This is a genomic window from Acinetobacter nectaris CIP 110549, assembly GCF_000488215.1.
In the GTDB taxonomy this organism is placed as follows: domain Bacteria; phylum Pseudomonadota; class Gammaproteobacteria; order Pseudomonadales; family Moraxellaceae; genus Acinetobacter; species Acinetobacter nectaris.
Genome location: NZ_KI530712.1, coordinates 492,224 through 549,894 on the forward strand (window position 1 = coordinate 492,224; position 57,671 = coordinate 549,894).

The 57,671-nt window shown below is 36.3% G+C and carries 61 protein-coding genes and 1 tRNA gene (2 of these 62 running past the window's edge); 22 read left to right on the top strand and 40 right to left on the bottom strand.

Translation table 11 applies throughout. From position 1 onward, the window contains the following. Nucleotides 1-891: the 5' portion of an MFS transporter gene (locus tag P256_RS02530; RefSeq protein WP_051353539.1), read on the bottom strand. It extends 186 nt beyond the left edge of the window; the window shows 891 of its 1,077 coding nt (coding positions 1-891); the start codon lies at nucleotides 889-891; its stop codon lies off the left edge, out of view. 195 nt (nucleotides 892-1,086) lie between these two features. Between P256_RS02530 and P256_RS02535 the strand changes: the two genes are divergently transcribed. Both P256_RS02535 and P256_RS02540 read left to right on the top strand, forming a co-directional pair. Beyond that, a complete protein-coding gene (locus tag P256_RS02535; RefSeq protein WP_023272117.1) occupies nucleotides 1,087-1,845 on the top strand; it encodes a class I SAM-dependent methyltransferase in 759 nt (252 codons plus the stop codon). Nucleotides 1,846-1,862: 17 nt separating this feature from the next. Then, a complete protein-coding gene (locus tag P256_RS02540) occupies nucleotides 1,863-2,300 on the top strand; it encodes a thioesterase family protein (RefSeq protein WP_023272118.1) in 438 nt (145 codons plus the stop codon). Here P256_RS02540 and P256_RS02545 read toward each other — a convergent pair. From P256_RS02545 to P256_RS02555, 3 genes are all read right to left on the bottom strand, one after another. Beyond that, entirely contained in the window at nucleotides 2,271-3,194 is a 924-nt protein-coding gene (locus P256_RS02545; protein ID WP_171068496.1) for a LysR family transcriptional regulator, read from the bottom strand. The genes P256_RS02540 and P256_RS02545 overlap by 30 nt on opposite strands. Nucleotides 3,195-3,593: 399 nt before the next feature. Next, entirely contained in the window at nucleotides 3,594-3,980 is a 387-nt protein-coding gene (locus P256_RS02550) for a lysozyme inhibitor LprI family protein (RefSeq protein WP_023272120.1), read from the bottom strand. Between the two features lie 51 nt (nucleotides 3,981-4,031). Beyond that, on the bottom strand, nucleotides 4,032-4,997 hold the full coding sequence (locus P256_RS02555; protein WP_023272121.1) for a serine hydrolase domain-containing protein: 966 nt from the start codon (nucleotides 4,995-4,997) through the stop codon (nucleotides 4,032-4,034). A 150-nt stretch (nucleotides 4,998-5,147) separates the two neighbouring features. Here P256_RS02555 and P256_RS02560 point away from each other — a divergent pair, with 150 nt between their 5' ends. After that, entirely contained in the window at nucleotides 5,148-6,179 is a 1,032-nt protein-coding gene (locus P256_RS02560; RefSeq protein ID WP_023272122.1) for an NAD(P)H-dependent flavin oxidoreductase, read from the top strand. Nucleotides 6,180-6,216: 37 nt separating this feature from the next. Here P256_RS02560 and P256_RS02565 read toward each other — a convergent pair whose 3' ends face one another. After that, on the bottom strand, nucleotides 6,217-7,434 hold the full coding sequence (locus P256_RS02565; RefSeq protein ID WP_023272123.1) for an MFS transporter: 1,218 nt from the start codon (nucleotides 7,432-7,434) through the stop codon (nucleotides 6,217-6,219). Nucleotides 7,435-7,530: 96 nt separating this feature from the next. Here P256_RS02565 and P256_RS02570 point away from each other — a divergent pair, with 96 nt between their 5' ends. From P256_RS02570 to P256_RS13200, 4 genes are read left to right on the top strand one after another with little or no spacing between them, the layout of a single operon-like run. Further along, nucleotides 7,531-8,160, top strand: coding sequence for an AraC family transcriptional regulator (locus P256_RS02570; protein ID WP_023272124.1), 630 nt, complete (start codon nucleotides 7,531-7,533; stop codon nucleotides 8,158-8,160). A 32-nt stretch (nucleotides 8,161-8,192) separates the two neighbouring features. Next, entirely contained in the window at nucleotides 8,193-8,498 is a 306-nt protein-coding gene (locus P256_RS02575; protein WP_023272125.1) for an IS630 transposase-related protein, read from the top strand. A gap of 47 nt (nucleotides 8,499-8,545) precedes the next feature. Further along, a complete protein-coding gene (locus tag P256_RS02580) occupies nucleotides 8,546-9,031 on the top strand; it encodes an IS630 family transposase (RefSeq protein ID WP_040331608.1) in 486 nt (161 codons plus the stop codon). An 11-nt stretch (nucleotides 9,032-9,042) separates the two neighbouring features. After that, complete coding sequence (locus tag P256_RS13200) at nucleotides 9,043-9,168, top strand: helix-turn-helix domain-containing protein (protein WP_228130226.1); 126 nt, start codon at nucleotides 9,043-9,045, stop codon at nucleotides 9,166-9,168. A 3-nt stretch (nucleotides 9,169-9,171) separates the two neighbouring features. Here P256_RS13200 and P256_RS02585 read toward each other — a convergent pair whose 3' ends face one another. After that, nucleotides 9,172-10,398 (bottom strand): chloride channel protein, encoded by a 1,227-nt coding sequence (locus P256_RS02585; RefSeq protein WP_023272127.1) that lies wholly within the window; start codon nucleotides 10,396-10,398, stop codon nucleotides 9,172-9,174. Nucleotides 10,399-10,540: 142 nt separating this feature from the next. Further along, nucleotides 10,541-12,532, bottom strand: a complete 1,992-nt coding sequence (gene tkt, locus P256_RS02590) for a transketolase (RefSeq protein ID WP_023272128.1) — start codon at nucleotides 12,530-12,532, stop codon at nucleotides 10,541-10,543. 301 nt (nucleotides 12,533-12,833) lie between these two features. On the opposite strand from tkt, the gene P256_RS02595 reads away from it, so the two are divergent. Next, on the top strand, nucleotides 12,834-13,382 hold the full coding sequence (locus tag P256_RS02595) for a hypothetical protein (RefSeq protein WP_023272129.1): 549 nt from the start codon (nucleotides 12,834-12,836) through the stop codon (nucleotides 13,380-13,382). Nucleotides 13,383-13,589: 207 nt separating this feature from the next. Further along, complete coding sequence (gene metK / locus P256_RS02600) at nucleotides 13,590-14,756, top strand: methionine adenosyltransferase (RefSeq protein WP_023272130.1); 1,167 nt, start codon at nucleotides 13,590-13,592, stop codon at nucleotides 14,754-14,756. Between the two features lie 48 nt (nucleotides 14,757-14,804). Here the strand turns inward: metK and P256_RS13205 are convergent, their stop codons facing one another. Continuing rightward, on the bottom strand, nucleotides 14,805-15,041 hold the full coding sequence (locus P256_RS13205; protein WP_155756729.1) for a hypothetical protein: 237 nt from the start codon (nucleotides 15,039-15,041) through the stop codon (nucleotides 14,805-14,807). 152 nt (nucleotides 15,042-15,193) lie between these two features. Here P256_RS13205 and P256_RS02605 point away from each other — a divergent pair, with 152 nt between their 5' ends. Further along, a complete protein-coding gene (locus P256_RS02605) occupies nucleotides 15,194-15,373 on the top strand; it encodes a hypothetical protein (RefSeq protein ID WP_023272132.1) in 180 nt (59 codons plus the stop codon). A gap of 24 nt (nucleotides 15,374-15,397) precedes the next feature. On the opposite strand, the gene P256_RS02610 is transcribed toward P256_RS02605, so the two are convergent. Next, nucleotides 15,398-15,955, bottom strand: a complete 558-nt coding sequence (locus P256_RS02610) for an FxsA family protein (RefSeq protein WP_023272133.1) — start codon at nucleotides 15,953-15,955, stop codon at nucleotides 15,398-15,400. A 241-nt stretch (nucleotides 15,956-16,196) separates the two neighbouring features. Between P256_RS02610 and ruvC the strand changes: the two genes are divergently transcribed. After that, nucleotides 16,197-16,739: a crossover junction endodeoxyribonuclease RuvC gene (ruvC, locus tag P256_RS02615; RefSeq protein WP_023272134.1), complete on the top strand. Its 543-nt coding sequence runs from the start codon at nucleotides 16,197-16,199 to the stop codon at nucleotides 16,737-16,739. A 323-nt stretch (nucleotides 16,740-17,062) separates the two neighbouring features. Further along, nucleotides 17,063-18,058 (top strand): biotin synthase BioB, encoded by a 996-nt coding sequence (bioB, locus tag P256_RS02620; protein ID WP_023272135.1) that lies wholly within the window; start codon nucleotides 17,063-17,065, stop codon nucleotides 18,056-18,058. A gap of 39 nt (nucleotides 18,059-18,097) precedes the next feature. Here bioB and P256_RS02625 read toward each other — a convergent pair whose 3' ends face one another. From P256_RS02625 to msrB, 4 genes are all read right to left on the bottom strand, one after another. Further along, nucleotides 18,098-18,292: a hypothetical protein gene (locus P256_RS02625; RefSeq protein ID WP_023272136.1), complete on the bottom strand. Its 195-nt coding sequence runs from the start codon at nucleotides 18,290-18,292 to the stop codon at nucleotides 18,098-18,100. Nucleotides 18,293-18,367: 75 nt separating this feature from the next. Beyond that, nucleotides 18,368-18,715, bottom strand: a complete 348-nt coding sequence (locus tag P256_RS02630) for a hypothetical protein (protein ID WP_023272137.1) — start codon at nucleotides 18,713-18,715, stop codon at nucleotides 18,368-18,370. 199 nt (nucleotides 18,716-18,914) lie between these two features. After that, a complete protein-coding gene (locus P256_RS02635; protein ID WP_023272138.1) occupies nucleotides 18,915-19,400 on the bottom strand; it encodes a glutathione peroxidase in 486 nt (161 codons plus the stop codon). After that, nucleotides 19,397-19,816 carry a peptide-methionine (R)-S-oxide reductase MsrB gene (gene msrB, locus P256_RS02640; protein ID WP_023272139.1) on the bottom strand — a complete coding sequence of 140 codons (420 nt, stop codon included), beginning with the start codon at nucleotides 19,814-19,816 and terminating at the stop codon, nucleotides 19,397-19,399. The genes P256_RS02635 and msrB overlap by 4 nt, the downstream gene beginning before the upstream one ends. A 153-nt stretch (nucleotides 19,817-19,969) precedes the next feature. Here msrB and P256_RS02645 point away from each other — a divergent pair, with 153 nt between their 5' ends. Continuing rightward, nucleotides 19,970-21,205 (top strand): pyridoxal phosphate-dependent aminotransferase, encoded by a 1,236-nt coding sequence (locus P256_RS02645; protein WP_023272140.1) that lies wholly within the window; start codon nucleotides 19,970-19,972, stop codon nucleotides 21,203-21,205. A 39-nt stretch (nucleotides 21,206-21,244) separates the two neighbouring features. Here the strand turns inward: P256_RS02645 and P256_RS02650 are convergent, their stop codons facing one another. Next, on the bottom strand, nucleotides 21,245-22,246 hold the full coding sequence (locus P256_RS02650) for a pectate lyase family protein (protein ID WP_023272141.1): 1,002 nt from the start codon (nucleotides 22,244-22,246) through the stop codon (nucleotides 21,245-21,247). 194 nt (nucleotides 22,247-22,440) lie between these two features. On the opposite strand from P256_RS02650, the gene dnaE reads away from it, so the two are divergent. The 5 genes from dnaE to P256_RS02675 all read left to right on the top strand — a co-directional run bounded on the left by dnaE (nucleotide 22,441) and on the right by P256_RS02675 (nucleotide 30,851). Next, nucleotides 22,441-26,004 (top strand): DNA polymerase III subunit alpha, encoded by a 3,564-nt coding sequence (dnaE, locus tag P256_RS02655; RefSeq protein WP_023272142.1) that lies wholly within the window; start codon nucleotides 22,441-22,443, stop codon nucleotides 26,002-26,004. A gap of 16 nt (nucleotides 26,005-26,020) precedes the next feature. After that, the gene (locus P256_RS02660; protein WP_023272143.1) at nucleotides 26,021-26,860 is read left to right on the top strand and encodes an RNA methyltransferase; all 840 of its coding nucleotides are present in this window, start codon (nucleotides 26,021-26,023) and stop codon (nucleotides 26,858-26,860) included. A 2-nt stretch (nucleotides 26,861-26,862) separates the two neighbouring features. Then, nucleotides 26,863-27,660 (top strand): serine O-acetyltransferase, encoded by a 798-nt coding sequence (cysE, locus tag P256_RS02665; protein WP_023272144.1) that lies wholly within the window; start codon nucleotides 26,863-26,865, stop codon nucleotides 27,658-27,660. Between the two features lie 106 nt (nucleotides 27,661-27,766). Further along, a complete protein-coding gene (locus tag P256_RS02670; protein WP_023272145.1) occupies nucleotides 27,767-28,717 on the top strand; it encodes an ABUW_2363 family tetratricopeptide repeat lipoprotein in 951 nt (316 codons plus the stop codon). Between the two features lie 115 nt (nucleotides 28,718-28,832). After that, complete coding sequence (locus P256_RS02675) at nucleotides 28,833-30,851, top strand: esterase/lipase family protein (RefSeq protein WP_023272146.1); 2,019 nt, start codon at nucleotides 28,833-28,835, stop codon at nucleotides 30,849-30,851. Between the two features lie 37 nt (nucleotides 30,852-30,888). On the opposite strand, the gene P256_RS02680 is transcribed toward P256_RS02675, so the two are convergent. Further along, nucleotides 30,889-31,320, bottom strand: coding sequence for a hypothetical protein (locus tag P256_RS02680; protein WP_023272147.1), 432 nt, complete (start codon nucleotides 31,318-31,320; stop codon nucleotides 30,889-30,891). Nucleotides 31,321-31,568: 248 nt separating this feature from the next. Between P256_RS02680 and P256_RS02685 the strand changes: the two genes are divergently transcribed. Beyond that, nucleotides 31,569-31,644: transfer RNA gene (locus P256_RS02685), tRNA-Asn, on the top strand. Nucleotides 31,645-31,704: 60 nt separating this feature from the next. Here the strand turns inward: P256_RS02685 and miaE are convergent. The 10 genes from miaE to P256_RS02730 all read right to left on the bottom strand — a co-directional run bounded on the left by miaE (nucleotide 31,705) and on the right by P256_RS02730 (nucleotide 41,142). Continuing rightward, nucleotides 31,705-32,358 (bottom strand): MiaE family protein, encoded by a 654-nt coding sequence (gene miaE / locus P256_RS02690; RefSeq protein WP_023272148.1) that lies wholly within the window; start codon nucleotides 32,356-32,358, stop codon nucleotides 31,705-31,707. Between the two features lie 6 nt (nucleotides 32,359-32,364). Beyond that, nucleotides 32,365-33,090, bottom strand: coding sequence for a pyridoxine 5'-phosphate synthase (gene pdxJ, locus P256_RS02695; protein ID WP_023272149.1), 726 nt, complete (start codon nucleotides 33,088-33,090; stop codon nucleotides 32,365-32,367). 8 nt (nucleotides 33,091-33,098) lie between these two features. After that, the gene (recO, locus tag P256_RS02700) at nucleotides 33,099-33,809 is read right to left on the bottom strand and encodes a DNA repair protein RecO (protein ID WP_023272150.1); all 711 of its coding nucleotides are present in this window, start codon (nucleotides 33,807-33,809) and stop codon (nucleotides 33,099-33,101) included. Then, nucleotides 33,810-33,983, bottom strand: a complete 174-nt coding sequence (locus P256_RS13260) for an NF038104 family lipoprotein (protein ID WP_023272151.1) — start codon at nucleotides 33,981-33,983, stop codon at nucleotides 33,810-33,812. A 24-nt stretch (nucleotides 33,984-34,007) separates the two neighbouring features. Next, the gene (gene era, locus P256_RS02705) at nucleotides 34,008-35,030 is read right to left on the bottom strand and encodes a GTPase Era (RefSeq protein ID WP_171068510.1); all 1,023 of its coding nucleotides are present in this window, start codon (nucleotides 35,028-35,030) and stop codon (nucleotides 34,008-34,010) included. Nucleotides 35,031-35,032: 2 nt separating this feature from the next. Beyond that, nucleotides 35,033-35,734 carry a ribonuclease III gene (rnc, locus tag P256_RS02710; protein ID WP_023272153.1) on the bottom strand — a complete coding sequence of 234 codons (702 nt, stop codon included), beginning with the start codon at nucleotides 35,732-35,734 and terminating at the stop codon, nucleotides 35,033-35,035. A 226-nt stretch (nucleotides 35,735-35,960) separates the two neighbouring features. Continuing rightward, nucleotides 35,961-36,824 (bottom strand): signal peptidase I, encoded by an 864-nt coding sequence (gene lepB, locus P256_RS02715; RefSeq protein ID WP_023272154.1) that lies wholly within the window; start codon nucleotides 36,822-36,824, stop codon nucleotides 35,961-35,963. 13 nt (nucleotides 36,825-36,837) lie between these two features. Further along, nucleotides 36,838-38,661 carry a translation elongation factor 4 gene (lepA, locus tag P256_RS02720; RefSeq protein WP_023272155.1) on the bottom strand — a complete coding sequence of 608 codons (1,824 nt, stop codon included), beginning with the start codon at nucleotides 38,659-38,661 and terminating at the stop codon, nucleotides 36,838-36,840. A 657-nt stretch (nucleotides 38,662-39,318) separates the two neighbouring features. Next, nucleotides 39,319-39,936 (bottom strand): HAD-IB family hydrolase, encoded by a 618-nt coding sequence (locus tag P256_RS02725; protein WP_023272156.1) that lies wholly within the window; start codon nucleotides 39,934-39,936, stop codon nucleotides 39,319-39,321. 6 nt (nucleotides 39,937-39,942) lie between these two features. Next, the gene (locus P256_RS02730) at nucleotides 39,943-41,142 is read right to left on the bottom strand and encodes a DUF1615 family protein (RefSeq protein WP_023272157.1); all 1,200 of its coding nucleotides are present in this window, start codon (nucleotides 41,140-41,142) and stop codon (nucleotides 39,943-39,945) included. Nucleotides 41,143-41,309: 167 nt separating this feature from the next. Between P256_RS02730 and P256_RS02735 the strand changes: the two genes are divergently transcribed. Next, nucleotides 41,310-41,522 (top strand): hypothetical protein, encoded by a 213-nt coding sequence (locus P256_RS02735; RefSeq protein ID WP_023272158.1) that lies wholly within the window; start codon nucleotides 41,310-41,312, stop codon nucleotides 41,520-41,522. Nucleotides 41,523-41,567: 45 nt separating this feature from the next. Here P256_RS02735 and proB read toward each other — a convergent pair whose 3' ends face one another. The 5 genes from proB to uvrB all read right to left on the bottom strand — a co-directional run bounded on the left by proB (nucleotide 41,568) and on the right by uvrB (nucleotide 47,829). Next, nucleotides 41,568-42,701, bottom strand: coding sequence for a glutamate 5-kinase (gene proB, locus P256_RS02740; protein ID WP_023272159.1), 1,134 nt, complete (start codon nucleotides 42,699-42,701; stop codon nucleotides 41,568-41,570). Nucleotides 42,702-42,717: 16 nt separating this feature from the next. Beyond that, nucleotides 42,718-43,929: an Obg family GTPase CgtA gene (gene cgtA / locus P256_RS02745; protein WP_023272160.1), complete on the bottom strand. Its 1,212-nt coding sequence runs from the start codon at nucleotides 43,927-43,929 to the stop codon at nucleotides 42,718-42,720. Nucleotides 43,930-44,076: 147 nt separating this feature from the next. Beyond that, the gene (gene rarD / locus P256_RS02750; RefSeq protein ID WP_023272161.1) at nucleotides 44,077-45,036 is read right to left on the bottom strand and encodes an EamA family transporter RarD; all 960 of its coding nucleotides are present in this window, start codon (nucleotides 45,034-45,036) and stop codon (nucleotides 44,077-44,079) included. Nucleotides 45,037-45,155: 119 nt separating this feature from the next. Further along, nucleotides 45,156-45,731, bottom strand: coding sequence for a lipocalin family protein (locus P256_RS02755; RefSeq protein WP_023272162.1), 576 nt, complete (start codon nucleotides 45,729-45,731; stop codon nucleotides 45,156-45,158). An 82-nt stretch (nucleotides 45,732-45,813) separates the two neighbouring features. Beyond that, entirely contained in the window at nucleotides 45,814-47,829 is a 2,016-nt protein-coding gene (uvrB, locus tag P256_RS02760) for an excinuclease ABC subunit UvrB (protein ID WP_023272163.1), read from the bottom strand. A gap of 135 nt (nucleotides 47,830-47,964) precedes the next feature. Here uvrB and P256_RS02765 point away from each other — a divergent pair, with 135 nt between their 5' ends. Next, nucleotides 47,965-48,720: an A1S_2505 family phage non-structural protein gene (locus tag P256_RS02765; RefSeq protein WP_023272164.1), complete on the top strand. Its 756-nt coding sequence runs from the start codon at nucleotides 47,965-47,967 to the stop codon at nucleotides 48,718-48,720. 71 nt (nucleotides 48,721-48,791) lie between these two features. Here P256_RS02765 and ykgO read toward each other — a convergent pair whose 3' ends face one another. After that, nucleotides 48,792-48,917: a type B 50S ribosomal protein L36 gene (gene ykgO, locus P256_RS02770; protein WP_023272165.1), complete on the bottom strand. Its 126-nt coding sequence runs from the start codon at nucleotides 48,915-48,917 to the stop codon at nucleotides 48,792-48,794. 100 nt (nucleotides 48,918-49,017) lie between these two features. Continuing rightward, entirely contained in the window at nucleotides 49,018-49,194 is a 177-nt protein-coding gene (locus P256_RS02775; protein ID WP_171068497.1) for a hypothetical protein, read from the bottom strand. Between the two features lie 369 nt (nucleotides 49,195-49,563). On the opposite strand from P256_RS02775, the gene P256_RS02780 reads away from it, so the two are divergent. Continuing rightward, the gene (locus P256_RS02780; protein ID WP_023272167.1) at nucleotides 49,564-50,874 is read left to right on the top strand and encodes an MFS transporter; all 1,311 of its coding nucleotides are present in this window, start codon (nucleotides 49,564-49,566) and stop codon (nucleotides 50,872-50,874) included. Between the two features lie 39 nt (nucleotides 50,875-50,913). Here the strand turns inward: P256_RS02780 and P256_RS02785 are convergent, their stop codons facing one another. From P256_RS02785 to P256_RS02820, 8 genes are all read right to left on the bottom strand, one after another. Further along, nucleotides 50,914-51,585, bottom strand: coding sequence for a pseudouridine synthase (locus P256_RS02785; protein WP_023272168.1), 672 nt, complete (start codon nucleotides 51,583-51,585; stop codon nucleotides 50,914-50,916). Between the two features lie 73 nt (nucleotides 51,586-51,658). After that, nucleotides 51,659-51,856 carry a hypothetical protein gene (locus P256_RS02790; protein ID WP_023272169.1) on the bottom strand — a complete coding sequence of 66 codons (198 nt, stop codon included), beginning with the start codon at nucleotides 51,854-51,856 and terminating at the stop codon, nucleotides 51,659-51,661. Between the two features lie 138 nt (nucleotides 51,857-51,994). Further along, on the bottom strand, nucleotides 51,995-52,345 hold the full coding sequence (locus P256_RS02795) for a YnfA family protein (RefSeq protein ID WP_023272170.1): 351 nt from the start codon (nucleotides 52,343-52,345) through the stop codon (nucleotides 51,995-51,997). A gap of 9 nt (nucleotides 52,346-52,354) precedes the next feature. Beyond that, nucleotides 52,355-54,631, bottom strand: a complete 2,277-nt coding sequence (clpA, locus tag P256_RS02800; protein WP_023272171.1) for an ATP-dependent Clp protease ATP-binding subunit ClpA — start codon at nucleotides 54,629-54,631, stop codon at nucleotides 52,355-52,357. 9 nt (nucleotides 54,632-54,640) lie between these two features. Beyond that, the gene (gene clpS / locus P256_RS02805) at nucleotides 54,641-55,054 is read right to left on the bottom strand and encodes an ATP-dependent Clp protease adapter ClpS (protein WP_040331752.1); all 414 of its coding nucleotides are present in this window, start codon (nucleotides 55,052-55,054) and stop codon (nucleotides 54,641-54,643) included. A 17-nt stretch (nucleotides 55,055-55,071) separates the two neighbouring features. Next, a complete protein-coding gene (locus tag P256_RS02810; protein WP_023272173.1) occupies nucleotides 55,072-55,818 on the bottom strand; it encodes a DUF6776 family protein in 747 nt (248 codons plus the stop codon). Between the two features lie 54 nt (nucleotides 55,819-55,872). After that, nucleotides 55,873-56,925 (bottom strand): N-acetyl-gamma-glutamyl-phosphate reductase, encoded by a 1,053-nt coding sequence (gene argC / locus P256_RS02815; RefSeq protein ID WP_171068511.1) that lies wholly within the window; start codon nucleotides 56,923-56,925, stop codon nucleotides 55,873-55,875. 110 nt (nucleotides 56,926-57,035) lie between these two features. Beyond that, nucleotides 57,036-57,671, bottom strand: the 3' portion of a protein-coding gene (locus P256_RS02820) for a YgjP-like metallopeptidase domain-containing protein (RefSeq protein ID WP_023272175.1). It continues 24 nt past the right edge of the window; the window shows 636 of its 660 coding nt (coding positions 25-660); its start codon lies off the right edge, out of view; its stop codon occupies nucleotides 57,036-57,038.

Here is a 57,671-nt window from a genome sequence, read left to right on the forward strand (position 1 = left end):
TAATTTGGCTGCAACATGTGTATTTTCTGATCGAAAAATAATCAAAGCCATTGAAATTGATGTAAGTGCTCCCTGACCAATACCTAAAATAATAGACCATAACCAAATTAATTTTAATGGTGCAATTAAACAGCCTAAAAATCCTATCAAAGTCATTATTACAACAGCAATATTAAACCATGATTGATGTTTTAACTTAGTTGCAATAAGTGGAGCAACAAAAGAAGCTACTGTTTGTAATAAAATTGAAATTGAAACTACTAAACTTGCTTCCAAAGATGATATACCACGATCTCTTAAAAACAGTGCAAACCATGCAAAAATTGTAAAAGATGACATTGATTGTAGAACCATAAAAATAGTTATATGCCATGCTAATTTACACTGCCAGAGTCCACTTACATTTGGTACAGTTTGATGGTTTTTTATTATGTGTTTTGGTGACTGAAATAGCCAAAATACTATGGCGCCCCCCGCAGGGATAGCCCACATTGTTATTGCCAAAGTCCAACTATTGTTAAATATATGCTCTAATGGAATTGTAATACCCGCAGAAAAAGCAGCTCCCCCCAATAATGCCATTGCATATAAACCAGACATTAAACCAATGATCTCAGGGAAATCTCTTTTAATTATACTTGGTAATAAAACATTAATAATAGAAATAGCTCCACCAGCTAAAATAGTACCATCTTCAGTTTTCCCTACTCCTCTCAAGATAATCCCTACCACGAGTACAATCATGACAAAGAGTATTGTTTTTTCTATGCCTAGTTTTTCAGAAAGTTTAGGTGCTAATGGTGCAAAGATTCCCAAACACAATATGGGTAAAGTTGTTACTAACGTAACCAATCCTCCTGAAAGATGTAAAGAACTTTTAATTTCAGGCATTAATGCACCAAAACTTGGGAAAATTGTCCTTAAATAGCAATTAGTATTAAACCCAAAGCCCATAAAAATATTGATTTTGTATCTTTCGAAGTTTCTTTGATATCCATTGACACACCTCCATGTATATATTAAATTTATATATAAACAATACAGCATTGATTTTATATATACAATATAACTCGGAGTAAGTATAAATTGAAGAATAAAAATTTTAAGGACTACTTTTCAGACAACTCATCTGCTTATGCAACCTATAGACCATCCTACCCTCATAAACTCGTTTATGAGCTTTCCAAAATCTGCAAAAACTCGCACCTTGCCTTAGATTGTGGCTGTGGTACAGGACAATTATCCGTACTACTCGCAGAAAATTTTGATTTAGTTGTTGCAACAGATGCTAGCCAATCACAAATCCAAAATGCTGAAAAAAAAGATAATATTATTTATAAAACGGCTATAGCCGAAAATAGTGGATTAGAACATAAAAGTGTTGATTTAATTACAGTAGCACAAGCAGCACATTGGCTAGATTTAGAAAGTTTCTATAAGGAAGTAAAAAGAATTTCTAAAGAAAATACCATTTTAGCTCTTATTACTTATGGTGTACTCCATGTAGAAGGTACGGTAGATAAGCTGATACAAGAATTTTATTACACAACAATCGGTTCATATTGGCCTAAAGAAAGAAAACATGTCGAAAATGGCTATGCAAATTTGCCTTTTCCCTTTCATGAATTACCTTTTCCTAAGCTAAATATGGAAGAATTTTGGAATTTAGAAGATTTAATTAATTATTTTAATACTTGGTCTGCTGTAAAAGAAGCAGAAAAAATATCAGGAGTGAACCCTACTGACCAACTCAGAACTAACTTACAAATGCTATGGGGAAACCCATATTCTAAGAAGAAAATAATATGGCCTCTTTCTATAAGAGTAGGTAGTGTTCATGTTTAAAAGTTAAGGAATATAAAATGAAAGAACTTACTATTGGATTAAAATATACTAAAGAAATTTTTGTAGATAAATCACTTACTGTACCTAATGTTTCTGAATTATTCACTGGATTTTCAGATATGCCACCTGTTCTCGCTACAGCATATTTGATTGGATTTGTGGAGTGGACATGTATTGAGGCATTACATGACTATCTTATGCCTTCAGATAAAACCGTCGGTACCCATGTTAATCTTAGCCATAGCGCTGCGACACCTATAGGGTTAAGAATTAAAGCTGAAGTAATACTTATCAATATCAATAAGAAAAAGCTCACCTTTTCAGTATATTGTACAGATGGCCTAGATATAATCTGCGAAGGTACACATGAGCGATATATTATAAATGAAGATAAATTCTTGCAAAAAGTAAAAGACAAGTCTCTATCAGCGATTAAAAATATCTCTATTATTTAAAAATGGTGAGGAATATTCTCGAAGGAAGTCTAATAAAACTTTTGCAGCGCTATTGAGTGGTTTATCAGTTGACCAACATGCGCCCACCTTTAATGAATCTCCTTCTTGCTCAGGCAATGAAAGTGGAATAATTTCTGATTCATGTTCAATTGCAGCGAAAGGTAATGTCGTCGCTGCTAATCCTGATCGAACAGCGGAAAGAATTAACGTTGGATTTTCAGATTCTAGTATAATGTTCAAAGGAATACCCAACGCTGTTGCTTGACGTTCAATTAAATCTCTTTGATGAAAACCTACTGGATATATTGCTAAAGGTTGCTGTAAAAGATCTGTCCAAGAAATATTCTGATCTAATCCTTGTTTTTTATAATATTTATGAGAGACACAAGCAACATTTTTTAAATCCCATAAATATTTTGTTTCAACATGAGGCTGTATACCTTTATAGACTGTTAAGCCTAAATCTAAAGCTTCTTTTTTTACTAATGTTTCAATTTCTAAAGCGCCTGCCTGATGTACTCGAATATGAATTTTAGGATATAAGACCATAAATTTTGACAAAACTTGTGAAAGTACAAACTGAGTTACCATTGCAGGCGCTGCTATATTAAGCTGACCAACAGAGAGATTTTCTAAATTATCTATTTCATCTTTTACATTTAACAATAGGTTCATTGCAGGTGTTGCACGCTCTTTTAAGAGCCGTCCACTTTCTGTTAACGCAACTGTACGACCTGATCTAAAAAATAATGATGTTCCTAGTTCTTTTTCTAATTCTTTAATACTAATACTTACCGCAGGCTGTGCAATCTGCAATGCTTGTGCAGCTGCAGAAAAACTTCCATTTTCAATGACTGCCATAAAAACTTCTATACGACGTAGCTTTATTTTCATATTATATGTATGACCTATATTATTCATATATTCTATAATAAAAAGTACACTTATTTTATCATATACAGTAATTGATACATGAGTAATCATACTTTTAACACATAAGAAATTATAATATTTAAAATAGAGCGACAAATAAAAAAGCCTAACATCCTGTTAGGCTTTTTTATTTGTCGCTTAGGCTCAACTCCTGTTAAACCTCACACTCCTGATGCAAAAGCGATTTTTAATTATTTTGTGCTTTAGAACTTCCTGTTCTGTATGCTTATAATTTATAAAAAATGCTTCATCTTGAATATCAGCTAAATCATCAAAAGATGTACGTATAATCTCACAACAAAGATTAAAAAATAACCAAATTGTTTTATAAACCTCTATCTGCTCAGTAGTCTTGAAACGCTAATGTAACTGACAAGCCAAATCACCTTCTTCACACGTTAATATTTTATTCAAATCAGCAATTCGTAAATCAGTTTTTTCTTTTAAACAATTTGCATAAATCATTGGTTGCACAGAACCTTCACGTGTTGGATAGCTTTGCACATTACAATCATCATCTCTAAATTTTATCCATGAGCGCTGTGCTTGCTTTAGTATTTTTTGAAACCCAAGATCTTTACTTGATATAATTTTTTGGAAAGTATCATTCAGCATTTTATCAGATTGTTTAAATGCAATATTTGCACAAATATTCATATCTGATTGGCTTATGGCATTATTGCAATCTCTAGCAAATACTCCACAAGAAAGTATGGAAAATACGATAAAAACATATGCTCTTTTCATCTTTCAATACCTATAATTTGGCAGCCAATAACAAATAAACTTGTATAAAATTTATTTTAATACCTGAGCAGAAACTTTATAAGCAATTGATTCTACATCTAAATCTTCATTATTAGATAGAACAATGACAGTCAGGTGAATATCAACAAATCGCATAAAGTAAGTTGCTATACCTAACCATGCTCCACTATGATCATATAGTTTTTCTCCCATGAAATACTCCTGTCCCAACCCAAAAGCATAAGGCTCATAATCTATAATTAAGTTTCCATTTAATTGCTCACTAGGTAAAACAGATAACATCTTATCTATAGTTTGTTTTGTACCAACAATACAAGAATTAAAGTTTTCTCCCCATTTCAGCAAATCATTAACTGATGAGTAAACCCCACTATCACCAATATTTTTCCAAGGAGATACGGACACTTCATACTTATCATCTTCTATTTGCTTATAGCCTATTACACTTTTTCTATTTGTTGGATAAGCATCAACAACTGATGTACTAAACATTCCTAATGGCAGAAAAACATATTCATTTAGAAATTCTGAAAACTTCTTTTTACCTACCTTTTCTACAACTTGAGCTAATAAAAAATAGCCTGTATTACTATATTGAAACTGAGTTCCTGCTTTAAACTCTTTTGTATCTTGACGATATATATCTTCAAGAATAACTTCAACAGAAAGATCATCTGTATAACTAACACCTCTATTTAATGCGAGCTCTAGGTAGTCTTTCAATCCACTAGTATGATAAATCAGATGTTGTAGAGTAATATCTCTCGCATATTCACCCAATTCAGGTAAATATTTTAATATCGAATCACTCAGTGAGAGTTTCCTTTGCTCTTCTAAAATCAAGATTGCGAATGCAGTAAACTGTTTGGAAAGTGGGGTAATATTAAAAATACTATCACCTGAGATCGGCTTAATATCTTCAAAACCTTCTTTATATTCATACGAAATAATATGTCCATCGTACTTTGCAACTGAAATAAATCCTGCTTGACCCATATTCTTATACTTTATATATCCATGATTATAATTTTAAATCTAAATCATAAATATTAGAAATAAAACATTTAGCTTACTCAGTTACATTCCTTCCGATATAAGAAAAATTCATATATATTTAGAGAATAATAATGAATTAAAGATAAATTAATGAATCTCACTTCTTACTTAGGCATACAGCACCCTATACTTTTAGCACCCATGGCAGGTGTTTCCACACCACAATTGGCAGCAACTGTTTCAAACCAAGGTGGACTAGGTGCGCTAGGTTTAGGTTCAAGTACCCTTGATCATGCTATAGAACAAATTAAACACACAAAACAACTCACCAAAAAACCATTTCAGCTCAATTTCTTTTGCCATAAAGAGTTTGATTTAGATATTGAAAAAGAGAAAGTGTGGATTGAGTTCCTCTCAAAAGAGTTCTCTCGTCTAGGGAAATCGCCACCTAACCAATTAAATAAATTGTACTCAAGCTTCACCAATAACGAAGACTTTACCAATATGGTTTTAGATATAAAACCAAGAGCGATTAGTTTTCATTTTGGTCTGCCATCAAAAAAACAAATTGATGCTCTCAAAAGTGCAGGCATCATTACCATGGTTTCTATTACACAACTTTCAGAAGCTTTAGAGGCACAATCATATGGTATAGATATACTTATTGCCCAAGGGATTGAAGCAGGTGGACACAGAGGCATCTTTAATGAGAACAATGATCCTGCCATATTTACAAAAGATTTGGTTCAAGCACTCATTGAAAATCCAGCAGTTACCTTACCTATAGTTGCAGCAGGTGGCCTTATGACAGGCAAAGATATTCGTGAAATTATAGATTTAGGTGCATCTGCTGCACAACTTGGTACGGCTTTTCTTACATGTGCAGAGTCAGCAGCAAACCAAAACTATAAAAAAGCTTTACTTGAAAGTAACTATACACAAATCACTCGGAGTATCTCAGGTAGACCTGCAAGAGGTCTGTTCAGCCATTGGCATACAGACATTGATATACTCGAAAAGCCAGAAGACCCGGGGTACCCTTTTACTTACGACATTGCAAAACAACTGAATATGCTCGACCCTATAAACTTTCCTATTTATTGGGCTGGCTGCAATGTATCTAAAATACGCCCATTGGATGCTTCAGCATTAATGCAAACTTTAATTTCCGAAATGAATTAAAAGCATCTCACTTCATTCAGATGCTTTTAACACGTATTTAACTTTTTTGTGACTTCGGTAAAAATAAAGTAAATATCCCTAACAAAGGTAGATACGCACATAGACGGAATATCCACTCAATACCGTGTGTGTCTGCCAATACACCAAGTCCTGCAGCAGAAATACCACTTACACCAAACATCAAACCGAACATTAACCCCGATATCATGCCTACACGCCCCGGTATTGCCTCTTGCACATATACAATCATTGCAGAAAAAGCCGAAGACATAATAAGCCCCGCCATAATTGCAACAAAACTTGTCCAAAATAGATTTACATAAGGTAAGACCATCGCAAAAGGAATCATTCCTAAAAAGGATATCCAAATAACAGCCCTTCTTCCAACTTTATCGCCAAGTGGGCCACCAAAAAAAGTGCCAATCGCAACGGCGGCTAAAAAGGAGAATAAATACAATTGTGCACTTGGCAAAGAAATATGAAATTTGTGAATTAAATAAAATGTATAGTAATTACTGATACTTGCAATATATGTAAACTTTGTAAGGATAAGAACAGAAATGACAACAAGAGCTTGCACCAATTGCTTTCCATGCAAACGAGCATATAGTACCGCATTACTTTTTGCTATTTTTGATTGTGTATGTGTCACTGTCCACTTACTTACACGAAACAAAATCCAAATTGCACATAATGCAAACAACATTAGCCATACAAAAGAAGTTTGTCCATAAGGAAGTACAATAATAGCAACTAGTAAAGGACCTATTGCAGACCCAGTATTTCCACCCACTTGAAATAGTGACTGTGCTGTACCAAATTTACCACCCGATGCCATTCTAGCAACTCGAGAAGCTTCAGGATGAAAAGTAGATGAACCAATACCAATAAAAGATGCTGAAATAAGTAACACATAAAAGCTGTGTGCAAATGCCAGCATTGCAATGCCAACGAGTGTTACAACCATGCCTAAAGGTAGAAGATAAGGTTTTGGTTTTTTGTCTGTATACAATCCAATCCATGGCTGAAGCAATGATGCAGTCACTTGATACACCAAAGATATCAAGCCAATTTGAGCAAAGCTGAGAGAGAAATTATTTTTTAATAATGGATAAATCGCTGGCAATGATGCCTGTATAAGATCATTCAGTAAATGAGCAAAAGTAATATAAAAAATAATATGGTATACCATTTTAGATATATTTTGAGATGCTTGAGAACCTATCTCTGTCGCAGTCTGAACTGGAGATTGCATAACATGCCTTTATAACTTGTGACTTTGTTCAAAGTGATTATAATTTGTCGTAATAGCACATATATTCCAAAAAACATTGTATAAGTGACAAAAATTATGGCATCTTCCTCTTCAGAACAACTGGTTGTCTCCAAAGGTTCTACATCTAACTATGGAGATGTTATTGCTCCCCATTCGCATAGCCGTGCACAACTTCTTTATGCATCACAAGGTACGATACGGGTACATACACCCGATAATATTTGGATCGTTCCCTCTAATTGTGCTCTTTGGATCCCAGCATCTATTGAACATAGTGTCGTGTCTTTAAGTGCTGTTTCCTTAAATACAGCCCTCATTGAAAAAAATGCATCTGATATCTTAGGTAAAAACTGTTTTTTATTAAGAATGTCCAACCTATTAAAAGAGCTTGTTCTAAGACTCAATCAAATAGATATTATAGAAAAAACATCTACACCTTATAATAAAGAGTTAAAGACCTCATTACAGTTACTGGTTTTTGATGAGATTCAACGAGCGAGAACACTTCCTATAGATGTTCCTTGGCCTAAAGATCACCGTCTAATATTTATTTGTGAACAGCTCATCAACAAACCCAACATTCGCCACGATTTAACTATATGGTCTGAAAAAATTGGAACGAGCACACGCACATTAATGCGACTTTTTAAGAAAGAAACGGGGTTGTCCTATAGAGGGTGGATTCAGCAAATGCATATTGTATAGCTAATTACTAAAAAATATAGAACAATATGTTTATGGGATATTCAAAAGATTTTAAAGATAAAGTCATAGAAATTATGACAAGAGATAAAATGTCTGTTCGAAAAGCAGCACAGCATTTTAACCTCTGTATACAGACGATTCAGAATTGGAAAAAGTCTACGAGAAGTAAGCCTATTTCTGGTCGACCAATGAAAATTAGTAGGGATCAAATATTGAAAGACGTTGAACAATATCCTGATGATTATATTAGAGAACGTGCAGACCGCTTTGGAGTGAGCACTCATGCAGTATTTAATGCACTGCATGCTGCGAGAATTTCACGTAAAAAAAGACGTTAAAACATCCTAAGGCAGATCCAATACAGCGACAGCAGTTTCAAAATCTCATTGAATGCTTAGATGGTGAATTACCTTTAATTTATATTGATGAAAGTGGTTTTCAAAGTGATACCACAAGATCACACAGCTACAGTTTTAAAGGAACACGGGCAGAAGGAGAGTTCAACTGGCAGTTAAAAAATTGTAGTAATGCCATTGGTGCATTAATGAATAATAAACTCATCACGGTGAGCATTTTTGATTGTTCAATCAACATAGACGTATTTGAGTGTTGGCTTGAACAAGACCTATTGCCTAAATTAAAAGAAAGTAGTGTTTTAATTATGGACAATGCAAGCTTCCACAAAGGAAAGCGACTTGAATATCTTGTTTCTAGTGCAGGGCATCATATTGTTTGGCTTCCAAAATATAGCCCTGACTTAAATCCTATTGAAAAGATGTGGGCACAAGTAAAAGGCATTCGCAATAAGTTTAGAATTAAAGATATTCATGAATTATTTGAATATTACTGTAATGATTTATTTGGTATTTAGCTATACTTGCACTGGGCTACCTCACAGAGGGTAAATCGATTTCAAATATTTCCGAAATGCTTGGCTATGCAACACCAAGTATTTTTAGCGCAATGTTTAAAAAACATATTGGTGTATCACCTAAAGATTTTCGATAAACTCTAATTATCTTGATTTGGCTTTTGCACCCTATACAAGCCACAATTTCCAGAAAATAAATATGCCAATAAACAAGTAATGATGGCATAGGTCATTATTTGTGTACCAAACAACTCTAACCCTAAAATAATTGAAGTTAACGGCGCTTTACTTGCACCAGAAAATAAACTAATTAGCCCTAACCCTGCAAGTAATGAAATAGGCACAGGTAGAAAAGCACCTAAGGCATTTCCCAATGTTGTGCCAACAAAGAATAGCGGTGTAATTTCTCCACCTTTAAACCCAGAACCCAATGTTACAGCTGTAAAAATTGTTTTATTAATGGAGTCCCAAATGGGTAATGGTATATAAAATGCTGCAATAACCTTATCTGTACCTAAACCATTGAATTGCTGCGACCCAACCAATAAAGTTAATAACATCAGTACAACACCACCTACAAATGGTCTCAATGTCATTGAAGGTATCGCTTTTTTAAATAGTTTCCCAATAAAGTGAATAGTCATAATAAACAGACGTGCGGCAACACCAAATATCAAACCTGCTACGACTAAGCTGAGTAACACTTTTATATTTAACTCAGGAAAATTTGAAATAATATAAAACGTATGAGGATGTACAACATGAAATGCTTCTGGTACTTGCGCTGCAATTAAAGCAGAAATAAAACAAGGAAAGACTGCCGAATAACGTAAGCTTCCTAATGCCGTAATTTCTAAACCGTAAATTGCCCCTGCAAGTGGTAATCCAAAAATTCCTGAAAATCCAGCCCCAATACTAGCCATAAGAAATATTTTTCTATTATCTCGAGAAACACCTAAAACTTGTGTCACATGGTCTGTAAGTGCACCAGAAAGTTGTACAGCAGGTGCTTCCCTACCTGCTGACCCACCAAATAACTGCGTTAAAATTGCGGTAAAAAATATCAGTGGGCTCATTCTTTTAGGAATAAAAGACTTCGGCTGTTGAATCTCATCAATAAATAAGTGTGTACCTTTTTCTATAGGCGTACCATATTTATAAAATAAATAACCAATAAATAAGCCCGTAAATGGTAATAAAAAAATTAACCACGGGTATTCAAAGCGAATACTATTTGCCAAATCGAAACAGCTAAAAATCAGTGTTGATGTAAACCCTGCAACCAACCCAATAGCAATAGAAGCACAGAGCCAATAGCACACATATTTAATAATCTGATCGTATTCTGAAGATGGAAAAATTTTCATTTTTTATTATCACATCTAGGCATAAAAATGATTGATATACAGCCTATCCTAACATGTAACACAATATGTATGCCTAAAAATCCAATTTTTTTCATAAAAAAAGCCCCTAATATTTAGGGGCTCTTCTATTCAATGGAATATCTTATGCATTAAAGCCTTTCACAGCTTCTACAACTGCATTTACAGTAATGCCAAAGTGTTCAAACAATGCTTTCGCTGGCGCAGACTCACCATACGTAGTCATACCAATAACTTTGCCATCTAAGCCAACAAACTTCCACCAGTAGTCAGCATGTGCTGCTTCTACTGCAACACGCGCACGAATCTGTGCAGGCAATACAGCTTCACGATACGCAGCATCTTGTTGCATGAAAACTTCAGCACATGGCATAGATACAACACGAACACCGTCTAATTGAGCATGTGCCTGCATCGCAATATCTATTTCCGAACCTGTTGCAATAACAATTGCTTTTAATGGGCCTTTTTCTTCTGCAAGCACATAACCGCCTTTTGCAACATTTTCAATTTGTGCAGCCGTACGTGTTTGGAAAGGTAGGTTCTGACGAGAAAGAATTAAAGCAGATGGGCCATTTTTACGTAGTAAAGATGACTTCCATGCAACAGCTGTCTCTACAGTATCAGCAGGACGCCATGTATTTAAGTTTGGTGTATTACGTAAAGATGCAATTTGTTCAATTGGTTGATGCGTTGGACCATCTTCACCTAAACCAATTGAATCATGTGTATAGACATGAATAACACGTTGCTTCATTAATGCAGACATACGTACCGCATTACGTGCATACTCCATAAACATAAGGAATGTCGCAACATATGGTACAAAACCACCATGTAAAGCAACACCATTTGCAATAGCAGTCATACCAAACTCACGTACACCATAGTACACGTAGTTACCCGCAGGGTTATCTTGAACACCTTCACAACCTTTCCAAAGTGTGAGGTTTGAACCTGCTAAATCTGCTGAACCACCTAATAATTCAGGAAGTTTAGGACCAAAAGCTTGTAAAGTATTTTGGCTTGCTTTACGCGATGCAATAGATTCTGCTTTTTCTACAGTCTCAGCAATAAATGCATCTGCTTGTGCTACAAAGCTTTCAGGTAGATCACCATGTAAACGGCGCAACAATTCAGCAGCTTCTGTTGGATATTTTGCTTCATATTTTGCAAATACAACATTCCAAGCCGCTTCAGTTTGCTGACCTTTTTCTTTTGCATCCCATGCTGCATAAATATCTTCAGGAATTACAAAAGCTTCTGTTTCTGCCCAGCCTAAAGCTTCACGCGTTAAAGTAATCTCATCTGTACCAAGTGGCGCACCATGGCTTGACTCTTTACCTTGCTTATTTGGTGAACCCAAACCAATTACTGTCTTACATACAATTAATGTCGGTTTTTGAGTTTCTTGTTTTGCTTCTAATGTTGCCTGACGAATTGCAGCTTGGTTATGACCATCTACATGCAGAACTTGCCAACCATAAGCATGGAAGCGTTTCTCTGTATCATCGCTAAACCAGCCTTCAACTTCACCATCAATTGAAATACCGTTATCATCGTAGTATGCAACAAGCTTACCAAGACCTAATGTTCCTGCTAAAGAGCATACCTCATGTGAAATACCTTCCATAAGGCAACCATCACCTAAAAATGCATAGGTATAATGGTCAACAACTTTAAAATCATCTTTATTGAACTGTGCAGCTAATGTTTTTTCTGCAAGTGCAAAACCTACAGCGTTTGCAATACCCTGACCTAAAGGACCTGTTGTCGTTTCTACACCTGGTGCATAACCTAATTCAGGATGTCCTGGTGTTTTTGAGTGTAGTTGACGGAACTGTTTAAGATCGTCTAAAGATAATTCATATCCAGTTAAATGAAGCAATGCATACTGAAGCATAGACCCATGACCATTTGATAATACAAAACGGTCACGGTTCGCCCATTGTGGGTTGGTTGGGTTATGATTTAAAAATTCACGCCAAACAACGTCAGCGATGTCTGCCATCCCCATTGGCGCGCCAGGATGCCCAGAATTTGCTTGTTGAACAGCATCCATAGCGAGTACACGAATTGCATTTGCAATACGACGTTCATTTAAAGGGGTCGTCATAGGTCAGAGTCCAAAGTAGAAATGATTAACGAAAATGAATAAACATTCAAAACAGGTGTATTGTCTTAAAAAAAACATACGGGGTAAAGCCTAACAGCATATTATTTATACACTATGACCCCGACTCTGATGGAAGTTATGAAATTTTCTTATTTTTTTTAAAAAAAAAGCTATTTTAATTACCATCTTGTAACAATATAAATATATTCATAAACGAATTACATTATATTTTTTTACACTGTTTGATTCAAAAACCACATAACATAAATATGGATTTCACAAAGAAACAGAAAGGCAAAATATGAATAAGATGAATGTAATTTTCGCAACTACTCTTTTATCACTTACAAGTGTTACTGCTTTTGCAGACAACAACTTAGGTAATATGGCAGATAACCTACGTACTTCTATTACAGAACATAAAGATAATGCTGAAAAAGACTATCAAAAAATAAAGAGTGCAGCATCTGAAAAAGGACAAGACTTTAAAGAAGATGCAAGTCAAAAGTTCAAAAATGCTGAAACAAAAACCAAAGACTTTGGACATGACCTACATGGTAAAACAGAAAACTTTAACAAAGATGTAAAAGAGAAATATGCTCACACCCAAAATGAAACACATCGTACATACGACGAAAGCAAACATGCCTTAAAGCACAGAACTGAAGAAGGTAAACATTACGCAGAGAAAAAATGGGATAAAACCAAAGCTGCATCAAAAGAAAAAGCAGAGCACTTATCAAAAGACTTTAAACATGACAAAGCTGTAGCAAAAACTAAAGCTGATGATGTTAAGAACGATGTGAAAAATAAAGTTGATTCTTGGAAACAGCCATCTACAGCGCAGTAAAATCAATCAAATTAAGCACTTTACCTAAAAAATAAAGTGCTTAATCACTTTTAACATAATGTTTATCTATTTTTCATATATTGAATAAAAGTAAAAATAAAGTCTATTTGCAAGAAATTTATTCAATTTATCTATCTTTTACTAGTCCTTCCTAACAAGTCGATGTAATATATCGGGTCTTTTAAAAATTACTGTAATAGGGCTTTCATGCGCGAGTACGCTGTTTTTACTTCGGAATCTGTAAGCGAAGGTCATCCTGATAAAATGGCCGATCAGATTAGTGATGCTATTTTGGATGCTATTTTGAAAGAAGACCCATATGCGCGGGTTGCTTGTGAAACATTAGTAAAAACAGGTGCTGTTGTACTTGCCGGTGAGATCACAACAACTGCGAATGTGGATGTTGAATCAATTGTTCGCCAAACAGTAAATGGTATTGGTTACCACCATTCAGACTTAGGCTTTGATGGTTCTACCTGTGCCGTTATTAATATGATTGGTAAACAGTCTCCAGAAATTGCTCAGGGTGTAGACCGCCAAAAACCTGAAGATCAGGGCGCAGGCGACCAAGGTCTAATGTTTGGATATGCAAGTCGTGAAACTGATGTGCTTATGCCAGCACCAATCTCTTATGCTCACCGACTCATGGAACGTCAAGCCAACCTTCGTCGCAATGGTACGCTTGCTTGGTTACGTCCAGATGCAAAAAGTCAGGTGACATTTGCTTATGAAAATGGCAAACCAGTTCGCTTAGATGCAGTTGTTTTATCTACACAACACGATCCTGATATTTCTCAAGCACAATTGAAAGAAGCTGTGATTGAAGAAATTATCAAGCCAGTTATTCCTGAAGAAATGTTCCATGCCAGCACAAAATTCCATATCAACCCAACAGGTAAATTTGTTATTGGTGGCCCTGTGGGTGACTGTGGCTTAACAGGCCGTAAAATTATTGTGGATACATATGGTGGGATGGCACGTCATGGTGGCGGTGCATTCTCAGGAAAAGATCCTTCAAAAGTTGACCGCTCTGCCGCTTATGCTGGTCGTTATGTTGCAAAAAACATTGTTGCTGCAGGGCTTGCAGATAAATGTGAAATTCAAGTAAGTTATGCGATTGGTGTAGCAGAACCAACATCTATTTCTATCAATACCTTTGGTACTGCAAAAATAGACGAAGCACTTATTATTGCACTTGTTCGTGAGCACTTCGACCTACGTCCATATGGTATTACGCGTATGCTTGATCTCGTACAACCGATGTACCAGCAAACGGCAACCTATGGTCACTTTGGACGTAACGGTTCAGATAATGCATTTACTTGGGAAAAAACTGATAAGGTAGAAGCATTACGCCAAAGTAGTGGTTTATAAACCTTACTTTTCTAAAGTAAATACCCATAAAGCCCGTTCATACGGGCTTTATTGTATGAAACCAACAAGACTATTAGAAATCGTTGGTTGCTTATCTTCAGTCTGATGAAAATATATATTACTTGCTGTAACTGCAACAGCCACACCCAAGCAGGTAAAAACACAAAAAGTCCAAAAACCAAAAGGGCTTTTCAGCGCATGTGACCCACAATGAGGACACGACTTCTGATGTAGTTTTCTTTTTTGATTACAACACGCACACTTATAGTGAGATATATACATCACAATGTCTCCTCTTGTTCATTATATTATATTTATCTCATTTTTAATTTTAGTTACACGACACCCATTTTTATCATATATTGTTTTAAACAAAATAGTTAAAATTCATAAAATATTTTTGTTAAAATCTTGGTTCGCTTTAGGGGTAATATTATATGGTTGAACTGATTAATAAGGGCAAATTTCGAGAACGTGCAAACCGAAGTCGAAGCTACCAAAAGTCTGAAAATAATATTGCTCAATTAGAAAAAAACCGTCAATACATACAGAATGATGAAAAGCTAAATCAAACACAAGACACCTTAAATGAGGTAAAAGAAAGCCCAACTCGTTAGTTGGGCTTTCTTTAAATAAAACTCTTATTTTTTTTGCACATCTTTCATTTCTATTTTCTTAGCATCAGGTGTCACTTCTCTTGCTTCACCGTCAATAACATTTGTATCTCGTCCCATTGAACTACCAGACATTCCGCCTTGTTGTTTTTGCATTTGCTCCATAAGATCCGCAAACGGATTACCAGCACCGCCTGCTCCACCCATCATCTTTTCCATCATAGCTTGTTGACGCTTTGCCATTGCTGACGTTAATGCTTGTACAACAAGTTTTTGTACAGGTGGCAGTAAAATTAATAATGCAATTACATCTGTAATAAGACCCGGAATAATCAGAAGCACGCCAGCCAGTGCTGTTGCAATTTTACGAGAAACTGCTGCATCCCCTGAGAGCTGCCCTGTCATTTGCATTTGTTGCAACTGAGGCATAATACTTGATGTGCTTGATTTTAATAATCTAAAACCAATAATTGCCGCGAGAATAAACCAAAAAAAGACATACCATCCACTAATGAACTGGGCAACCCCAATCCATACTGCAATCTCTAAGATTGCTCCGATGATTACTAGAAGAACGACTTTCATGAAACTTAGCTTATCCCTTTCAACAAATCATAATATTTAGCGCACCATATGCACACTAAATTTCGTATTACTGCTAAATATATGGGCGAGTTTTAATTTTTAAAGAGAAATGAATTCTTTTTTATCAAATTTTATAGTTACTAAATATAATTTAACCAAAGATTCTATGAAATTTAAGACTTTAAATCAGCAAAGACCTATAATTCATAGAAATATATATTTGTGATAGCTCTATTTTATTATGTCTTTAATTATTGGTATTGACCCTGGTTCACGCTTAACAGGATATGGAATTATAGAAAAAGATGGCAATACATTAAAGTTTGTTGATGCAGGCACAATACGTACAGAGACACAAGAAATGCCAGAGCGCCTAAAACGAATTTTTGCAGGTGTTGAAAGAATTGTAAAATTTCATGGACCAACGGAAGCAGCCGTTGAACAAGTCTTCATGGCACAAAACCCTGACTCTGCCCTAAAACTTGGGCAAGCACGCGGCGCAGCTATTGCAGCTCTTGTGAACTTAGACCTACAAGTTGCCGAATATACAGCACGGCAAATTAAACAGTCTGTCGTTGGTTATGGCGCAGCAGATAAAGAACAAGTTCAAATGATGGTAATGAGTATTTTAAAACTCTCTATTCGACCACAAGCTGATGCTGCCGATGGACTCGCTGCTGCAATTTGCCATGCACATGCTTCAGGAAGTATGAGTAAAATGGCAGTTTTAAATGCACTTGGTGGTATGGCAAGAGGTCGTAGCCGATCTAGTCGTCGACGTTAAACCATATGAGATATACGCCCTGCATTTATCTAGATTTGAACTATATAAATTTAGGGATAATTACAAGTTTTTCACTAGACGAGAAAAATACAATACTGATTACTTCATATAAAATAGAATAATGTATAAACTTAGGCACTAAAATAGCGATATATTTAAAAAACTGCACTTAAATAGATATTTTTAAATATGGCAACGATATTTATTGCTGAAACGAATCTATACATTTTTTAAAACTTTTGGAGTATTTTGCCTTATAGCTCCGCATAGTTTTCTGTATCATTGGTCATATAGAAATATTGAATTTTACACGGAAAATGACAATGACTGTACGAAATGATTGGGATCGCGAGGAAATCCAAGCACTCTATGATCAACCATTTTTAGATTTAGTCTTTGAAGCACAGCGCGTTCATCGCGAGAACTTCCAAGCGAATGCCATTCAGGTAAGTACACTTTTGTCGATTAAAACAGGTAGATGCCCTGAAGACTGTAAGTATTGTTCGCAGTCTTCACGTTACGACTCTAAATTAGAAGCAGAAAAACGAATTGCCGTTGAAAAAGTGATTTCTGAAGCGAAAGAAGCCAAAGAGTCAGGTTCATCACGCTTTTGTATGGGTGCTGCATGGCGTAATCCACATGAAAGAGATATGCCTTATGTCATAGAAATGGTTAAAGAAGTTAAATCTTTAGGCATGGAAACATGCATGACATTGGGTATGCTGAACCAATCTCAAGCAGAGCGCCTTCATGAAGCAGGTCTAGATTACTATAACCACAACCTAGATACTTCTCGTGAGTATTATACAAATATTATTAGTACAAGAACTTTTGATGATCGTTTAGACACATTAGATCACGTACGTAATGCAGGCATGAAAGTATGTAGTGGTGGTATCGTTGGTCTTGGTGAAGGAAAAAATGATCGTATCGGTCTACTTCATGAACTTGCAACATTGCCTATTCACCCAGAATCTGTACCTATAAATATGCTTGTTCCTATTGAGGGGACACCTTTAGCAGATGTTGAAAAACTTGATGTTACTGAATGGATTCGAACCATTGCAGTCGCACGTATTATCATGCCTCATAGCTATATCCGCCTTTCAGCGGGTCGTGAATCTTTAAGTGATTCAGATCAAGCACTAGCATTTATGGCTGGTGCAAACTCAATCTTCTCTGGTGAAAAACTACTTACTACACCAAATGCTGGTGATGGCAGAGATAAGGCTTTATTCCAAAAATTAGGTTTAACACCTGAAAAACCAAAACCATCTGTTGCAGAACTTTCAGTTGATGCAATGTCTATGTCAGCATAGTACATTAACATTAAGGTCATAAGGGGCGTTCGACGCGCCTTATGATGTCACAAGAAGACCATATTTTGCTGTTAAAAACATTCCCTCTCTTAATACATCTTCGCCAGCTGCATGTTTGACCGTCCATTCTTGACGAAATGAATTGTATATCAGCTCATCAAAACAATCATCGTAATACATCAACCACTTAATGGTTTCTGTTATATCTTTCCCAATAATATGGTTATCTTTCATCTTTAACGTAATTAATTGTTTATTTAATAATTATTATATAAAAAAGTACTACTGATGAAAGTAGTACTTTTTATTTTAAGCGACATTTGGATAATGAATGGCTTGCCCTGCCTGTGAACATTTTACAGCATCATCATTAAATGAAATGGTCAGCAAATGCTTTTTTAAATTAATATCATGATGATGTATTAAAGTTTTTACACCCTCATTTGTTGTTAAGTGGTACTCATCAACAATATTAAGAATACTGTCTAAATTTACTGTCGTTGATGCAAAATCATGGCTAAAAATATCATCCATAATATTTAAGTTTAGTACTGTGACACGCTCATCTGGATGCTGCTGTAGATAAGTTTCAAGAAAACGAATAAATTTATGTGCAAAGAAAAAATAATCGGTTTTGTGTGTATATTCCATGTTCATAATGACTATCTCCAAAATGCGATTTATTACTAATAACGCTAAGCCATATATACAAATTAAGAATACAACCTTAAAAAATAATTAAACCTTTGTAATTTTAGTTATCAATTCTCAAAATAAGATTTTTTAATTATTTTAATAGATATATAAATACGATTATTTTCGTAAAGAAAGGCAATCCTTTCTTTACGTATAAAGCTTATTTTTTTAACGCAGATTCAATATCACTCATTAGCGTTTCTGGTTTGGTTGTTGGTGCATAACGACTCAGTACTTTACCATCACGACCTACCAAAAACTTTGTAAAGTTCCATTTTATATTATGTGTACCCAATACACCTTTTACTTCACGGGTTAAAAATCTAAAAATTGGATGCGCTTCAGGCCCTTTTACATCAACCTTAGCAAACATTGGAAAACTTACGCCGTAGTTTTTTTGACAAAATAATCCAATTTCACTATTTGGCGCAGGGTCTTGTCCTCCAAATTGATTACATGGAAAACCCAACACCTCTAAGCCTTGATCTTTGTATTGTTTGTATAATTTTTCTAAACCCGCAAACTGTGGTGTAAAGCCACACTTACTTGCTGTATTTACAATAAGTAAAACTTTACCCTCATAGTCAGAGAATTTTTTTTCAATCCCATTCAGTAATTCTGCTTCTAATTGGTAAATTGTTGTCATGGATATGTTTCCCCATCATTTTTTTCTTTTGTCTGTAAATTTAATGATGCTGAGTTGATACAATAACGCAGCCCTGTAGGTTGTGGACCATCTTCAAAAACATGGCCTAAATGTGCACCGCAATGATGACAAACAATTTCTGTTCTCATCATTCCATGACTTAAATCTTCATGTTCCTCTATGACAGCATGATTAACTGGCTGATAAAAACTTGGCCAACCACACCCACTGTCATACTTAGACTCAGATAAAAACAGTACTTCGCCACAACAGCGACACTTATACTCTCCTGCTTGTTTTGTATTCCAATATTTACCTGTAAAAGGTGCTTCAGTCCCTTTTTCTCGTGTAATTCGATATTCCTCTGGAGACAACTCTCGTTTCCATTCACGGTCAGTTTTATTGACTTTTCCCATGATGAACTCCTTTCAATCTATAAAATTCAATAGTCTAATTTCTTTTCTTTATATTTACGCTACCAAAGACTAAAATGCTAGCAATATTTCATATAGATTGTGCAAATTAAGTAATCTATTTTTTCCTTAACATACATACAATTGGACAAGACTATGCCGGTTATAGGTAACACCACACCACGCGAAATTAAAAAGTCATCTAAGTTAGAGCATGTTTGCTATGACATTCGTGGACCAGTGTTACGCGCCGCCAACGAAATGGAAGAGCAAGGGCACCGTATTATTAAACTAAACATTGGTAACCCTGCCCCTTTTGGTTTTGAAGCACCACAAGAAATTATTAATGATGTTGCGCTAAACTTGCCAAATGCTGTTGGCTATACAGACTCAAAAGGAATATTTCCTGCACGTAAAGCAATTTGCCAGTACTACCAACAAAAAGGTATTCGCAATATGCACGTAAACGATGTGTATATTGGTAACGGCGTATCTGAACTTATTGTCATGGCAATGCAAGGCTTACTTGATGATGGCGATGAAGTTCTCGTTCCAATGCCTGACTACCCATTATGGACGGCGGCAGTCAACCTTTCAGGTGGAACTGCAATTCACTATAAATGTGATGAAGAAGACAGTTGGTATCCTGACCTTGCAGATATGGAAAGTAAAATCACACAAAGTACACGTGGTATTGTGATTATTAATCCAAACAATCCAACAGGCTCAGTATATCCTCGCCATATTCTTGAAAAAATTATCGCATTGGCTAAGAAATATGATCTCATTTTATTTGCTGATGAAATTTACGACAAAATTGTATACGATGGAATTGAGCACGTATCTGTAGCCTCTCTGGCAGGTGATCAACTTTGTATTACCTTTAATGGTCTTTCTAAAGCATACCGTATTGCAGGTTATCGTTCGGGTTGGATGGCAATTACAGGCGATAAAACACGTGCAGAAGACTACATTGAAGGCTTAAATATGCTTGCTTCAATGCGTTTATGTGCAAACCATCAGGCACAGTATGCTATCCAAACCGCTTTAGGTGGCTACCAAACGATTAATGACCTGATTCGTCCGGGTGGTCGCTTATACGAACAGCGCAATATTGCATGGGAAATGCTGAATGAAATTCCGGGTGTCAGCTGTGTAAAACCAGAAGGTGCAATGTACTGTTTCCCTCGCTTAGACCCTGAAATTTACCCAATCCATGACGACGAGCGTTTAATGCTCGATCTATTACGTGCCGAGAAAGTATTACTCGTACAAGGAACAGGGTTTAATTGGCCAACGCCAGACCATTTCCGCGTTGTTTTCTTACCAGCCGAAAATGAGCTACGTGAAGCAATACAACGAATCGACCGCTTCTTAGCAACGATTCGCTAATCATTAAAAGGCTTTTTTATAAAGGCCTTTTTTTTTTCATTATTTAGGATATTTAAAGTTGTTATTATTTACTTGAGCACCAGCATATTTTTCATCCCATGTTTTGGCAACATCTACAGGCATTAAATGATAATCATAGCTCACCTTCCAAGACTGAGGCTTTGAAAACCGCTGTATACTCATTGGATAGCTGCCTATATCTGTAAAAGAAGTATTATTTTTCTTGTCATCCACTAGCCCTTTTTCATTACCCATTTCAAAAATATTATTCTCCGATAAAACTTTTGCACTTTGAGCAAGTGTGTAACCAAGGTGATATTGCTGAATTAAATTATTATAGACATGATAATAACCATACCTCATCAGTCCAGGCGAACGCACTTCAATATTACGATAAACATTATTTGAAATCGTCATACGCGGATAACCATTATAGTGCTCATCGTATTCATCACTTGGATAACCAAAAATCGCACCATAACGATGATTGGAAAATAATGAATTACTGATAGTGATACCATCTGCCAATGCACCTACATAAATGAGTTTATCTAAACTTCCATCATTGTCTGACCATTCATGCCCCACAAATGAGCAATGATCTATCCAATATTGCTTCCCAGATCGAATATATACTTGTATATCGTCATTCCCTTTTATATCTGGGCTATGCTTAAACACTAAATTTTCTAAAATAATATTTGCGGACTGATCTGATGTAATTAGATGAATATTATTTAAAATATTTTTACCACCAAATGCACCCACAATGGTTTTATTACGCCCAAGCGTTACACGTACTTTTGTGGGGGAGCTAATTTCTCCATTAATAATGATTATTTTACTTTGTGTATCACCCGCCTCTCGAATTAAACTCGGTAAATCTGTGACGACAACACGCTGCCCATTTTCTCCACCTGTTGTATTAAATTTCTTTGCAAAGCCATTCATATTCTTAGTATTTATATTAGGGTAGGCAATATCCTTTGCTTGTATTTGAAAAGATAATAACAATACCCCAAATAACCAAATTGCTTTCATTGTCATACTCCAAAGTTACACATTACTTTTAATACGATGAGTATCCACAAAGTTTCTTCTATTTTAATTAAAATTTCGAAATCAGATGTATCATCATCAAATACTTTCTATCGCCTATTTTTTGATAGATGCAAATCATCTATTTGCACCATTCAGTGCTAAAATACAACCTGATTGAATAAAAGGAATCGTTAATGCAGTTTGTTCACCTAGGTATCCACACAGAGTTTTCAATTACTGAATCAATTGTTCGCATACCTGAACTAATTAAAACTGCGGTTAAGGAAGAAATGCCCGCCTTAGCCTTAACAGACCTTTCAAATATTCATGCGGCGGTTAAGTTTTTTAAGTCATGTCAAAACAAAGGCATTAAGCCAATTTTAGGTGCAACAGTTCGACTTGAAGATGCTGAACACAAAGCAATATTATTGGCAATGTCTAATAAAGGTTGGCTCAATCTTACAGAAATTCTTTCTAGAGGATTCATTGAAGGACAACAATTAGATATTCCTTGCATCAAAAAAGAATGGATTTTAGAACAACAAGAAGATCTCATTGTATTACTTGGTATCAATAGTGATGTTGGGCAATTACTTTGCTCCTCTAACCCTCAAAAAGCAGAGCCTCTATTTGAAGCGTGGCATTCGCAATTTGGTAATCGGGTTTACTTTGCTCTTGCGCGCACACAACGCCCAAATGAAGAATTGTTTATTGCAGAAGCGACAAAACTGGCTGCAAAATATAACGTTGGGGTTGTCGCACACAATGACGTTCACTTCTTAAAAGAGACTGACTTTGAAGCCCATGAGGCGCGCGTCTGTATTGCTGATGGTTATGTACTCGCAGACCAAAGACGACCTCGCACATATAGTGCAGAACAATACTTCAAAACTGCTGAGGAAATGACAGCACTATTTTCAGATATTCCAAGCGCCATTCAAAATAGTGTAGAAATTGCGAAACGCTGTAATGTAAGTTTACAGCTTGGTAAATACTTCTTACCTGAATATCCAATTCCCGAAGGGTTTACCATTGACACCTACTTTGAGCATTTATCTAAAGAAGGTTTAGAAGAACGATTAAACCAGCTTTATCCTGTTGAAGCGCGTGATGAAGATTGGCCAAATATTAGAAAGCCTTATGATGAGCGTATTGCCTACGAGGTTGGCATTATTCTAAATATGGGTTTCCCCGGTTACTTTCTTATCGTCATGGACTTCATTCAATGGGCAAAGAATAACGGCGTTCCTGTTGGCCCCGGACGTGGTTCAGGTGCAGGCTCATTGGTCGCGTTTAGTCTAAAAATTACCGATCTAGACCCTTTACGCTACGACTTACTTTTTGAACGTTTCTTAAACCCTGAACGTGTTTCCATGCCTGACTTTGATGTTGACTTCTGTATCAGTGGTCGTGACCGAGTTATTGACTATGTCGCACGTCATTATGGTCGTGATGCTGTATCACAAATTGCAACTTTCGGAACAATGGCTGCGAAAGGGGCAATCCGCGATGTTGCACGCGTACTTGGGAAGTCTTATGGTCTTGCAGATCGTATTTCAAAAATGGTTCCAACCAAACCTCTTGGGGTAGATTTAGCAACTGCTATTGATATGGAACCACAGCTTAAAGATATTGTGACCAACCCATCTAACCCTGATAATGACGATGCAAGTGAAATTTGGGAAATGGCACTTAAACTCGAAGGTATTACTCGAAATACGGGTAAACATGCAGGTGGTGTTGTCATTGCACCCGGGAAAATTACCGACTTCTCTGCTGTATTGTCCGATGCAGATGGGACGAACCGTGTTGCACAGTACGATAAAGATGATGTTGAATCCGCAGGCTTAGTTAAATTTGACTTTTTGGGACTACGTAACCTTACCGTGATTGAAGATGCAGTTCAGAATATTAATAAACGCATCCAAAGTGCTGAACCACTCAATATTTCAGATGTACCATTAGATGACAGTAAAGCCTATAAAATCTTTGCTGAAGCCAATACTACTGCAGTATTCCAATTTGAATCTGTTGGTATGAAGCGCATGCTTAAAGAAGCGCGCCCAAGTAAATTTGAAGAAATTATTGCCTTCGTTTCTTTATATCGACCGGGTCCGATGGATCTTATTCCCGACTTCATACATCGTATGCATGGTGGTGAATTTGAGTATCTCCACCCTCTTCTTGAAGGTGTACTCGAACCTACCTACGGTATCATGGTTTATCAAGAACAGGTGATGCAAGCTGCACAGCTCTGCGCAGGTTATACACTTGGTGGCGCAGATTTGCTACGCCGTGCGATGGGTAAAAAGAAGCCTGAAGAAATGGTGAAACAACGCCAAATCTTCTTAAAAGGTGCGGCAGAAAAAGATATAGATGAAGCAACAGCAAACCATATCTTTGACTTTATGGAAAAGTTCGCAGGTTATGGTTTCAATAAATCACATGCGGCAGCTTATGCACTTGTTGCATACCATACAGCATGGCTAAAAGCACATTACCCTGCGGAATTCATGGCAGCCGTCATGACATCGGAAATGCAAGACACCGACAGTGTTGTTTTCCTTATTGATGACTGCCGTAATAATAAGTTAACCGTACTGCCACCATCTATCAACCAATCTATCTATCGCTTCCATGCCATTGATGCCCAAACCGTTGTTTACGGCTTAGGTGCAATTAAAGGTGTTGGCGAACAAGCTATGCAGTCTGTCATTGAATCACGTGAAAAGAACGGACTTTACCAAGATTTATTTGACTTCTGCCATCGTATCGACCTCAAAAAAATTAATAAAAGAACTTTAGAAGCACTCATTCGTGCGGGGGCATTAGACTGCCTAGGTATAGAGCGCTCAAGTCTTATGGCACAACTTCCTGAAGCTGTCCAAGCTGCTGAGCAAGCACGACAAAACCGTGAAACAGGTATTATGGACTTATTTGGCGAAGTTGAAGAAGTGCAAAGAAAGCCAGCTAAGCCTGTAAAACCATGGGCAGATGAAGTTCGCCTCAAAGGAGAAAAAGACACGCTAGGTCTTTATCTGACAGGTCACCCCATCGATGTTTACCGTCCTGAACTTAAATTTTTCATTCAGGCAAAACTCAATGAAATTACACCAACACGGCGTGGTCAAACGACCATCTTTGCAGGTTTAGTTTTAGATGTGGCAAACTTTCCAAACCGTGTGCTCATTACATTAGATGATGGTACCTCACGTTTAGAAATTAGCTGTAATCATGAACGTTTCCAACGCTTCAAAGAAGTTATACAAGTAGATCACGTTGTTGTTATGGAAGGTGAAATCTATGAGCGCGAAGGTTTTGACCGCCCAATGGCTCGACTTTCAAAAGCATTTAGCTTAAATGAAATTCGTCAAAAACGTGCCCAACATGTTCAAATTCAGCTCAAGTCAAATTTAATGACACCAACATTTGCTAATGAATTAAAAGCACTCATTCAACCCTTTTGCGATGTTGATATGTGTCAGCATATTCCTCTTTTATTTAAAGTCGATTTTGACTATGCCACAGCAGATATTCACCTATCTCCTGCATGGCGTATTGCACCCTTAGATGATGTGCTTGCAAAACTCAGAGATTATTTTGGTAAAGAAACCATTCATATCGAATATCAGGTGAAATCGAAAGCTGCAAAAGTTGCGGTACAGGAAAAAACAATACCATCACAGCCAACTTCTAATAACATGAGCATGGATGAAGCAATGGATCTTTACCATGCCGAAGTTAGCCAATACTCTTAATTTATCAGGACAAAACATGCAAGACTTGGATCAATCAAACACTTCTTCAAATTTAGGTCATATTCGTATTGTCATGGTAAATACAACCTTACCTGCAAATATTGGTAGTGCACTGCGTGCAATGAAAACAATGGAGATTTCTCAACTTGTTTTAGTTGCACCAAAAACATATCCTCACCCAGATATTGATGCGCTTGCCGCAGGTGCGACTGACTTAATCGATAAAATTAAAATTGTAGATACACTCGAAGAAGCGATTGAGGACTGTCACCTTGTATTTGGAACAAGTGCCCGTAGCCGAACTATTCCATGGCCGCTCTTAGATGTTCGACCTGCTGCTGAATTGGCATTAAAGAATATAACAGAACACCAGCAAGAAGTTGCTATTGTATTTGGACGTGAAGACCGTGGTCTTACCAATGAAGAATTGGCTTTAGCAAATTTTCATATGACCATCCCTGTTAATTCAGCATATGGTGTATTAAATGTTGCTCAGGCAATACAAATCGTGTGCTATGAACTTCGTATGGCTTCACTCAATATTTGCTCGGCTGAAACTACCAATACATCAACAGATAAAATGCCTGTTACAGATCAGGCAGACATGGTTTGGGATGAACCTCTTGTGACACAAAAACAAATGCAAGAATTCTACCCACACATGGAAAAAATGCTTGAAGATATTGAGTTTTTAGACCCTCAAAACCCACGCCTTTTACCACTACGTTTAAGACGACTATTTGGTCGTATACAACTAGACCGTATGGAATATAATCTACTACGTGGGGTATTTAGCCGTGTGCAAGCAATGAGTCATGGAACATGGAAAAACAATAATAATCACAATGAGGATTGATTATGCTAAAACAGCTTAAAGAGGATATTCAAGCCGTTTTCACACGAGATCCGGCTGCTCGAAATACATTAGAAGTGTTAGTTACATACCCCGGCATACATGCACTCATTTTTCATCGCATGGCTCATGAACTTTGGAAAAAAGAATTTAAAGTGAGTGCGCGAACACTTTCTGCTATAAGCCGCTTTACAACAGGTATCGAAATCCATCCCGGTGCTAAAATTGGTCGGCGCTTTTTCATTGACCATGGTATGGGTGTTGTTATTGGTGAAACAGCAGAAATTGGAGATGATGTTACGCTATATCACGGTGTTACCTTAGGTGGAATAACATGGAATAAGGGCAAACGACACCCTACGCTGGAAGATGGCGTTATTGTAGGTGCTGGCGCTAAAATTTTGGGGCCATTTACTGTTGGTAAGAATGCTAAAATTGGCTCAAACACAGTTGTAACTAAAGCTGTTCCTGCCGATGTTACTGCTGTGGGAAGCCCTGCACGCTATATCTATAAAGATACCAATAAAGATGAACAAGAACAGCGCAGACGTGACTATGCAAAAAGTATTGGTTTTCAGCAATACGGTACATCTACAGACTACCCCGACCCTATACTTGATGGGATGCGAGTACTTCTAGACCGCTTGCAGCAAAATGAAAACCGTATGAATACGCTATGCCAGCGTTTATCCTTGCTTGACCCTACGTACAAAAAAGAACCTCAAGACCATCCTCCTTTAAGTCAGGAAGAGTTAAAAATTTTAGAAAATGTACGACGTGAGTGTGAATCATACAATCAGTAATCAAAAGTTTAACTTTGTTACATGCTTTACATTGCATGAATATTTTCTTTTACATTAGACTCATGCTAAATAACTTTCAACAACAATATTGATATCGGACATACTTATGAAATTTAAAGTATTGGCAACAACACTAATTACAGCTTCTGTATTATCTGCATGTAGTACAATTACTCCATCTAAAAATAATAATACACATACAACAGCATCAAAAGCGGAAGCTCAGCAGCCAGTTATTTTTAAAGAACCTGCATTACCAAAACCATTTTATGCACTTAATCCAAGTGACTATGATGCACCATCAAAATTTGAAATTGATCTAAAAAAAGCAGATGCTCAACCTGTAACTAAAATGGTTGTGACAAGTCAACAAGATCCCTCTAAAACTGTCACGCTTGATGTAAACCATCTGATTATTCCAACTATTGATGCTAAAAAGCCTGAAATGACCTATGCACCTTTAGCAGGTCAAAATCAATTAGATGTGACTGCAATAGATGACTTCATTCAAATGGTTGAAGGTCAAGCACGTCATTACCCACCTCAGTTTACAAGTAAAAATGTACGTCGTGGCTTTGAAAATAAATTACGCCAAGTTAGCCAAGAATTAGATAAATATGCAGCTAAAGATAATGCATCATACGATATCTTATTACGTGCTTTTAAAACAAGCGTACTTGCACGTAACTTAGATTTAGGGCCACAGTTTACAACAAAATCATTAACTTATGGTCAACGTCTATTAAAAATGACTCCAAATGATTCACTAGTAAACTTCTGGTTCGGATTTAATTTATCTGAAGGTGGTGGTCAACGTGAGGCGATTCCTTACTTAGATAAAGCGATTAAAGGTGGTGTTCAAGAAGCGTATCTATCTGCTGCAAATAATTATCTTTACTTAGAACATAATAAAAATGCAATTACAACATTACGTAATTATAAATTAAAATACCCTGAAGAAACGCAAGTTGTCGATCGTTTAATTAAAGAGATTCAAACACAAGGTCGTACAAATGTTTGGGAAAATCTTGCAGATATGAAAAAAGGTCGCTACTAAGCACTATTCTTACTCCTTTAATTTAAGGTTACCGTAAAGGTAGCCTTTTTTTATATTTAAATTCCTTACAGTTTGGCGTATATTCCACAGATTATTTATCTTTTTATTCGACTTTATGCTTAACTTTACAGCGAAATATCAATTCATCGTATCATCGCTCGTACTTACTTCAATTGCTTTAACAGGATGTCAAACTGTTAGTGTGAAACAGCAAGCATTCAATATCACTATTACCAATGAACGTGACAGCATACTGACACATGATAAACTCAGTGAAGCGAGCCTAAATGTACTTTCTATGACAGGTAGAGAGTCTAAAACCTGTATGAATGAGCCAGCCTCATGTTTAGCAGATATCAAGCAGATTCCACAAGTCCCAAACGAACAGTTTTTTTCAACAGCAAGTGAGCTGTATCTCGCAAAAGCGATGTCTTTAGAAAAAACATCAGCCTGCAAATCAAAAATAAAAGAAAATAGTGTATTAACAGATAGACAAAAAGAAAAATTAGCGGCACAAAACCAATGTATTAATGAAGAGTTACTCATGCTTGACCATAGTATTCGCTATAGTTATGCATACTTATTCAAAACAGAAAGACATCCCGACCAACGCATTTTTGACAATAGACAAGTCCAAGTACGTGACTTTTATAATCAGGCAACTGCAAAGTTATTGATGCTTTCATCCACACAACGACCAGCAAATACGTCTAATGAAAGCTTCAATATTGGTAATAATAAATACATTATGGACTTTTCAGATTATCCTCAATTACAAAATCATAAAATTGAAGACTTTATATCAAGCTATAACTTAAATTTTTCAGGACTACGCTCAATTAATCGTCGTGATGGTTTTGGATCAGAATTTGTTACTGTGCTGCCAAGGCCTAAAATGCCTGAAGAGAATAAGTATATTCTCGACCCACTACGCCATACATTTAAAGATACTGTAAATCCCAACATTCACCCACCACAATATTTAGCAACAACAATTGCTATTGAGCCTGAAGCACATACAAGCCTCAACGCTCTTTTAACAAATGCACCTCTGCTCATAAAAACTTATGACCCTTATCAAAAAGAAAATATTACCGTTGAAGGTCAATCTTATCCTCTAGCAGCAAATTTCTCTGCACCTTATGGCCTTTGGCTTGCAAACAACAACTTAGGGCGCGCTGCTTATCTGTCTTTAATTGATAGAGATCAACAACTCATCATGCCTCATCTTTATATGCTTGAACCATATAATCCTAATAAAAAAATCATTGTTTTAGTACATGGGCTTGCAAGTAGTCCTGAAGCATGGGTTCGACTGACCAACGATATTATGGGAGATAAAGTACTTCGAGAGCACTACCAAGTTTGGCAAATCTTCTATTCAACCAATATGCCAATGATCGAAAGTCGTTATCAAATTTATGCAATTATTACTCAAGCCTTTGGACAGCTAGATCAAAATTCGCCTTCTGCAAAAGATGCGGTACTTATTGGGCATAGTATGGGTGGAGTAATTTCTCGACTATTAGTGAGTAACGCAGATATTAGTCAAAATGCCTTTAAACTCATAAAATCGAAGCAACTGAGTAAACATAACAAAGACCCTATCGTATTAGAACGCCTACAAATACATTCAATTAATAACTTTGATCGTGCTGTGTTTCTTGCATCACCTCATCGAGGAACAGAATATGCAGACCGTTGGTTCACTCGTGCTGCACGTAAAATCATCCGCCTCCCAGGGGCATTTCTAGGAGCTGTTGCAGACTCATTCCAAGGTGAAATTAGCCCTAAAGACTTTATTAAAATAGTTGATAATGGACTGATACAAAACGGACCAAGTGATCTCAGCTATAAATCCAAGTTTATGTTATTGACAGAAAATATTATGCCTAAGTCTGGTTTAGAATATCACTCTGTTATTGGCAATATTACAAATAGCACCGATCCTAATGTTATTAGCGATGGTATTGTACCGTACAAAAGTGCACACCTTGCAGGTGCTGAATCAGAAAAAATTATTCATGGAGGCCACTCCATTCAAGAAACGCCTGAAGCTGTGCTTGAATTACGTAGAATCTTACGTTTACACCTTATCGAGCATGGTTTATATAAACCATCAAAAAATAATTAGAAATATATAAAAATGGGCACAAAATTGTGCCCATTTTTTAATGCATAGCATGACTTGGTCTTTCTAATGCAATAAAGCTCAGATAAAAAGGTAAACAGTCTATATTTAATTGAATACAAGATTCTTTTTTCAAATCTTCCAACCATGCTGTTGCAATTACTTGATTTATCTTTTGATCATATTTTAGCGAATAAATATAAAAATCTTCTTCTGCAATGGTCTGATTCTTGTACCAAAAATCATGATCAAGACTTTGTAAGTTTTTCACAAATGAAGAAGTCCACTTATGACCAAACCAAAGTTGTAACAGATCGCCTAAATATAATTTTTGATCACTCACAATTGAGAATTTTATAGATGCACACTCTACAGATTGGTAATATTGTTCAGAAGTCTGCAGAATTTGAATATAATTTTTTTGATACCAACCTAAATTATCAAAAATAGATTGAATTGTTAAAGTATGCATAGGAAGGCATTCTCCATTTTAGCCATTTTAGTGCTGGCAAGTTAGATTAAATCCACACTGTTTCAATAAAACTTGAAACACTTGTCTTGTTACTGCGCCTACTTTACCAATATTTAAGATAAGTATGCAAATATTTTTCATAACTACTTTCTCGATGTTCAAATAAAATACATACGTGTATATTTTCAAGAAAAATTGCTATGTTTACATTGACCTAAAGCGAATTATCTATATAATGGCCTACAGATTCTCCAATAGCTCAGTCGGTAGAGCGACGGACTGTTAATCCGCAGGTCCCTGGTTCGAGCCCAGGTTGGAGAGCCAAATACCAAAAAGCCCACTGCACAAATGTGGGCTTTTTTTTGCATATAAAAAACCGAGTAACTACTCGGTTTTTTTAGGTATTCCACTATGAAATCTAAAAACTGTATCAGGTTGTAAAATTAGATTTTTTTCAACTGCTCTGAAATGTGAAATACGATCACGGATATCTTCTTCAGGATTTTTCATCTTTGCTGTTTTAGCCACATCCATTGCTAAAGCCAGATAGTCTTCATAATGTCGTGACTCAGATTTAAGCAAGTAGCGATAATAACGCCCTAACTCATCATCAACTAATGGTGATAAAGCATAAAACCGTTCACATGAACGTGCCTCTACAAAAGCTCCAACAACTAAAATATCAACCAATGCTTCAGGTTCATATGTACGAATATCTTTTCTAAGCCCTGCAGCATAGCGGCCTGCACTTAAAGCTTTCCATTCTTGTCTACGCTGCTTCATTAAGCCTAGAACTTGTTCATAGTGAAGCATTTCCTCACGTACAAGTTGTGCTAGCTTGACTTGTAAATCTGTAAAAAAGCTATAGCGAAACATAAGATTCATTGCAGTACCTGCTGCTTTCTTTTCACAGTTTGCATGATCTTGCATTAATAACTCTAAGTTATTTGTTGCCTCATCAAGCCATGCTTTCGGTGTTTCACATCCAAGAAATTGAATAACAGGTTGCATTAATTGATCAAAATTTACGGTTGACATACTTACTCATCTCTCAGCTAAAATTGCCGCCTTCATTTGAGAAACAGCTGTCGTTAATCCTAGAAAAACACTTTCAGCAATAATGGAATGACCTATATTCAACTCGTTTATTTCTGGTATTCTTGCAATAGCCCCCACGTTTTTTAAATTTAGGCCATGGCCTGCATTTACAACTAGACCTTTTCCTGCTGCATATTTTGTCGCATGTATAATACGTTGTAACTCTGTATATTGCTGTTCATCGGTTTCTGCATCAGCATAAGCGCCTGTATGCAACTCTATTGTAGGTGCACCACACGCAATTGCAGCATCTATTTGCTTCTCATCAGCATCAATAAACAGTGACACATCACAGCCAATATCTTTAAGTACCTGTGTTGCAGCTCTAACCTTTTCTAATTGTGAAACGACATCTAGACCACCTTCTGTGGTCAGCTCTTGGCGGCGTTCGGGCACAAAACAAATATGCTCAGGTTTAATTTCTTTAGCAAACTCAACCATTTCATCTGTTACAGCTAACTCAAGATTCATACGTGTTTTCAATTTTGAACGCATGCGCCTAACATCATCATCTTGAATATGACGACGATCTTCTCTTAAATGTAAAGTAATCCCCTCTGCACCTGCTTCTTCACAAAGTAAAGCAGCTTCGACAGGATCGGGATATGTTGTACCTCTCGCCTGCCTTAAGGTTGCAACATGATCAATATTAACGCCGAGTAAGATAGACATAAATATTCCTATTTAGTTTGAAGTTGATGATGTTGAATCCATAATTGGCGACTTTTTAAAGGTCGATCACCAAGTAAAGATGTTATTAACTGTCTGTAGAAGTGATTCACAAATTGTAACTGGCATAAATTGAATTCATCTTTAAAATCATATGACTTCATAGACAGTATATGGTTACCTGAAAATGTTCCCATAGTTTTATCTGATATTATAAACCCATCACTTAGGCTAAACATATAATTTTTATCAGAAAGAATCTTTTTCCCTGATGCATCTACTGAAAAATCTAATCTATATCCTAACTCTTCAAGTAAAATATACTCAAACTTCCTAAGTAATTGACGTATAAACAAAGACTTTTGGGGCTGACTTTCTAAAGATTGTAACTGATATATTGTATGATGATATTGAAGGTATGTTTTTGGCATTGCTTCTTCTAATAAACAAAGTTTCAGAAGTATTTCATTTAAATAGAAACCACAAAAATACGCATCGCCTTGAAAAAATATTGGTTTATTTTCAATTTCAAGCTGATTAAAACTTTTAAGTTCAGACTTTCCTGAAGCTAAAAGCTGTATTGGTTGGAATAAAGGAGGTACAGAACGTCTTAATACACCATCTATTCGACCATATTCATCACTAAACAAGTGTACAATATGGCTACGTTCTCTATATTTACGGTAATGGATTACATATCCATGTAAAGTCTCATTCCGCATTTAATCTTTCTTATCATCATCACCATCTGGTATGGCTGCCTTAACAACAGCTGTTGTTCCTTTCACAACACCTTTTGTCGTTTTATATGCTACTTTAACAGGTAAAGTCACAACGCTTGTAATACACCCTTGCAACAACAGCATCGTTGCAATTACACATACCCATTTTGTCATGACTTCACCTATTTTACTTATAATTTATATATCACTATAACCTAAGCTTTTTAAAGCACGTTCATCATCTGACCAACCGCCTTTAACTTTAACCCATAGTGTTAGCATGATTTTTTGCTCAAACATTTTTTCCATGTCGAAGCGTGCTTCCATACCAATCTTTTTAAGCTTTGTACCTTTATCACCAATTACAATTGCTTTTTGTCCAGAACGATCTACAAAAATTGTTGCATCGATATAAGTACAAGCAGGCTTAAGCTTGCCTGTTTTTTCATTTAAAATAGGCTCTTCTGTTTTAAATGTTTCAATCTGAACTGTTAAGTCATATGGTAGTTCTTCACCCAATTGACGCATAATTTTTTCACGAATAATTTCACTCGCTAAAAAACGTTCAGAACGATCTGTTACCTGATCAAAAGAATACAAAGGTTGTGAAAACGGTAGATACTTTTCAATTGTATCACGCAAGTGTTCAAGATTTGCACCACGAAGCGCAGACACTGGAACAATTTCTACAAAGTTCATTAACTTTGTACGCTCTTGAATCAATGGCAGAAGCATCTTACGATCTTCTAATGTATCAATTTTATTGATTACCAAGATTACAGGCATTTCTGCATCTTGTAGCTTTTCTAATACAAGCTCATCATTTTGAGTCCACTTACGCCCATCAACCACGAATAAAACTAGATTCACATCACGTAGTGCAGAGTTTGCAGCACGATTCATCATTTTGTTGATGGCACGTACTTCTTTTTTATGCATTCCCGGCGTATCTACATAAACTGCCTGAGATTTCTCGCGTGTATCTATACCTACAATTTTATGACGTGTAGTTTGTGGCTTACGTGAAGTAATTGAAAGCTTCTGCCCTAACAAGTGATTCATCAATGTTGACTTACCAACATTTGGTCTGCCCACAATTGCAACGAACCCACTCTTAAAATCAGCAGGAATTTCAATATTCTGTGAACTAAAAAACTGATCAATTAAATCATGTTTTTCAGATGGTGCATTGTTATCATCATGGTTTTGATCGGATGACATTGTCATGCAGTTTTTTGCTCCAATAATTTCAAAATTTCAGCCGCAGCCGCTTGTTCTGCAAACCGACGACTACTACCTTGCCCTTCTGTTACAGTAAAATCTTCTACACGACAAACCACTTTAAAGTGTTGATTTGGTGCATCTCCTTGAATATCCGTAACTTCGTAGATAGGTAAAGGCTTTTTACGTGCTTGTAAGTACTCTTGTAACCTAGATTTAGGATCTTTGAGTTGATCTGTTGGCTCAATATGCTCTAAATAAGGTTGGTACCAAGTTAGAACGATTTTTTTAAGAAAATCTAGACTTTCACAATCTACATAAATAGCGCCAATAATAGCTTCAACAGTATCAGCTAATATAGACTCACGATGATGACCACCAGATTTCAATTCTCCAGTACTCATAATCATATATGGACTAAGTTTCAAATCGTTTGCAATTTTCCCCAAAGCCTCTTGTCTTACTAAACTTGCTCGCATACGCGTCAAGCGCCCTTCGTTTTCATAAGGATAAGTCTGATATAGGTAGTTTGCGATAATCATACCTAATAATGAGTCACCTAAGAACTCTAGACGCTCATAATTATACTTATGGCTTACAGATCTGTGGGTTAACGCAAGTTTTAATAACTCAGTATTTTTAAACTCATAACCAATTTGTAAAGCTAAACGCTGATTATTTAGCTTGGACTGTCCTTTGGTCAAAACTTTTCTCGATGGTTAAATAATGAATACTTAAAAGCGAATGCTTTATGTCCTTAATACGTTTGTAATGGTTTTGAGTATTTACTACGAATGTCGAAATTCATCTCTTATATAAAAGATTTTATACTCTACCACTACACTTTACTCATAGCCTAAAACCACAAATTTCTATTTTAGGTATACAACATAAAATAGAAATAAGTGACTTTTGCTAGTTTAGCAGTAATTACTTGATTGTACCATTTCTAGAGAAGCTTGGTAGATGTAAGCCCGGCTCTTTATGCATCCAAATATAAACTGCTCGACCAATCAGATTTTCTTCTGGAACAAATCCCCAAAAACGACTATCTGAACTTTCATCACGGTTATCACCCATTGCAAAGTAATGACCTTGAGGTACTGTTACTTCCCAATCATTACCATCACTTTTCATGAAAGTCTGATTATTTTTTGCAACGAAAGGAATAAGCGATTGATTCCCTGTACTCATTGCATAATTAAACTGTTCAATTAGTGGGTTTCTGTCCGCTAAGTGACGTACCCAATGTTGATGATTACCGAGTGTTTCCAAAGTATAATTCGCTTTGAAAGAAGATAAACTATCTTTTTCACGTGCAAATGGTGTTGCCGTTGACGCAATTTGTTGTCCGTTAATATAAAGCGTATTGTTATGATACTGAATGTGATCGCCAGGTAATCCAACAACTCGCTTAATATAACTAATACTTGGCTGCAATGGATAACGAAATACAAAAACTTGACCACGCTCTGGCTCACCCACATTAATCACTTTCGTGTTTGCAAGTGGCAAACGGATGCCATAATCAAACTTATTTACGAGAATATAATCTCCTGTCTCTAACGTAGGTACCATAGAGTCAGAAGGAATATTAAATGGCTCGAAGAAAAAAGAGCGTAAGACCAATACTACTGCAAGTACTGGCCAAAAATCATAAGCCCATGTAATGACAAAATTTTCATTACCACGTCCTCTAGCTTCTCGTTGTCTAAATACAAACTTATCAAGTAACCATACAATAAATAGAATTAAAGTAACGGGAACGAGGATTAAATTAAAATCAAAATCCATGAACTTTTAAACCTTATTTTTTATCAACTTGTAATGCTGCTAAGAAAGCTTCTTGTGGAATTTCAACACTTCCCACTTGCTTCATACGTTTTTTACCTTCTTTTTGCTTAGACAGCAATTTTTTCTTACGTGAAACATCACCACCATAACATTTTGCCAACACGTTCTTACGCATTGCCTTCACTGTTGAGCGCGCAATAATTTGTGCGCCTATAGCTGCTTGAATAGCAACATCAAACATTTGACGAGGTATTAACTCTTTCATTTTTTCGACAAGTGCATTGCCACGATGGCGTGCTTCATTGCGATGACAAATCATTGCTAAAGCATCAACTTTATCACCATTAATTAACACATCCACTTTTACAAGGCTTGAACTTTGGAAGCGAACAAAGTTGTAATCTAAAGATGCAAAACCACGTGAACACGACTTTAAGCGGTCAAAGAAGTCCATAACAACTTCAGCCATTGGCACATCAAATGTCAATGAAACTTGATTACCCAAGTACTTCATATCCTTTTGAATACCACGACGTTCGATACACAATGTAATTACATTTCCTAAATATTCTTTTGGAACTAAGATATGACATTCTGCAATTGGTTCACGTAAGTCTTCAACTGTACCGCCATCAGGCATTTTTGAAGGACTATCAATATTGATCGTCTCACCAGATTTCGTCACTGCTTCATAAATTACAGTTGGTGCAGATGTAATGATATCTAGATTATACTCACGCTCTAAACGCTCTTGTACAATCTCCATGTGTAACATGCCTAAGAAACCACAACGGAAACCAAAGCCTAGTGCATCAGAACTTTCAGGCTCAAAAAATAATGCAGAATCATTAATTTGTAGTTTTTGCAGTGCTTCACGGAATGGCTCAAAGTCACTTGCATCAATTGGGAAAAGTCCAGCATAAACTTGAGGCTTAACCTTTTTAAAACCAGGCAATGATGGAACATCAGGCGTAGAAATTAATGTAATCGTATCACCAACAGGTGCACCAAAAATATTTTTAATCCCTGCGATAACAAAGCCAACTTCACCAGCTTCTAGCATACCTGTTTCTGTATGCTTTGGACTAAACACACCAACAGAAGTCACAATATGCGACTGTCCTGTCGATTTAATTAGCATTTTATCGCCTTTCTTAATACGACCTTGCTTTACGCGAACTAAGGAAACAACGCCCAAATAGTTATCAAACCATGAGTCAACAATCAATGCTTGCAAGTCTGCTTCACGATCGCCTTCAGGTGCAGGAATGACATCAACTAAAGTTTCTAGAACACCTTCGACACCCATACCTGTTTTTGCTGAACAAGTTGGTGCATTTGTTGCCTCTACACCAATAATCTCTTCAATTTCATGAATAACACGCTCAGGTTCAGCTTGAGGTAAATCAATTTTATTCAAAATTGGAAGTACTTCTAAACCTTGATCAATTGCCGTATAGCAGTTAGCAACAGATTGTGCCTCCACGCCTTGTGCAGCATCTACAACAAGTAAAGCACCTTCACAAGCTGCAAGTGAGCGAGAAACTTCATACGAGAAATCGACGTGCCCTGGGGTATCAATGAAATTTAGCTGATACTCTTCGCCATTTTTAGGGTGAGTATAATACAGCGTAACTGAGGCTGCTTTAATAGTGATGCCACGTTCACGCTCTAAATCCATTGAATCCAAAAACTGTGACTGCATTTCACGATCTTGAAGTGCACCACACATTTGAATAAAGCGATCGGCCAAAGTAGACTTACCGTGGTCAATATGTGCAATAATGGAAAAGTTTCGTATATTACTGATTTTTACAGATTTTTTAGTTACAGCCATGGATCACTCAAAATATATGTACACAATCATGTACTTATTTAGCAAAGTACCCATGATGTGCAAAAAAATAAAATCTTAATAACGGCACAGTATAACAGTTATGCTTAAAAAACATAGATTTTATAGAAAATTGTTTAACAGTTTCAGACTATTTTACATACAAAGTATTATAAGGTTTATACTATCTTAATTTTAACAAATATAGAATTGATGGATACGAGTAATTTTTCCCATAAAAGTAAAGTCTATAGCTCACCTTAAGCTTAAAAACCAAATTTAATAAATACTATGATCTATCATCGAATTATTTTAATATTTTTCCTGATTTAGCTTTATAACTACTCAATATAAATAAACATTAATTATTAATAGGTTCGTACAAAATTATAAATAACCCTCAAATATTTTATTTTTATTAGGATGATAGACATAGCACCCCCTATTAAAAAAACCTAAGTATTTCCTAGTTAGAATACATAACTAACAATAAGTACTTTTTATAATTCCATTATATCTATAGTTGAATTAGAGTTATTTTATATATTCAATGATTAAAGCAATTATAGTTTTTCTATTAACCAAATAAAAACTATAAAAGTGAATAATCAATTGGAGCTTTAGTTGAAATAAGTACCACATACTAAATCAAAGAATGGCTTATCTACTCAAAGAAGGTAATATCTTATCTGTCCCAACCATAAAAGGAAAATCTGCAATTGAAAGCATGGCTAAATCTTCATGAGTATTACCATAAGCATAGATAGATCTATACTCCTCTCGTGGGTAAGATTTGAGAACCTGTATCTTCTTTTCTTCACCACTACAATCTTCAGATATATATAAACCCGTTAAATGACCATTCATAACTTCAGTTTTAGTACAGATTAAGTCTATACCTAATAAATCACATAATGGCTTTAAGTATAAGTCTATAGATGCAGAAACCAATACTACCCTATGACCTAGCTCTTGATGCTGTTTTAACTGTGCCCATAAAATGGGGTTTAAATCAGCCAGCAATGTTTTTGCATAATTCCTACCATCTGCTTCAACATGTGCAAATTCAAACCCTTCAAACATTGTATAAAACAGCTTTTTTCTCATTTTTGGTGCGGGGTACAAATTTAAATAGTACTTTTGAACCCATGGAATGAGTGCAACACCTTTTTTAAATACATAACGTGACTTCAATACATAAAATATAAAACGCGTAAAGCTATCTCTTAAATAAAGCGTTCCATCAAAGTCAAATAAAGCAAGTGAGTTTTTCTTCATATTTTTTTAGTGCAAGTTTTTTGCTCGACGCATACATGCATCATATCTTGTATTTACACGTGTTGCATACCAATTTGTATTATAGTCTTTACTTAATTTAGGCCCAGAAATAATCACTTCTGGCATAATTGCATATGGTGCTTTTTTACCTGTTTTTTCTGTATATAACTTTTGAACAGCAAGATACGTCTGTGTCTTCTCAAAAGATTGATCTTTCTCTTCTTTTAAGTCAGCACGTAATTTTTTAGGTGTAATTACAATTCCACTTTCGTTAAATAATTTAGTCAAAGCAATTTCAGACTGACTCTTTGTAGCTTGTGGCTTACCATCTTTACTATATAGTAATAAGTCACCATCTAAAGATAAATCTATACCCGTCAGTTTCTCTAAAATTTGTTGGAAGGCAGCGTTACGACTCGAATACATTCCTGAATTATAATCAGCAAAGCGGTAAATTGGTTTACTATACTCTGTAGGGTAAAGCATTAAGCGATGAATACCATAATACAAACCACCATATTGTGTATATAAATCATCTCTAAGCTGATATATATTCATATTATTACGCTCATGCTCTTGTGCATAACTGACTTGAACTTGCATAGAACCTAACGTCGTAATCGGGTTCATTCTTTCCCCAATATCTTGTCCAACAAATTTAGCAACGCCCGTTATTGCACTCACATGATAATGCTTCGTCATATAATCAAAAATTTGACGATATAGAATATCTAAGTCTTTTTCTGTTTTTACTTTTTTCATTTGTTTAAGATAGCTATTTTCTGGCGTTGGCTGATTCTTTAAAACATCTTGAAAGTAGACAGCAACTGCTCCACCAAGCTTATCTCCTAGCTTATCAGTAAATTTCTCTTCGAGACGATGGTGTACTTCCCGAATTGCTTTATCTCCTAACCCCGGAACTTGAGGATTAGCAACGAAGTTCGACTCTTGATCTACAATAGCAACAACACTACAGACATTTTCTCTTGATTTCTCAATTTTCAATGTATCCATAATACCATTAATGTCTTGCGCCCATGAATCTCTCTGGCGAACATGTGAGGGAACTAAATGCCTAATTTGCTTTTCATTCATCACAGTATCTTCATCATCTTGTGACAACAATGAGTGACTGCCACAGGCAGTTAGACTCAAAAATAATATGAAAGATAAAGGAAAACGGGAAAACGTATAGAGATTTTTCATATCAAATAACAAAACTCAGAAGATGGCTATAACCTGCCAGATTTTCGGCATTGTAGAAGCTTTTATAGATAAAGTATATCGCTTTTATTGTTTAAAAAAACATGGTTTTATTTTATAAAATTCGCTTTTCTTTGTATAATTTTTAAATCGAAAAAACTTTATTTTTTATGAAATTACATTTATCTGAAACAGAAGCCAAGATATCTCTTATCTCAAAAGATGAACATGGAAAAAATATTTCACAGGATGTGACTTATGATAGCCTATTACTTACAGGTGCACTCATTTCTATTTTTCACGACGGTGCGGTCACAGTCAATGACCAACAAGGCAACCCTATTTTTGACATTAGTGTCAATTATCATAATCAAGAAAAGTAAAAATCGACCTATGCAAGGTACTCCATGCATAGGTCTGCTGAGAATCTAATATATTGCCATATGGTTACGGTGAATCATCTCAAATGAGCGAACCTCACCTAATACCTGTTGAACTTTCTCAGAAGAAAGCCCCTTCACAATATCGGCATAGCGCGAACTAAAGTTGACAATACCAACTGCAACTCTTTTTCCTTTAATATCGACACACTCGACAACATCGCCACGCTCAAACTCACCTTCTATATAGCGAACACCAACAGGAAGTAAGCTACGGTGTTTTAAGGTAATTGCTTCAACTGCGCCATTATCTAATACTAAGCACCCAGCTGTTTGCGAGTGAGCAGCAAGCCATTGTTGTCTTGCTGTAATTGGATCACTATCTGCAACAAATAGTGTTCCAAGCTCATCACCTGCCATAAGCTTAGATAAGACTTCATCTTTCTCACCACTTGCAACAATAGTTGGGCAGCCTGAACGTGCAGCAAGGCGTGCAGCTTTTACCTTAGTGACCATACCACCAGTTCCTAAAGCACCACCACCACCTGCCATACTAAACAACTCTTCATCTAAAGCAGGTACTGTAGAGAGTAATTGAGCATCAGGATTAGAACGCGGGTCAGCATCAAACATACCTTGCTGATCCGTTAAGATGATCAATAAGTCAGCATTCACTTGACCTGCAACCATTGCTGCAAGCGTATCATTATCACCAAACTTAATATCACCTGTCGATACAGTATCATTTTCATTAATGACTGGAATTACTCTCCAATCAATTAAATGTTGTAAGGCATCACAAGAGTTTAAATAACGCTGACGATCCGTCAGGTCATCGTGGGTCAATAGAACTTGTGCAGTTTGAATATCATGCTCTTCTAAAATACTAGACCATGTTTGCACAAGTCCCATTTGCCCTATAGCAGCACATGCTTGGAGACTCGGTAGGTCTGAGGGTCGCTCGGTGAGTTTCATACGAACCATGCCTTCTGCAACAGCACCAGAAGAAACCAATATAATTTCATGTCCAGCATTGTGCAATTTGGCAATTTGATGCACCCAGTGGGTAATTGCATCGATATCTAAACCTTGGCCATTTGCAGTAAGCAAAGATGAACCAATTTTGACAACAATTCGCTTACAATCATCAAGCTGACGTCGCCCATCTACTACCTTAATCATATCTCCTCAGTCGTACTTAACGTACGTAATATACTTCCATTTCGTTATCATCATCGTCATCACTATCGTCGTCATCACCATCTAAACCTAGACGCTGAGCACGACGCTGAGCACGATATGCTTCTTTTGCCGCGAGTGTTTGCTCACGTGTTTCTTCTTCTAATTGATCACGGAATGCCTTCATTTGTGCAGCATATTCAGGATCTTCAAGCTCACGTTCACGCTGTTGCTCAATTTGATCCATTAAGTAATACACAACTTCTTTTGTACCACTTGAGAGTAACCCTGAAGTTTTAAATGTTGGACCATCCCATTGTAATTCATTTAGAATGTAATTACACCATTCATCACGCGTCGCATCATCCAACTGATCTAGTTTATTTAGAACTAAAACAACAGGTAGCTTTGAAAGCGTTGGTGAGAAGTTTTTCAATTCATTCAAAATTGCTTTTGCATTATGTGCAGGATCAGAACCATCAATTGGCTGAACATCAACAATATGCAAAAGAATTCTTGTACGTGCCAAGTGTTTTAAGAAACGAATTCCTAAACCTGCACCATCAGATGCCCCTTCAATTAGACCAGGAATATCGGCCATAACAAAAGAACGCTGTCTGTCTGCATCAACGACGCCTAAATTTGGCACCATTGTGGTAAATGGATAATCTGCAACTTTTGGTTTTGCCGCAGAAACTGCACGAATAAATGTCGATTTACCCGCGTTTGGCATACCTAACAAACCAACATCTGCAAGTACTTTCAGCTCTAAACGAATTTCACGAAACTCGCCTTTAATGCCTGTAGTAAACTTACGAGGTGCGCGGTTCGTAGAAGATTTAAAGTGAGTATTACCTAAGCCACCATCGCCACCTTGTGCAACCAACACACGCTGACCATGTTCAATAAGGTCACCGATAATATCACCTGAATCTGTATCTACAATGGTGGTTCCAACAGGAACATGTAAAACAACATCTGGTGCGCCACGCCCTGCGCAGTTCGCACCTGAACCGTTTTTTCCACGCTCTGCACGGAATCTACGTGTATAACGGAAGTCAACAAGTGTCCCAGTGTTTTCATCAGCTTGTATATATACACAGCCGCCTCTACCACCATCACCACCGTCAGGTCCACCAAATGGTACAAATTTCTCACGGCGAAAACTGGCCACGCCATTGCCTCCGTCGCCAGCCTCTACGGTAATGACTGCTTCATCAACAAAGCGCATCTGCCAATCCTCTGATTCTATAAAACAAACTATTCTGCCATATTGTACCTGATTTCATGAATATTGATATGGTGAATTATTTTTATATCCGCATACTATTTACACGAACATGCATAAATACAGCAATTTCATGCCAAAAGTATCTTTTTAACTCGCTTTGTCATGCTGCTTACGCGAACGCTTGATTCTTTTAGGAAGCTTCTCTACTTTAAGTAATAGATCTTGGTGACGGCGCTGTTGCTTATAAATATGATAAACACCTTCAAGAACTAAAATAGCCACTGCACACCAAATTGGAATATAAGTAAACCACTGTGCAGAATTGATTTTCTCTCCGATCATCAGTGAAGCCAATGCCAGTAATACAGGCTCTAAATAACTGAGTAACCCAAATAAAACCATAGGTAAATAGCGACTCGCTAAAATGTATGATCCCAACCCTATTGCACTTAATACCCCTAAACCAATGATGACAAAAATAAGATGCGACTCAAAAATAGAGGAAAATGGCTGTACCTGCCAAGTTGATACAAAGTAAATTGCGATTGGAAGTGCTAATATATTATCTAACCAAAAACCACCTAAATGATCTGTTTTAATAATTTTTCGTAAGAAAAAATAGGCTGAATAGCCAAAAGCAACCAATGCGGTTTCCCAAGCAATACTACCTACCTTCCATATTTCATGCCCAACACCTAAAACTGCAAAACCAACGGCTATTTTTTGGAAGAGTGATAGTTTTTCTTTGTAAAAGAGTGCACCAATTAAGACAAGCACCAATGGTAGTAAGAAATACCCCAATGACACCTGCATTCCTCTACCATGCATTGGCCCCCACAAAAATAGCCATAACTGAAAACCACCTAATATTGCTGTTCCCAACACACCCAAAATCAGTAAAGGCTGCTTTAAAACACGTTGGAAAATTTCAGTAATATAATGTAGATCACCACTTAGCCATATAAAGAGCGTAAGAAATGGTAAAAAAGAAATGACTCGCCAACCAAATACTTGAGATCCATCAAACGTATGTAAGAGCTGACTATAAAAATATAATATGCCAAATACACTAGAGGCTAAAACAGATAGCAAAATCCCTTTAAGCATTACGACCTCTACTCCAAATTAAAAAGTGCATTAGGCCTTTCCCAACCTAACGCACTTAAACTAGATGATTTTTTCGTTAAAACCAATAGTGTTATCGAGTATATTTAGTCTAATATTACTTATCGTTCAGTCTGTTCAGTTAAGTTAAAATCACTCACATCATAGCCAATTTCTTTCGCATAAGCTAAATACTCATGCCAAACTGCTGGCTTTATATGAGGTTTTCTTGCAAGTAACCATAAATACTTCCTTGCAGGATCTCCCACTAAAACAGTTTGATAGTCTTCATCAATTTTTAATACCCAATAATCACCTCGCCCTATAGGCAACCAGCGCAATGAGTCTGGTAAAAAACTAACCTTCAGTTGGCTACCATAAGGTAGATTCATTATAAATGCTTCACCTTTTGCAACATCTCTCACCCCATTTTGCTTCAAACACGAATTTTCAACATCTATATTTCCATTCACGTTCAATGCATAACTTGCTTGCACATCTTTTGTACATTGCCTTTGAAAGTACATCGGCTTACGTGCGATTTCATACCATGTTCCAAGGTATCTAGGTAAGTCAATCTTTTGTACAGCCTGTATCGGTTGATGATGTATTTGGGTATCCGCACGAGCTAAATTTATAAAACATATTGCGCCAACAGCACCCACCATAAGCGCTAAAATTTTGTGATTTTTTTTCATCGTTATATTCCTTTTTTAATACCTAAAAACATAACGATAAATACATAACCAAACCATTTATTTTATGTAAATCGCTCTTATATTATTGCAATAAATACGATTTTAAATGCACCATTTCATCCCGAATTTTAGCTGCTTGTTCAAACTGTAGTTCTTTAGATGCTTTTAACATCTCTTTTTCAAGTTTTGCTAAATGTTTCGTTAACAACTTAGGATCTGACACAATATGTTGCTCATCTGCCGTCAGTTTTGTATCAATCGGAATATTGGTAGACGTTTCATCATCAAAAACCTCTCCTGTATCAATTTCCTTCACCACCTGCCGAACGGTACTACGTGGTGTAATCCCGTGTTCAGCATTAAAGGCCAATTGTTTCTCACGGCGTCTATCTGTTTCATCAATTGCCTTGCGCATTGAATCTGTAATACGGTCTGCATATAAAATTGCCTTACCTTTTACATTACGTGCTGCACGTCCAATCGTTTGAATTAATGAGCGCTCCGAACGCAAGAAACCTTCTTTATCTGCATCTAAAATTGCAACAAGCGATACCTCAGGCATATCTAAACCTTCGCGCAGTAAATTAATCCCAACAAGTACATCGTATATACCCGATCGTAAATCATGAATAATTTTAACACGCTCTACGGTATCAATATCTGAATGCAAGTAAGCAACCTTAATACCATACTCTTTCAGATAAGATGTTAGGTCTTCAGCCATTCGCTTGGTTAAGGTCGTAATTAACACTCGCTCATCTTGTTCACGGCGTAAATTAATTTCAGATAAAATATCATCCACTTGTGTCAATACAGGACGCACTTCAATTTCAGGATCAATCAAACCTGTCGGTCGAACCACTTGCTCAACCACTTGCTCTGCATGTTCAAGCTCGTATAAAGCAGGTGTCGCACTCACATAAAGGGTCGTTGGCGTAATACGTTCCCACTCTTCGAATTTCATCGGTCGGTTATCTAACGCGCTTGGCAAACGAAAACCATAATTGACTAAATTTTCTTTTCGAGAACGATCTCCTTTATACATCGCACCAATTTGCGGAATAGTTACATGAGACTCATCTAAAATCAGCAAGGCATCTTCAGGAATATAGTCAAATAATGTTGGCGGAGCTGCACCCTCTTCACGACCAGATAAATGACGTGAATAGTTTTCAATACCATTGGTATAGCCAAGTTGTTGCATCATCTCCAAATCATAGCGTGTGCGTTGCTCGATACGCTGTGCTTCTAACAACTTGTCATTTGCTTTTAAAAACTCAATACGCTCTTTAAGCTCTTCTTTAATTGTACCAATAGCTCGTTGTAAATTATCTTTTGGCGTCACATAGTGACTTTTTGGATAAATTGTCACTCGAGGTACTTTTCGTATCATTTTCCCAGTAATAGGGTCAAACCATCTTATCGAGTCAACTTCATCATCAAACAGTTCTACTCGAATTGCATATTGCTCAGACTCTGCAGGGAAAATATCAATAATTTCACCACGAATACGATATGTTGCGCGCAAGAACTCTAAATCATTACGGGTATATTGCATCTCAACCAAACGACGAATAATATCGTCTCGACTAATACGGTCATTTTCAACAATATGTAAAAGCATTTGCATATATGCTTCAGGATCACCCAAACCATAAATTGCTGAAACTGATGCAATAATAATGGCATCTTTTCTTTCTAAAAGCGCACGTGTCGCTGAAAGACGCATTTGATCAATATGATCATTAATAGCTGCATCCTTTTCAATAAATGTATCTGATGAAGGAACATAAGCTTCTGGTTGATAATAGTCGTAATAGCTTACAAAGTATTCAACAGCATTATTTGGAAAGAATGATTTAAACTCTCCATAAAGCTGGGCAGCCAATGTTTTATTATGCGCCATAATAATGGTTGGTCGCTGTAAATTTGCGATCACATTTGCCATGGTATAGGTCTTTCCTGAACCTGTCACACCAAGCAAAAGTTGGTTTTTCATCCCCTTTTTTATACCTGAAACCAATTTTTGTATTGCCTGAGGTTGATCCCCAGCAGGTTCGTAGCTTGTTACAAGCTCAAAGGGTTGATGATCACTCACTACTATCTCTCTTTATGTGTTTATAAGCTGTTATATATTGTACTGATTTTTAAATCTTCAAGGATATATCTTGACGGCACAGGTGATTCACTTCCATTATAAAACGAATAATCAGGCAACTTGGCAGAGCAAAATATGATATATCGCTATCATGATGAGCATATCGTTAAATCATTACCCACGGATACTATTTTTGTATTTGGAAGTGACTTAGCAGGAAAACATGAAGATGGTGGTGCACGGGTTGCACATCAGTATTTTGGGGCAGTCAAAGGCGTGAGTCGTGGTTGGGCTGGACAAAGTTTTGCAATCCCAACTTTAGATCAATCCCTGAAACCCTTAGCCTGTGAAGAAATTGCTGCACATATACATGATTTTAAAATCTATACAAAAAACCATCCATCTACAACTTACTTTATTACTGCTTTAGGATGTGGCCTAGCAGGAAACCCCGTATCTAAAATTGCACCTTTATTTAAAAATATTTCAAGCAATGTCATTTTACCATGGTCATTTAAACCTTTTTTAGAGGAAAATTTGACATCACTTTATCCGGCACTGACACAAGAGTTTACTCATAAGCTTTTTTTACAAGGTACAACACCCAATATAGCGATCGAATATAGCCATATCGACTATAAGCATCTTGCAGACACAGTACTCAGTGAAAAATACTTTCCAGTAGACCGTTATGGTCGAAATAGAACTTATGAAATTGAGGATATTACCCACCAACTCAGAGCACTTATTCCCACATTATATGATGGTCGTGATGCATTATTAATTTCTAGCCTCATTCTTTCACTTATGGAGCTTTATGAATTTAATGAAAAAGACTTCTCTGATTTATGGCAAGGTAAACTTACAATTGAACATCCCATATATAGATAGCATGATCAATAAGCATTAAAAAAGTGAGTACAGACTCACTTTTTTAATTTCGATAGTAATTATTCGTATTGTTAGCCTTGGCGAGCTTTAAAACGAGGATTAGACTTACAAATTACATAAAGTTTTCCACGACGACGAACAATTTGACAATCTGCTGAACGACGCTTTGCACTTTTTAAAGATGATAGTACTTGCATAAAATTAACTCCATATAAGTTATGTTATAACATAACACATATGGAGCTTAAAAAATAGAGGTTAATGAGAATTAATTTCAATAACCTCTATCTATAAATTCTAGCGCTTACCCATAGAACGGCGTGTTCCACGAGGCGGCATCCACGTACGGTCGGCATACTGTTCAGGCTTAGGTCTCACTTGGTTATGTGCTGTTTCTGCACCACCATCTACTTCATCTTTTTTGACAGGAAAAGGAAGTTTCACCACAGGTTTTTTGGCTTTATTACTACTCATATTCGCTACAACATTCAGTACATCTTTTACCATTTTAATCTTTTTTTGGAAAAATAACGAATTTTTCTCATATATCTTATCTAAGATAAAATGATTACTTACAATATAGTCTATTTATAAGCATTCAAGCCTACCAAAAACCCAGTTTAGAATATTCAAATATCATGTTAATAAATAACAATATTGAAAAATATAACCAACTTTTTAGATAAATTAGAAAAAAAATCCTATTTTTTCTTCAAACCACTGAAATATTAAACAATATATTCTCACCAATATCATTCATAATAAATAGAGTCATCTCGCTCTAGTATCTAGGTTGCTTGCATAGACAAAGAAAATTTTTATTTATTATAAGTGTGGTTCCTCATGGAGTATTCAGCGTCTAATAACGATTCTATACCGACTACCCATAACTCAAAGACACGTGTATTACTTGCGAGTTTAGTTGGTACAACAATTGAGTTTTTTGACTTTTATATTTATGCAACTGCTGCTGTTCTTGTTTTTCCACATCTATTCTTTCCAGCAAGTAGTAGTGGCGCAGCAACATTACAATCTCTTGCTGTATTCGCAGTTGCATTTATTGCACGCCCCATTGGTGCCGCTATTTTTGGTCACTTAGGCGATCGTGTGGGTCGAAAAGCAACGCTTGTTGCCGCACTTTTACTTATGGGGTTATCGACTGTCTGTATTGGCTTATTACCTACCTACGCACATATTGGCATTTTTGCACCATTATTGCTTATTATTTGTCGCTTATGCCAAGGTTTAGGATTAGGTGGCGAATGGAGCGGCGCAATTCTTCTTGCAACTGAAAATGCGCCAGAAGGACAACGGGCTTGGTATGGTATGTTTCCACAACTCGGTGCGCCCATAGGCTTTATTTTGGCAGCAGGTACTTTCCTTATTTTAGGCGCAACCATGCCAAATGAAAGCTTTTTGCAGTGGGGTTGGCGTATTCCATTTATTGCAAGTGCAGTATTGGTTTTCTTAGGACTTTATATTCGACTTAAACTACATGAAACACCTGCTTTCCAACGCGTTTTGAAAAAGCAAAAAGAAACAAATATTCCATTTAAAGAAGTCTTTTCACATCATGGAAAAACATTATTTTTAGGTACAATTGGTGCAGTTTGTACATTTGTATTATTTTACTTAATGACTGTATTTGCATTAAATTGGGGAACAACAGCTTTAGGCTACTCGCGTGCCGATGTTCTTAAAATGCAGCTCATCGCAACTGTGTGCTTTGGTATTTTTATTCCTATTTCAGCAATATTAGCCGAAAAGTTTGGTCGTAAAAAAACTTCAATCGTTATTTGTGCTTTAGTAGCAATATTTGGTTTAAGTTTTCAATACTTTTTAGTACCCAATGCACCTGTATTAATGACCGTATTTTTATGTATTGGTTTATCTATTATGGGATTAACTTATGGCCCAATTGGTACAATACTCTCTGAAATATACCCAACATCAATTCGTTACACAGGATCAGCTTTATCTTTTAACTTGGCAGGCATTCTAGGCGCTTCATTTGCACCTCTTATTGCAAATAACCTTGCAACGAATTACGGTATATCTTCAGTTGGATATTATTTATCAATTGCAGCTATTCTCTCTTTAATTGCATTTGCTGCCATTCAAGAAACAAAAAATAAAGATATTAATCAGCTTTAAGTCATAAAAAAAACGCGATTCCAAAATCGCGTTTTTTATTTAAAATGGCACGTTAGAAACAATTTCTATATTTTCACCACCAATAAGTGGGTGCTGAAAAGAAAGCATATGCGCATGTAGTGCCATTCTATTCTGCTCAAATTCAGTTGATCTTGGATGGTAAAACTGATCACCTAAAATAGGATGACCAATATGCATCATATGGACTCGTAGCTGATGAGATCTACCTGTAACTGGTTTAAGCAAAACTCTACTTCTATCTTTTTGCTCATTATAATCTAAACATTGATAACATGTTTTGGCAGACTTCCCTTCGATTAAATCTACTTTCTGCTTCGGTCTATTTGGCCAATCTGTAATTAAAGGAACATCTACCTCACCCAAAGCATCTATCTTTCCTTGCACTAATGCAATATAGATTTTTTTTACAGCTCTTTTTTGAAATATTTTACTCATTTCAACTTCTGCTGCTCGATGTTTCGCAAACATTAATATTCCAGAAGTTGCCATATCTAAACGGTGTGTTACCTTTGCCATTTTAGATATTTCTAACACTCTTAAAAAAGCACTATCTTGATGTTCAGGTAATCGCCCCGGCACAGAAAGAAGACCTGCTGGCTTATCTATCGCTAGATAATGCTCATCTTCATATAATACCTGTAAAGGTTCTAGTGGTGGGCAATATATAAAATGATCTTTTTTTGCAGACATTGGCGTATAGTTACGACTTTAAATGCGAAAAATAACAACACAGTCGATTGATGTCAATTTGATATTTTCAAACCTAATTTAGATAGCGCCAAACCCGATCCTGATCTTGCTTTGCAATTGAAAATGTCATGCCATCATCTGCACGCACTAAATGGCTATTTACTGAATCATAAACAACCTTAAATAAAGTACCTTTATCAAAAAAGATAGGTGCAAGCCCTTCTTTCTCTAAATTTATTGGTTCTAATAGCTCAATAATAAAGTCAGCCATTTAAATATCCATGATTTTCTTCTATTACAATATATTCTATGCTGACTTTTTATAAAATTAATGTTAAATATGTATCTCTTTTAAAATAAATTGTGAATATTTGTTTAAAAGTATTTACTTTATCGTCATAAAATATAATTAGATTTGTGTTGGCTGCAAAATAATAATACATGCACCAAATACAACGACCAATCCACCACAAATATCCCATGGTGTTAAATAAACTTGATCTACAAACCTTAGCCATAACAATGCAGTAAAAATATAAATACCACCATAGGCAGCATATATTCGGCCTGAAGCAGAAGGATGTAAGCTAAGTAACCAGACAAATAATAATAAGCTTAGTATCGTTGGTAGCCAAAGCCATTTGGTTTTACCCTGATTCAACATTAAATAAGGGAAATAACATCCTAATATTTCTGCAATTGCAGTAATAAAAAATAATCCGAATACATGTAGTATTCGGAATAAATCTAGATTAAACATAGCAACCTATTAAGCAATTGTCGTCACTTGGTCTTCAAATACGGTAAGTTTTAACCCAACACACTTACCATTTTCTTTTTTAGCAGTTACAGCAACATTACCGCCATTTTCTGCCAATTCACCAAAAAGAATCATTTCAGCCAGTGGTTTTTTCAAATGTTCTTGAATTAAACGCTGCATTGGACGTGCACCCATAAGTCTGTCATAGCCTTCTTCAGCCATCCAGTTACGTGCGCTTTCATCAACATCTAAAACGACCTTCTTATCATCAAGTTGAGCTTGAAGCTCTGTTAAAAACTTGTCTACAACAGACTCTATGACCGTATGAGGTAGTGCTTTAAATTGAATTGTACTATCTAAACGGTTTCTAAATTCTGGAGAAAAAGCTTTCTTCATCGCATCTTTATTGTCATTACTATTGTCTTGTTCCATAAATCCAATGCTAGATCTTGAAATACTTTCAGCACCAATATTGGTCGTTAATACTAATATTACATTACGAAAATCGGATTTACGACCATTGTTATCTGTTAAAGAGCCATGATCCATAATCTGTAACAACAAATTAAACACATCTGGATGAGCTTTTTCAATTTCATCTAACAACAAAATACTGTGCGGATTTTTATGTACGGCATCTGTGAGCAGTCCACCCTGATCAAAGCCAACATAGCCCGGAGGTGCGCCAATTAAACGTGATACAGCATGTCTTTCCATATATTCAGACATATCAAAACGGATCAGCTCTACACCCAATAATTTTGCAAGCTGCTTGGTCACTTCAGTTTTACCTACACCTGTTGGGCCTGCAAATACAAAACTACCCACAGGCTTATCAGGTGACTTTAAACCTGCTCTAGAGAGTTTAATTGCCGAAGCCAAAGCAGTAATTGCTTCATCTTGACCAAAAACAACTCGTTTTAAATCTCTTTCAAGACTTTGAAGGACTGCCTTATCATCTTTAGATACCGTTTTTGCAGGAATTCTTGCAATTTTAGAAATAATATCTTCAATATTATCTACAGTAATTTGAGTATTCTCTTCTTCTGTCTTTAAACGGCGCTGTGCACCTGCTTCATCAATAACATCAATAGCCTTATCAGGCAAAAAGCGATCATTAATGAATTTTGAAGAAAGCTCAACTGCTGAAACTAGTGCTTGGTCATCATATTTAACATGATGAAACTCTTCAAATTTTGTTTTTAGACCACGTAAAATATCAATAGTTTCGCTTATACTCGGTTCATTAACATCAATTTTTTGAAAACGGCGTGATAGTGCATGATCTTTTTCAAAAACCTGACGGTACTCTTGAAAAGTGGTAGAACCAATACAACGTAATGTACCATTTGCTAAAGCAGGTTTTATAAGGTTCGAGGCATCCATCGTACTGCCCATACTTGAGCCAGCACCAATAATCATATGAATTTCATCGATAAATAAAATTGCATTTGGGTTTTTTTTCAGTCCATTTAACAACTGCTTTAAACGTTTCTCAAAATCACCACGATACTTTGTACCCGCAACAAGTGCACCAATATCTAAGCTATATATTTCAGCTTCACTTAATGGTTTTGGGGCTTTTCCATTTACAATCAGCCAAGCAAGACCTTCAGCAATAGAGGTTTTTCCTACACCCGGATCACCAACCAATAATGGATTATTTTTACGGCGACGACATAAAATTTGAGCTGCTCGTTCGACTTCTTTTTCACGTCCAATAAGCGGATCTGTTTTCCCTTTAGATGCTTCAGTATTTAAGTTGACTGTATAAACTTCCAACGGATTTGCTTGCGAAGAGGTTGTTTGCTCTCCCTCTAAATCCTCGATTTCACTCTCAACTTTGGCTTCTTCTTGGTTTCCACCATGTGACAAGTATTGTGTTAGTGTCACACGATTAATTTGATGGCGTTTCAATAAATAAACTGCAAAGGTATCTCTTTCTGAGTACATTGCCACAAGTACATCTGCACCTTCAACCGCTCTACTTCCACCACTTGATTGCACATGGAAAATCGCACGTTGCAATATACGATCAAAGCTTTCTGTCGGATGTGGTGCTTGTTCACTATTTTCGCTTAACTTCGGTGTATGCTTTTCAACATACTCTTCTAGTTCTTTACGCAATGTCGTAATTTCTGCACCACAAGATTTAAGTGCATTTACGGCAGAATCATTATCTAATAATGCAAGTAATAAATGTTCAACAGTTAAAAATTCATGTCTTTTTTGTCTAGCCATACTTACAGCTAAACGTAACGATACCTCTAATTGACGACTAAGCATACAATCCCCTTATTGTTTTGGCTCGATTTGGCACAATAGTGGATGACCTTGTGTCCGAGCATAATTATTTACTTGATTGGCTTTTGTCTCAGCAATATCTCTAGGATAAACACCTGCAATACCCTTTCCTTCATAATGTACAGTTAGCATTACTTGTGTTGCTTGGTCAAGGTTCATTGCAAAGAAATCTTGTAAAATTTCAATAACAAAATCCATAGGGGTATAGTCATCATTCAATAAGACAACTGTATATAAGGGAGGTACTTTAAACTCTGGTGGCGCAGTTTTTACAGCTAAATCACCATCAGCATCGTCATGATGTTCATCACCATGAGACATATTCAGATGCCAATCTGTGTATCCTGACTGTTGAAATGAAGCTTTAACTTCACTCAAATTTAATTTCTTTTTTACATAACGCATAGAGTTTAATTTCATAATTACTGAACTTTGGCCTCAGCTTGAGGAATATCTGATACAAAGGTCGCAGGACTTTCAACCTCTTTACCCCTTAACCAATTGAAACGCTTAATTTCAGATAAACCACCATTTAAGCGCACTTCAATAAATTGTGGAGTAAACCCTTTAGGCATTGTCCAACGACCTGTTAAACGTTGAAAACTTTCAAAATCAAAATGCTTATCTTCCATAGGAACAATAAGCACATCTCCACCACGAATAAGTCGTAGTTCTACTGTCCCCGATGCTTTACGTGGACTCACTTGCAATAAGTCTAACTGATATTCAAATACATTTTCAGGTAATGGTCTAACCCCTAAGTTTTGCACCATCAGACTTACACCACCTCTTTGACGCAGAATATGTCTATAGATTTGGCTTTGAGTTTGAGCAATACCTAAGTCAGCTTTTCCTTCAGATAATGCATGGCTAAGGTGTGCAGTATTACTTAATGCAACATCACGCTCTTGTACTGCCATATTTAGGTTTTTATTTAGCGTAGAAAGCGTATCTTTTTGCTTTTGTACAATTTCCATGAGCTCTTCTGCATTAGCTTCATAGCCAACGACAGTTAAACCTTGCCGATGTCCAACAGAATAACCCAGCGCACCTCCACCAACAAACAAGATTGTACTGCCCAATAAAAGAAATTTATGGGCTTGAATAAAATTAGGTTTTTTTGTTTTTTGAGAATCTAAAGGATTCTTCTCAAGCGTCTTTTGTGTCATTTTTATGCTCAACATAATGCACTCACTACCATAAGTAATGAGTGCTTCTCAAATTTAAGGTGATAATGCAATCCCTGTTAAGCTGGTATCTTCAGCTAAACCACACATTAAATTCATATTTTGTACTGCTTGCCCTGCTGCACCTTTCACTAAATTGTCTTGCACAACAACAATAACCAACTTCTTAGGCTGTGGTTTATACAAAGCAATTCTTAAATCATTTGCACCTCTTACACTACGAGTTTCAGGCAATGCGCCAACAGGCATAACATCAACGAACTTTTCATTTTCATAAAATAGCTCATACAGTTTTTGTATATCTGTTACTTCACCTTCTGCGGTTAAATCCACATAAATTGTACTTAGCATACCACGAATCATAGGCACTAAATGAGGTACAAAAACTAAGTGATTAAAGACATCTTTTTTCCCTGATATCCCCTCAAGTGCTTCGATAATTTCAGGCTGATGGCGATGACCTGCAACAGCATAAGCTTTAAAGTTATCGGCATTTTCTGTATAAATCATGCCTAGGCTTGCTTTACGCCCTGCACCTGATACACCTGATTTTGCATCAATAATAATGCTTTCTTCTTGAATAAGATTTTGTTGTTTTAATAATGGCGCCAACCCAAGTTGAACAGTGGTTGGGTAGCAACCCGGATTGCCCACAACTTGAGCTTGTTTAATTTGTTCACGATTCAGTTCTGATAAACCATATACAGAAGACTTCAATAACTCAGGACAAGCATGTGGCATACCGTACCACTTCTCAAAGTTATCTAAGTTTTGTAATCGAAAATCTGCTGCAAGATCAATTACTTTTGTATTTGAACTGACCAACTCTTCGGCATGTTTCATTGCAACACCATGTGGCGTCGCAAAAAATACCACATCACATGCTTTGAGTGTATCTATATTAAAATCAGAGAATTCGAGTGATGTTTGACCACGCAAACTTGGAAACATTTCATCGACACGCTTTCCTGCTTCAGTTCGTGAAGTAAGTGTACGCACAGTTACCTGTGGATGTCGAAGTAATAATCTAAGTAATTCAACACCTGTATAACCCGTACCACCAACTATCCCAACTGAAATCACGACGATTACCTCAAATTATAGATTTACTAAACCACTTAGTATGACAGGAAGATTATTTTTTTCGAGTAGAAAATATATCACAACAAAAATTTAGTCTGCACTGCATTCAGCACATATTATAACATCCACCACGGCCACTGAAACTCCTTTAACTGTTTTACATGTACTTTATAATTTGTATCATGCATTTCAACCTGCTGCCAAAAAGAAATGCTATGGTCAAAATGAATGGTATGTACAAGCTCATGAACACATACGTAACGTACTGCGTTTAGAGGCAATAAAACCAATAGTGCATTGAGCATAACTTTATGTTGCTTATTGCAGCTTCCCCAACGACTTTTCACAAACCTTACTTGCAGATTTGAATAAGGTATTTTTATTTCTTGTGAAATATGAGTTAAATAGCGAGATAAATGTATTTTTGCATACATCAAAATAAAGTCTTTTAAATTTTTCTGATCATTGAGAAATACAACATGATTTTCTTCATCAAAGATATAACGTTGTTTTTGCTGACGAACAATAATATTTAGTGCATTTTCACGATTGAATAAAAATATTTCTTCAGGAAATGACTGATTATCTTTTTGCAAAATCAAATTTTGCCATGTTTCATATAACCACGGCTCAGACTGAATTAAAAATTGCTGAATCTGACGTTTTGAACAGTGTTGAGGCACTGTCAATTTTACCTCATTAATGAAAACACGCAAACGCAATTGTTTTGCGCTTGCATGTCGGATAATTTT

Coding starts and splice junctions, on each gene's coding strand:
- P256_RS02540 (WP_023272118.1), top strand. CDS start 1,863: ATGAAAGAACTTACTATTGGATTAAAATATACTAAAGAAATTTTTGTA.
- P256_RS02545 (WP_171068496.1), bottom strand. CDS start 3,194: ATGAAAATAAAGCTACGTCGTATAGAAGTTTTTATGGCAGTCATTGAA.
- P256_RS02550 (WP_023272120.1), bottom strand. CDS start 3,980: ATGAAAAGAGCATATGTTTTTATCGTATTTTCCATACTTTCTTGTGGA.
- P256_RS02555 (WP_023272121.1), bottom strand. CDS start 4,997: ATGGGTCAAGCAGGATTTATTTCAGTTGCAAAGTACGATGGACATATT.
- P256_RS02560 (WP_023272122.1), top strand. CDS start 5,148: ATGAATCTCACTTCTTACTTAGGCATACAGCACCCTATACTTTTAGCA.
- P256_RS02565 (WP_023272123.1), bottom strand. CDS start 7,434: ATGCAATCTCCAGTTCAGACTGCGACAGAGATAGGTTCTCAAGCATCT.
- P256_RS02570 (WP_023272124.1), top strand. CDS start 7,531: ATGGCATCTTCCTCTTCAGAACAACTGGTTGTCTCCAAAGGTTCTACA.
- P256_RS02575 (WP_023272125.1), top strand. CDS start 8,193: ATGGGATATTCAAAAGATTTTAAAGATAAAGTCATAGAAATTATGACA.
- P256_RS02585 (WP_023272127.1), bottom strand. CDS start 10,398: ATGAAAATTTTTCCATCTTCAGAATACGATCAGATTATTAAATATGTG.
- tkt (WP_023272128.1), bottom strand. CDS start 12,532: ATGACGACCCCTTTAAATGAACGTCGTATTGCAAATGCAATTCGTGTA.
- P256_RS02595 (WP_023272129.1), top strand. CDS start 12,834: ATGAATAAGATGAATGTAATTTTCGCAACTACTCTTTTATCACTTACA.
- metK (WP_023272130.1), top strand. CDS start 13,590: ATGCGCGAGTACGCTGTTTTTACTTCGGAATCTGTAAGCGAAGGTCAT.
- P256_RS02605 (WP_023272132.1), top strand. CDS start 15,194: ATGGTTGAACTGATTAATAAGGGCAAATTTCGAGAACGTGCAAACCGA.
- P256_RS02610 (WP_023272133.1), bottom strand. CDS start 15,955: ATGAAAGTCGTTCTTCTAGTAATCATCGGAGCAATCTTAGAGATTGCA.
- ruvC (WP_023272134.1), top strand. CDS start 16,197: ATGTCTTTAATTATTGGTATTGACCCTGGTTCACGCTTAACAGGATAT.
- bioB (WP_023272135.1), top strand. CDS start 17,063: ATGACTGTACGAAATGATTGGGATCGCGAGGAAATCCAAGCACTCTAT.
- P256_RS02625 (WP_023272136.1), bottom strand. CDS start 18,292: ATGAAAGATAACCATATTATTGGGAAAGATATAACAGAAACCATTAAG.
- P256_RS02630 (WP_023272137.1), bottom strand. CDS start 18,715: ATGAACATGGAATATACACACAAAACCGATTATTTTTTCTTTGCACAT.
- P256_RS02635 (WP_023272138.1), bottom strand. CDS start 19,400: ATGACAACAATTTACCAATTAGAAGCAGAATTACTGAATGGGATTGAA.
- msrB (WP_023272139.1), bottom strand. CDS start 19,816: ATGGGAAAAGTCAATAAAACTGACCGTGAATGGAAACGAGAGTTGTCT.
- P256_RS02645 (WP_023272140.1), top strand. CDS start 19,970: ATGCCGGTTATAGGTAACACCACACCACGCGAAATTAAAAAGTCATCT.
- P256_RS02650 (WP_023272141.1), bottom strand. CDS start 22,246: ATGAAAGCAATTTGGTTATTTGGGGTATTGTTATTATCTTTTCAAATA.
- dnaE (WP_023272142.1), top strand. CDS start 22,441: ATGCAGTTTGTTCACCTAGGTATCCACACAGAGTTTTCAATTACTGAA.
- P256_RS02660 (WP_023272143.1), top strand. CDS start 26,021: ATGCAAGACTTGGATCAATCAAACACTTCTTCAAATTTAGGTCATATT.
- cysE (WP_023272144.1), top strand. CDS start 26,863: ATGCTAAAACAGCTTAAAGAGGATATTCAAGCCGTTTTCACACGAGAT.
- P256_RS02670 (WP_023272145.1), top strand. CDS start 27,767: ATGAAATTTAAAGTATTGGCAACAACACTAATTACAGCTTCTGTATTA.
- P256_RS02675 (WP_023272146.1), top strand. CDS start 28,833: ATGCTTAACTTTACAGCGAAATATCAATTCATCGTATCATCGCTCGTA.
- P256_RS02680 (WP_023272147.1), bottom strand. CDS start 31,320: ATGCATACTTTAACAATTCAATCTATTTTTGATAATTTAGGTTGGTAT.
- miaE (WP_023272148.1), bottom strand. CDS start 32,358: ATGTCAACCGTAAATTTTGATCAATTAATGCAACCTGTTATTCAATTT.
- pdxJ (WP_023272149.1), bottom strand. CDS start 33,090: ATGTCTATCTTACTCGGCGTTAATATTGATCATGTTGCAACCTTAAGG.
- recO (WP_023272150.1), bottom strand. CDS start 33,809: ATGCGGAATGAGACTTTACATGGATATGTAATCCATTACCGTAAATAT.
- P256_RS13260 (WP_023272151.1), bottom strand. CDS start 33,983: ATGACAAAATGGGTATGTGTAATTGCAACGATGCTGTTGTTGCAAGGG.
- era (WP_171068510.1), bottom strand. CDS start 35,030: ATGTCATCCGATCAAAACCATGATGATAACAATGCACCATCTGAAAAA.
- lepB (WP_023272154.1), bottom strand. CDS start 36,824: ATGGATTTTGATTTTAATTTAATCCTCGTTCCCGTTACTTTAATTCTA.
- lepA (WP_023272155.1), bottom strand. CDS start 38,661: ATGGCTGTAACTAAAAAATCTGTAAAAATCAGTAATATACGAAACTTT.
- P256_RS02725 (WP_023272156.1), bottom strand. CDS start 39,936: ATGAAGAAAAACTCACTTGCTTTATTTGACTTTGATGGAACGCTTTAT.
- P256_RS02730 (WP_023272157.1), bottom strand. CDS start 41,142: ATGAAAAATCTCTATACGTTTTCCCGTTTTCCTTTATCTTTCATATTA.
- P256_RS02735 (WP_023272158.1), top strand. CDS start 41,310: ATGAAATTACATTTATCTGAAACAGAAGCCAAGATATCTCTTATCTCA.
- proB (WP_023272159.1), bottom strand. CDS start 42,701: ATGATTAAGGTAGTAGATGGGCGACGTCAGCTTGATGATTGTAAGCGA.
- cgtA (WP_023272160.1), bottom strand. CDS start 43,929: ATGCGCTTTGTTGATGAAGCAGTCATTACCGTAGAGGCTGGCGACGGA.
- rarD (WP_023272161.1), bottom strand. CDS start 45,036: ATGCTTAAAGGGATTTTGCTATCTGTTTTAGCCTCTAGTGTATTTGGC.
- P256_RS02755 (WP_023272162.1), bottom strand. CDS start 45,731: ATGAAAAAAAATCACAAAATTTTAGCGCTTATGGTGGGTGCTGTTGGC.
- P256_RS02765 (WP_023272164.1), top strand. CDS start 47,965: ATGATATATCGCTATCATGATGAGCATATCGTTAAATCATTACCCACG.
- ykgO (WP_023272165.1), bottom strand. CDS start 48,917: ATGCAAGTACTATCATCTTTAAAAAGTGCAAAGCGTCGTTCAGCAGAT.
- P256_RS02775 (WP_171068497.1), bottom strand. CDS start 49,194: ATGAGTAGTAATAAAGCCAAAAAACCTGTGGTGAAACTTCCTTTTCCT.
- P256_RS02780 (WP_023272167.1), top strand. CDS start 49,564: ATGGAGTATTCAGCGTCTAATAACGATTCTATACCGACTACCCATAAC.
- P256_RS02785 (WP_023272168.1), bottom strand. CDS start 51,585: ATGTCTGCAAAAAAAGATCATTTTATATATTGCCCACCACTAGAACCT.
- P256_RS02790 (WP_023272169.1), bottom strand. CDS start 51,856: ATGGCTGACTTTATTATTGAGCTATTAGAACCAATAAATTTAGAGAAA.
- P256_RS02795 (WP_023272170.1), bottom strand. CDS start 52,345: ATGTTTAATCTAGATTTATTCCGAATACTACATGTATTCGGATTATTT.
- clpA (WP_023272171.1), bottom strand. CDS start 54,631: ATGCTTAGTCGTCAATTAGAGGTATCGTTACGTTTAGCTGTAAGTATG.
- clpS (WP_040331752.1), bottom strand. CDS start 55,054: ATGCGTTATGTAAAAAAGAAATTAAATTTGAGTGAAGTTAAAGCTTCA.
- P256_RS02810 (WP_023272173.1), bottom strand. CDS start 55,818: ATGACACAAAAGACGCTTGAGAAGAATCCTTTAGATTCTCAAAAAACA.